This is a genomic window from Acinetobacter sp. NIPH 2100, from assembly GCF_000369805.1.
In the GTDB taxonomy this organism is placed as follows: Bacteria; Pseudomonadota; Gammaproteobacteria; order Pseudomonadales; family Moraxellaceae; genus Acinetobacter.
Genome location: NZ_KB850224.1, coordinates 1,417,651 through 1,475,321, shown reverse-complemented (window position 1 = coordinate 1,475,321; position 57,671 = coordinate 1,417,651). Strand labels below are relative to the sequence as shown.

The window sequence follows — 57,671 nt, the reverse complement described above, 5'->3', positions numbered from 1 at the left end:
TCACCTTGTCGTGCCAACATATTCAACATGATATTTTTGAGCGCACGAACACCCATGGCTAAAGAAAATTCTTTCTGCAAATCTGGATCTAAAGCCAAATAAGTCTCTCTCCAGAATCCACCCAAGTCACGTGCCAAACGATCCAGGACGGCTTCACGCTTTTCACGGACCAGTTCAGGTTCGTAGTCTTGATCAATACGGCTGCCCAAATAATTTTCACTTGGGACATCAAATAAACGTGATGCCAATAATGGATCTTTATTCACTAATTCTGGCAAGGTATTTTTAATCGCCTGAATATAAATATCAGCCTTATGATCTTCTAATAAGATACGTTCCAACAAGGTCTGTGTTGCTTGCCATTGGTTAAAACCATTGGTTTCATGTTGAATCAGGAAAGCAAGATCATCATCAGAATAATCGAATACCAAATTGACTGGCGCTGAGAAATTACGCAATAACGAAGCAACAGGTTGTTCAGTTATCCCTGTAAATTCAATGGTTGCCTCGTCTTGATCGAATAAGTACACACCATCTTGAACGTCATTTACAAACAAATCTGTGCTGTGCAAGGTGTATTGTTCACCAGTATTGGCATTGAACAACGCCAAAGCGACTGGAATAGGCACAGCCTTTAAATTTGGATATTTAGGATGTGCTTTTAAGCTTTGTTTAAAACTCAAACGATAAGTCTGTGCAGTGGCGTCATATTCACCTTTGGCTTCTAGCTTTGGTGTACCCGGTTGGTTATACCATGTCAGGAAATTGGAAAGGTCAACACCTGAGCCTGCACTCAGTGCAGCAACCCAATCTTCAACCGTAACTGCTTGCCCATCATGACGCAGGAAGTATTCATCTGTGCCTTTACGATATTTTTCTTTGCCCAGTAAAGTCGCCATCATGCGGTTAATTTCAGCCCCCTTCTCATACACTGTCGCGGTATAGAAGTTGTTGATTTCAACAAAATGGTCTGGACGTGGCGGATGTGACAAAGGACCCGCATCTTCAGGGAACTGATGTGATTTTAAAACAGCAACATCATCAATACGTTGCACGGCGGCTGATTGTAAATCTTCAGAGAAAGACTGATCACGGAAAACAGTTAAGCCTTCTTTTAAACACAATTGGAACCAATCACGACAAGTAATTCGATTACCTGTCCAGTTATGAAAATATTCATGTGCAATGACCGACTGTACCCGCATAATTGCAGCATCAGTTGTATATTCTTCATCCGCAAGCACACATGAGGTATTAAAGATATTTAAACCTTTATTTTCCATTGCGCCCATATTGAACTGGCTCACCGCAACGATCATATAATTATCAAGATCATAAGGGCGACCATAATGCTCTTCGTCCCAGCGCATCGAATGCTTTAATGCTTCCATGGCAATGTGACATTTTGGAATGTCTTTTTCAATTGCATAGATTTCTAATGCAACATCACGGCCTTCCGAAGTGGTGTAACGATCTTTAAGCACCGCCAAATCACCGATCACGCACGCAAATAAATAGCTTGGCTTTTTGGTTGGATCTTGCCAGATGGCAAAGTGACGGCCATTACCTGCATCACCTGTTTCCAATAAATTCCCATTTGCGAGCAATACTGGATATTTCTTATCTGCTTCTACACGCGTAGTAAATTCAGCCAGCACATCGGGACGATCTGGATAGAAAGTAATTTTTCGGAAACCTTCTGGCTCATTCTGAGTAACAAATAAATCTCCAGCCTGATATAAACCTTCAAGCTGCGTATTAGACTCTGGATGAATCACCACTTGAATTTGTAGAATGACCTGATCTGGTGCATCGGTGATCACCAATTGCTCATCATCTAAATCATATTGCGCTGCGCTCAGGATTTGCCCATTCAGTTGAATTGACTTCAACTCAAGATCACGCCCTAAAAGCACCAAGGCACCAGTTGTCTGACGCTTCATCACCAAAGTAGAGTCAACAATCGTATGATCATCATAGACTTGAATATCTAAATTAATTGATTCAACCAAGAAAGATGGCTTTTGATAATCTTTGAGGTAAATGGTTTGATCTGCTTGTACGGGAGGTTGTGCCGCAATATTCATCAGTATTCCTTATCTTTCATCATGTCGTTTAGATGGTCTTGTTAGCAAGACTTCTTGATTAAAGTCATTCAGTTGCACAAATCATGCCTTGTATCGCCTAAAATCATGTGACAAATCACTTTTTGTCATCTGCATCGGTGAAATAACCATGGACTCAATCAGATCATACGCCAACTTATAAAACCTGTCTTTACGGCTCGGTATCAGTTTTAATAATTTTATTGGGTTTGCTATTCAGGTTTTCAAATTTGATCTGCAAATTACCCGATCATTTAGACAAAATTACAACATCGTTTTCCATTCTTAAATAAAAACTACAGAACCAATTGCGTTCTATCGCGCAACTTACATTTTTTTCCTGAGTTTTACATTTTGTGCACGGTTATTGCTTAACTCTATATGCCAATCTAGGTAAATACAATAAAACAAGCGAGGGTAATGACGATGGAATTAAAAGCACATCTATATCGTTTAGAGAACATCAAAGCAATCCATGATCTGGCTAAAGCTGGTGTAGATCATCATGTAATTTCAGTTTTTTTAACAGCAGAAGGAATTGAACTGACAACCTTAGAAGTGACCAACATTGTGAATACGTATGATGCGCTTGGCAAAGAAAAATTGCCAAGTAAAAAAGTACAGGCACTTATTGCTGCCAAAAAAATCGGTCAGGAGGACGAAAATTTACCATGCCCTGTTTAATCACTCACTTTAACCATAAAAAAAACCTCGAAGCGAATTCGAGGTTTTTTTATTTTCGATTAAGGCGTTGCATTATCCGTACGCAACCATACTACGGTACGACCCAATGCTGAGACACCCATATAGCCACGCATACGAAGACGCTTTCCTTCTCCTGTGACAACTCCTTTGCCTTTATAGACACGACCAGAAGTCGGCTCGAGGACACGACCGTCAATATACGAATCAGGTTTGTTTGGATCTTCTCTAAAGCCCGATAAAATTTCCAGTCCAAGAATCGGTTTATTGGTATTCGGTGCTGCACATTTGGTGCAGTTCGTCAGCGCAATACCATGCGAATTTGGATAACGATAAACAATCTTCCCATGATAACGGCCGTCATTTCCCTTGCGGATTTCTACGATCGAGAGTTGTTCCCCAGTACGTTCTTCGATACTTTTCCAGTAGCCTTCAATCGATGCAGCAAAAGTTGTTGCGCTTGCACAAGCGATAGTCAGCCCCATGATTCCATTCATGAGCATTCGATTTAGCATATTAACCCCGTCTTTAAAAAGTAACCTATTCATCTTTATAGGTTTAATGCACGGAAATTATCACACTTTTACGCAAGTTACACTGTACGCTAGCGTTCATTTGTATAAGAAATAGCTGATCTAGATGCTAAACTCGATACGATAATTCACACTCTTTAGCACAAATAAAAAAGCCTAAACCAGTCGTTTAGGCTTTCTAAAAAACAATCTTTATTTAAGGGTTTGCGCTATCGGTACGAATCCAGACTTGTGTACGTCCAAAGGCAGAAACCCCCATGTAACCACGCATGCGCAAACGCTTTCCATCCGAACTTAGCTGTGCTTTGCCTTTATAGACATTACCCGTTTTCGGTTCAAGTACTCGTCCATCAATATATTGATTTGGATTCTTCGGATCTTCTTTTAAACCCCAAGCAATTTGTAAACCTTGAATTGGCTTGTTCTTAAATGGTTCAGGACACTTCACGCAATGCGTCAAAACAGCAGCACCACCAGGAACAGGATAGCGATATACGATGGTTCCTGTGTAGGTATTATCAGGTTTCTTCTTGATTTCTACGATGGAGAGTTGCTCACCTGTACGATCATCAATACTTTTCCAAAACCCTTCTGGTGTGGAAGCAAAACTAATTGTCGTGAACAATCCCAAGGAGATGCCCATGAGTCCTTTCATGAGTGAGTTTCTTTGCATAATAAGCTCCGTAATGCAAAATCGATCCGTCTGTAGCTTCATTTTTATTCTAATGTTCATCTACAGTCAACACAGCCAAGCTACATTTAACTATCTAAAATCAAACAAAATTTTAATTAGTTCACATATTTTAAGATTAATGTTTGCTGATATACGCTACTGATTTAAATCTATGTGACAATGCGAGTAAATTTAGCAAACCCAACCTCACTGCACCTATTAGTACATTCATCATTCATACTGAAATATGCTTTTATTTTGATATAGATTTCATCCAATTCAATCACATTTTAGCCTTAGTTTTGATCCATCTATAAACTTTGCATCACTCTGCTGATACAGCATGTATAATTCTCTTTTTAATGGTCGCAGGTTTAACATCAATGGATTTACAGATTCTACAGAAACAGTTAGATGAAAGTAGCCATTGCCCGCTGTGCCAAGCCTCTATGTTTTGGGTCGAAGCAGAACAATATAGCCAAGAATTGCAATTCCATGAATGCAGCCATTGCCAACACCGTGTCTTTAAAAGTGACAGCAAACTGAATTGCCATTGCGCGCAATGTACAGCTCAACGGAAAAAGCAAACCCAACAGACGATTTTACAAGAACAGCGCAAATACAAAATCAAAGACGAAGTGATTTATAGTCTGAATCAACTCAGCTTTTTGCATAAATTATTTTTACTGAGTCTTTTGGATAGTTATGCCCGTGAAGATGTCCAACACGATGAACTGATTCATTGGAAAAATGTAAAATATCATGACTTTACTCCAAACTATTTATTTCAAAACCATTTGGTCCAAGAGTTATTAAAATTAGGTGTTTTTAAGCCACAAAATGATAATTTGGAAACTGAACATTTTTATCTCAATCTGCGCCTCGATGGTTATTCGGACCCTAGCCTGTTTAGTGTCACTCATCAGCTACGTCAATGGTTCTATGAAAATCTTAGTTTAGGTATTCCATTTAAAACCACAGATGAAGTAAAAGACGCCCTATATTTGGTGCTTTACCAAGAAATCGTACAATTTATGCAGTTTTACTGTCGCACTTGGGGCATTCAAATTGCAGGAAATCGTAGCTTCCAAGCTTTTTGCTATCGTTTAATGGAAGGCTTAGCCGTGGGTCAGATTTTCTATTTGATCCAAACCGCACTAGAATATCTCTATAAACAGAAAGCCTTACAGCCAAGAAATGATAAATTTATCAATACCAACTTGCTGAAAAAAACACTGGAACAGTATCGTGAGCGCGCACTCGCAGAACGTTGGGAAACCACAACCCTACCAAGGCCCTACACCATTCCTTTTAGTAAAATGAGTGAAGTGCTGCTGTTTAAGTTTCTGGGTTATGACGAAAGTATTTTTATTCAGCCTGTTTGGAAGTCTTGGCGAAAAATCGAACCGAGATTAAATTTTTATTCAGTCAAACGCTGTATGTATTGTGGTTCAAACGATTTAATTGTCGATTATGATGCGAAAGATTATGTCTCATTGATCTGCCGTCGCTGCAAACATCAAGATCATTATTTCACACGTTAAAACACCCATACCCAAATCAATACTTATGAAGGATGTGTCATGTCACACAAACAACAACTGATTGATCAAGTCATAGAAGCTTGGCGTGCCTTACAACAACAAACCCCTTTAGTACAGTGCATGACCAATAGTGTCGCAAACAATTATGTTGCGAATATTTTGCTTGCAGCCGGCGCATCGCCAGCCATGATTGACAATCCATTTGAAGCAGAAGATTTCACAAAAATTAGTTCAGCTTTAAGTATTAATGTCGGTACACCAACGACAGAACAAACCCAAGCCATGTTAATTTCAGCCAAGACCGCAGATCAGCATCATGTGCCTTGGGTGCTTGATCCTGTGGGATATGGCCCTGTTTTAAAATGGCGTAGTGAGACCATCGAGCAACTTTTACAATTTAAACCAAACATTATTCGCGGTAATGCTTCCGAAATTAGTACATTGGCAGGTAGCCAAGCCCAATCTAAAGGCGTAGATAGCACTTTAAATAGCCATGATGTCTATGCTCAAGCAAAAAGCCTGTTACAGCATTCTGAATGCATTGCTATTTCTGGTGAGTCGGATTACATCATTTCCAAACAGTTTGATGCGGTTATTCAAGTTAATGGCGGTTGTTACTTACAACCTAAAATTACCGCAACAGGTTGTGCATTGGGCGCTTTAACAGCAGCCTACCATGCGGTGAGCACAGCCAGTATTGCCGCGCTGGCTTCACATATTCATTTTGCCATCGCAGGTAAACTTGCCTATGAGCATGCACAAACCGTAGGAAGCTTTAATGTGGCATTTTTAGATTATGTCCATATGCTCGATGACAATTTAATCCAGCAGTATGTGGACATTAAAATTATTTAGCTCTGCTTCACAGCAGAGCCTCAGACTTACTTTAATAATAAATAAATGTCTGTAATCAAATCACATTCATCTACATCATGAACAAAGTTGTGATAGTGAAAAAAGACGGGGAATTCCCCTACTTCACGCGCTGATTGTGGCAGCCAGTCCCGATATAGATAGTAAACACTGTCTTTAATATTATCATGACTGCCCAAATGCCGAACCACGGCATAGTTGCCTTTGGGAAGAGTTCCTGCGCTTACACCGTATGTATTTTCAGGGATATCCGCCGTGATTGTTCCAGCAATATCAAAACGGAATTCATCACTTAAAGTCTGTTCAGGGTCAGAAAATGGAATACCGTAGGTGCGACTTTTCGCTACAGGAGATAATCCCGTTTCTTTGCGCCACTGAATAAATTGTGCTGCCGTTTCAAATACACGTTCTGGAGCGCCGCAGTGTGATATGAATGCAATTTTCTCTTCGGCTCTTGCTACAATATTAACGTTCATCATGATTTCTCTCGAGGGTAAAGAAAAAACAAACTTTTCATGCCAAGACGGCCAATGCGGCTGCTCTCTAAAAGCACTCGGAGTTTGATCAAATGAACGTTTAAATGCGCGGCTAAATGCTTCAGGGCTGTCAAAACCAGACTGCAAGGCAATATCAATAATTTTAATATCAGCTGAAAATGCCAGTTGGAATGATGCCCGTTTCAGACGGGATAATTGAATAAACTTCATCACATTCACACCGATATTTGCTAAAAAAATGCGGTGGAAATGAAATTTAGATAAGGATGCAACCTGACTCAAGCAATCCAAATCAAGCTCATCATCTAAATGCTGTTGGATATATTCACATACGCGCTGCAACTTCTGATCATATAGCGTCATACATTTAACTCAATCATTTGATGAAAGCTAATTTGCCAGATTCATATCCTGTAAACTTGATCAGAATTGCGGATTTTCAAATCAAATTAAACCGTTGCCTTAAAATAGTTTTCTTTAGGCATATCGATTACTTCAACACACAACTGAATGGGATATCCGACCTCGGACAGCATATAGCTTTTGCACTCTAGTCGATTCAACAGGGCTGTACCGACTGTTTGTTTTTGTTGTTGTGTCCTTCCACTCAATAAATATAGCTTTAAGTGAATATAGGCTTCTTGGGTGTCATTCAAGCCAATTAAAAACACCTCATCTTGAAACGCACGTGATTTAATATCATTGGCAATAAATAAATCAGTTTCAATTAGCGCAACATTGATATCTTGCAAGAGTTTTTGCGGATCCAATTCAGTTAAATTGGCTGAATAGTTTGCAATCAGATGAGGCATTTTTATTTTTCCTATTCAATAAAGAGTAAAGCTAAACGAACTTGATCATACGCCATTCGCGGACTGGTTGCTTCCACAATTGGACGCAGTTTTATTGAACCATCATCGGTAAAGTGCTCTGGATTTTTACGTTTATGCAAGCGTTTATAGATCTTGCGAACTTCTTCAATCACTTCATCGCCTGGATTCGCCACAGAGATATCTAAGCCCTGTTCTTTATGCAGACGCGCGAGATGGTTAATAATGGTTGCAGGGGTTAGACCACGTTCATGCGCGATATCTTCAATTTCATAACCATCTTCAAATAAAGCGCGGGTCTCATCTAAAGTCGCAGCGGCATAATTCTGTTTCGCCCCTTTGGCGATTTTCTTTTCATTACGTGCGATTTCGGTGGCATTCAATGTGCCGCCACAATGACGAATAAATGCATTATGTTGAGTGGTTAAATCTATATTTTCAAAATTAACCTCAGCTTCCGTCGATAACTCCTGAAAACGGCGATCTGCTTTGATTGCCAGACTATCCAATTCAAGTGCCTGATCATTAAAACCAAGTAGCTTAAGTCCTGTCAGTGACTTTAAACGTGACAAAGCCACATAACCCTGACCTTTCTCAAAAGTATGGGTGAGATTAATCTCTGCGGCTTCCAGTGTCATACCCTGACTTTTATGGATGGTGATTGCCCATGCCAAACGTAAAGGAATCTGCTGAAAACTGGCAATTGCCTTGCCCGCTTCATTTTCAATTGACCATGTTTCAGGTTCAACTAAAAAGGTTGTTCCGTCAGTCAACTTTACTTTAGGCAGAATGCCCTGCTTATCATCTTCTTCAAAGCCGATTACTTCACCCAAACTGCCATTGATATAGCCCATATCAAAGTTATTTTTGACAAACATGACTTTGGCATTTTTTTTCAAAGTCAGTTCTTCAGGTGCGCGCACTGAAGATTTTAAGGTTTCCATCAACTTTTCGTTGCCATCGACCACAGCATTAAACTGATGGCTTTCATTATCAATTTCATTCAGATGTTGATAATTAATATTATCGACATCCATATTGTGGGTATATAACCGAGTAAAGGTTTCGCCAATATCGTGCTGACGAGATTGCTGCAATGCAGTGAGATGATTGCTTTGAATATTTTGTGCGCGGATGGCATTCAAAATCTGATTTAAAATTTCATCATCCTGACGATGTTGCTCGGTTAAATAGCAAACACGGAATTTTGCTTCAACCCAAGCATCTGACATAAAGCAGAATTTATCACGATTGCTTTCATCCTTTTTGCCCACAGGCGGTAACTGGAAGAAGTCACCCGCTACAATAACTTGGATCCCACCAAATGCTTCATCACTCTCTTTGAAGTATTTCAGCACCTGATTGACAAGATTCAATTGCTTGGCGTGTAGCATTGAAATTTCATCAATAATCAATACTTGGGCATTTTCTAAATGCTCTTTTAAATATTTACGCTCTTTCATCCGTTTAAGATCATCATCTATCAAACGATCTTTAATGCCGATTCCAGCCCAGGTATGAATGGTCATGCCATTCATATGCGTTGCCGCAATTCCTGTCGATGCAGTGATCGCCACAGGCACTTTCCGTGCTTTGAGGTAATGAATGTACTGATTAAGCGTATAGGTTTTTCCTGCACCTGCTGAGCCCGTTAAAAAAACATTTTCCCCAGCTTTGAGTAACTTGAGTGCAGTCTCTTGTTTCATAATTTCTTCAGTCAAAAACAACAGCACATAGCTTACCGATTTTTTGCCAAAAATAAAAATCTAAAGCTCATCCAAATCACCTTTGATGGTTTGATAACCTATTGTTGTTGAACTGTTGGTATCGCATATTTACATTGACTTCCAAGGGTTTTCATTTAATGTGTTTGTTAATGAATTCAGACTTGATATATAAAAATGACTACTTCAAATCTCTATACATATCAACCAGATATACTAGGTGAAGATTATCAGCAACTCACCATGAATTTCGCTGATGATTATGATGGAAAAGTTATTGCCACCTTGGTTCGCAAGAAGGCTGCTGAAGCGACCCAAAAGGCTGTTTTATATATCCATGGTTTTGCAGACTATTTTTTTCAAAAGGAAATGGCTGAACAATTTAATCAACATGGTTACGATTTTTATGCGCTCGACCTCAGAAAATATGGCCGTTCAAGACTTCCGCATCAAAAATTTTACTATGTGCTTGATTTACGTGAATACGATGCCGAGATTAGCAAAGCACTCGAAATTATTGGTCAAGAAAACCACAATCAAGTGCTCCTGTCTGGACATTCAACGGGTGGTTTAATTGCCACTTTGTATGCAGCTCACTATCCAGATCACCGCTTAATCAAGGCAGTATGGGCAAATAGTCCCTTTTATGATTTTTATAAGAGCATGATTGAGAAAAAAGTAGGCATTCCGCTACTCAGTGAAGTTGGGAAACGCTTACCCAATGGAAAATTTCCAAGTGGTTTGAATCAATGGTATACCCCAAGCTTACATAAAGATTTCTACGGTGAATGGGATTTCAACCTAGATTGGAAACCTAAAACCATGCCTTTTGTGCATTTGTGTTTCGTTCGTGCTATTCATGAGGCTCAAAAAGAAATCCATCAAGGTGTAACCTTAAATGTTCCAACCTTGATTATGCATTCACACCAGTCAAACAACCCTAAAAAATGGGGTATAGCTGCTCAACAGAGTGATGTCATTCTTGATGTGAAAGACATGACTCATAATGCAAAAAAAATGAAAGGTGACGTGCAAACGCTGGCAATTCACAATGGCTTGCATGATCTTGTGCTGTCTGCTCCGCCTGTACGCGCACAGGTTTACAAAGATCTGTTTGCGTGGCTTGAACAAAAAATGCCTTAATTGACGAATGAATCAGTGACTTTAAATATCATGAATACCATTGCAGCATCATTGCCTAAAACAATCTACGCCATTCAACATCTTGCTTTTGAAGATTTAGGTTCATTAGAAGATATTTTTTATCAGTTGGGTTTTCGCATCCGTTATTTTGAGGCGGGTGTTGATGATTTAACCCCTGCACTCAACTATGATGGATTGACTGTAATCCTCGGTGGACCAATCGGTGTTTATGAAACAGAGGACTACCCCTTTTTAGTGGATGAAATTGAAGGCTTGAAACAACGTTTAAAAGCCAACAAACCCACCATTGGGATTTGCTTAGGAGCACAATTGATTGCACACGCACTCGGTGCAAAAGTCTATGCTGGACACCAAAAAGAGATTGGTTGGAGCAAATTAGACATTAAAGTGCTTGAGACGAATCCCTTAGCCGCATTAGAAAATGTCGAAGTCCTGCACTGGCATGGCGATACCTTCGATTTACCTGAAAATAGCACGCTATTGGCAAGTTCAGCGATCTATCCAAACCAAGCTTTTTCTGTGGGAAATAATATCTTGGCCTTGCAGTTCCATCTTGAAATTGCTGAAGAAAGTTTTGAAAAATGGCTCATTGGCCATACCTGTGAAATACGCCATGCTGGCTTATCCATTCCTCAATTGCGTCAAGATAATCAAGCTTATGCAGCACAATTAGAGCAGCAGTGTCGACTGGTAATTCAAACGTTCTTAGACAATCTAAATATTTAAAACTTCATTCTTTTAGAATCACAATAAAAAAGCCCAATTTAAAAATTGGGCTTTTTTATTTTAAGTCTCATTCTCCAAACACTGAGTGAGGAGAATTTACTTCACACTTATTTCTTGTCTGCTTTGAAGCTGTCTTTCAGATCAAGAATACGGTTAAACACTGGCTTATCCGTTTGATGATCATGTTGATCCGCAACAAAATACCCTTCACGTTCAAACTGGAAACGATCTTCAGGTTTTGCTTGAGCCAAAGCAGGTTCAATCACCGCTTGAACGACTTTTAATGATTCAGGATTTAGGTGCGCTAGGAAATCATCATCTGCATCTGGCGCTGCTTCGTTAAACAAACGGTCATAAATACGAACTTCCGCAGGTACACCTTTGCTTGCCGATACCCAGTGAATCACACCTTTTACTTTACGACCTTCTGGGTTTTTACCCAAAGTTTCAGGATCGATTGAACATTTAAGCTCAACCACTTCACCATTTGCATCTTTAATGACTTCATCACATTTGATCACATAGGCATGACGTAAACGTACTTCACCATCAGGAATCAAACGCTTAAAGCCTTTAGGCGGCACTTCTTCAAAGTCTTTACGATCAATATAAAGTTCACGCGTTAAAGGAATGATGCGTTCACCCATATCCACGTTTGGATGACGTGCATGAGTGAGATCCAATTCTTCTGGTAAATTGGTTAAGGTCACTTTCAATGGATTCAGTACTGCCATACCACGTGCCGCTGTATTTTCCAAAGACTGGCGAATACAGAACTCAAGCATTGCCACATCAACAATACCATCCGTTTTCGACACACCGACACGCTTACAGAAATCACGCAAGCCTTCTGCGGTAAAACCACGGCGACGCATACCCACTACAGTTGGCATACGTGGATCATCCCAACCCTGTACATGATGACCTTCTACCAATTTACGTAACTTACGTTTAGAGGTAATGGTGTAATCGATATTTAAACGTGAAGACTCGTACTGACGTGGTACAGCTTGTGAGTGAACTTTCTCTACAATCCAATCATAGAATGGACGGTGATCTTGGAATTCTAAAGTACAGAGTGAATGGGTAATGCCTTCGATTGCATCTGACAATGGATGAGCATAGTCATACATTGGATACATTTTCCATTTATCACCCGTCTGGTGATGCTCTGAATGCAATACACGATAAAGAATCGGATCACGCATATGCACGTTCGGACTGGCCATATCAATTTTGGCACGTAAAACAGCACCACCTTCCTGAATTTCACCATTACGCATTTGCTCAAAACGTGCCAAGTTCTCGGCAACGGTTGCATCACGGTACGGTGAATTTTTACCAGGTTCAACGAAATTACCACGGTTCAGCTTAATTTCTTCTGGGGTTTGCAAATCAACATAAGCATCACCTTGTTCAATCAACTGAACAGCCCATGCATAAAGCTGATCGAAATAACCAGAAGCGTAGCGAGGCTCACCATTCCAGTTAAAGCCTAACCATTTCACATCGTTGGCAATACCATCAACATATTCTTGTTCTTCAGCATCTGGGTTTGTATCGTCAAAACGTAAATTACACAAACCTTCAAACTCTTCGGCAATACCAAAGTTCAAACAAATTGCTTTTACGTGACCAATATGTAGATAACCATTCGGCTCAGGCGGGAATCGGGTGACTACTTTTTGAGTACGACCTTCTTTCAGATCTTCGGTAATTACTTGACGAACAAAGTCTAAGCCTGCCTGTTGTTCTTGCTGCGCGGCATCGACAGAGGCATGGGTATTCGGCGTCGGGGTCTTTGGCAGTTCAGAAACAACATCATTTGGCTTCATAGGGTGTAAATCACTTCTTACAGTTAAAAATGGGAAATAAAAACGCAATCTTTGCTTTTTCTGAAAGATTTTAACGTTTTTTACTTGCCTTGTAGTTTACAGTTTGCTTATGCTTCTCTCAACCAAAAACCCATGGTCAATTTGCCCATGTTTAGGAGATTAATGTAATGAGTTTTCCTCAAGTCGAATTAAACACCAACAAAGGTCGTATTGTTCTTGAGCTTAACGCTGAAAAAGCACCAAAAACGGTTGCAAATTTCTTAGAATATGTACGTGACGGTTTCTATGACGGCGTAATTTTTCACCGTGTGATTGATGGTTTTATGATCCAAGGCGGTGGCATGGACGAAAACTTCAAAGAAAAAGCAACACGTGATTCAATCGAAAACGAAGCTGATAACGGCTTAAGCAACGATGAAGGCACAATTGCAATGGCGCGTACCCAAGCTCCACACTCTGCATCTGCTCAATTCTTTATCAACGTTAAAAACAACTCTTTCTTGAACCACACTGGTAAAACAGCTCAAGGTTGGGGTTATGCAGTATTTGGTAAAGTTGTTGAAGGCCTTGATATTGTAGAAGCAATCAAAGGTGTGCGTACTGGTAACCGTGGTTATCACGCAGATGTTCCTTTAGAGAACGTTGTCATCGAATCTGCTAAAATTATCTCTGAATAAAAATCTCCCCTAACCCCTCTTTAAAAAAGAGGGGGAACTCCTCCCTTTGTAAAGGGAGGTTGGGAGGGATTATAAAATAGGATAAAAGTGTGACCTACCTGTTTATCTCAGATTTACACTTGTCACCTGATCACCCTCGACTCGTTCGAGGGTTTTTGGCTTTATTGAAACAATACCAAGATAAAAACACGCAACTCTATATTTTAGGTGATTGGTTTAATGCTTGGATTGGTGACGATTACACCGCGCCTTGGTTAGAGGAAATTGTCGGAGCATTACAAACATTTACCGCGGCAAACAACCAAGTTTATTTCCAAGTTGGGAACCGAGATTTCGCTTTAGGCCAAAAATTCCTGAATCAATTCAACGGTATTTTATTACCCGATATCTATAGCCTGAATATTCAGCAGTATACCTTCCGACTGGAACATGGCGATGCGCTCTGCACCGATGATGTTGCCTATCAACGTTTTCGCAAAGTGATTCGTAACCCCATCTTATTGGGGCTAATAAAACGTACCCCATTGAGCTTTAGACAAAAACTTGCAAATGGCTTCCGTAAAAAGAGTAGTGAAACCAAACAACTGAAAAGTTATGACATCATGGATGTAAATGCAAAAGCAGTCGAAAATGTCATTACTCAAGTCGATTATTTAATTCATGGTCATACCCATCGCCCTGAAATTCATCAAGTATTGAATAAACAACGTATTGTTTTAGGTGATTGGCGAGAAGATTCAGCTTGGATTTTAGAACTGAATGAGCAAGAAAATTATCAATTAGATTTTAAACCGTGGTTTTATTAATCATTTTTGCAGTTCTACTCATTCCTTACCTTCTTTTCATCCAGTAATTTTTATAAAACATTTATCAGCTTTAACTCCTTACCCGTTATCAGAGCTTTAGATACTCTAACTCCCTCACATACGACTTAAATCTATATAGAAATCACATTTAGCTACTTTCAGTGGAATTTAGATCAAGTAGAATAAATTAAATTTTTAAACCGAGTTAATGACGGATGGATACTTTAGCTACAGCAAAAACACGTTATGCCACAAAAGCTTATGATGCAGAGAAAAAAATTCCTCAAGCACAATTTGAAAAACTACTCGAAATTTTACGTTTCAGCCCTTCTTCGGTAAACATTCAACCTTGGCATTTTTTAATTGCTGAAACAGATGAAGCCAAACAACGTATCGCATCAGCATTGACAGGCAATTACATCTATAACGCAGCTAAAGTCCTAAACTCTTCACATACCTTGGTCTTTTGTACGCGTACTGATATCTCAGCAGAATACTTAGAACAATTGCTACAGCAAGATGATGCCAGCGGTCGCTTTAAAGATGCAGCTGCCAAACAAGGTCAGCGTGACACCCGTTCTGGTTATGTCGAATTCTATCGCAATGAACTTAAAAATCTTCCTGCATGGATGGAGAATCAAACCTACCTTGCACTCGGACAATTACTTTTTGCAGCAGGTTTAGAGGGAATTGATGCTACACCAATGGAAGGTTTTGATAGAACACTGATTAATGAAGAGTTTGGACTGACTGAAAAAGGCCTAAAAGCATCTGTGATTGTTTCACTCGGCTATCGTAGTGACAGTGATTTCAATGCCAAACTGCCAAAATCACGACTCCCAGATGAAGTCGTTTTTACTCGCTTATAATCACATCAATCTCAAGAGAGTAGAACAAGCTCTACTCTCTTCTACATCATCGCTTTGGCCAAACACAGCACCGCAACCACACCACAAATCAATCCAATCCACGTGTATGCTTTTAATCGCTCTTTAAATAGCACAACGCCACTGAGTACACCCAATACCACCACCAGAATATTCATCCCTGCAAATACAATGGCAGGCGTTTCTTTAAAAATCATATGAGCTTTGACATATAAGGCAATATTGGCAAAATTCAGTACCCCCAAAAACAAACCTGTAAAAATATTTTTAGGTTGCCAATTCGGTTGAGTAATTGCGATATAAGCGATAGACAGAATAAAAGCTGCAATAAAAGTTAAATTCAGTGTGACCGCAAACTGTAAACCTAAGCTACTACTATATTTAAGTAATATATCTACTGCGGCATAACCTGCCCATACACTAAACAAAAACAAGGCTGATTTAAAATTCAGACCTTTGCTGGCTTGTTCCGTTGCTTGTCCCACAATAATGGCTAGAATCGCAATGATACCCAGCACAACACCAATTAATTTTAACTGGCTAAATTGCTCCCCAAAAATAAAATAGGCAGCCAATAAAGACAGGATGACTGCAAGGCGCTGAGCAATTTCTGTTTTCAAAATTCCTGCAAATTGCAAAGACTTTGCCAAGCATAAAAATATGCTCGGTAATAACACCGCTAAGATGAGAATTAACCACCAAGGGGTATGATTGAATGAGATATGGGTAATATCGGTTTTAAACCAATAAAAACACAAAAGGCTTGCACTCAAATAATTCCACGCGATCATTTGAAAGACATCAAAACCCTTTGCCTTTAAATATTTCAGCAAAATCGAGACTAATACACTACAACATGCCGCAGCAACAATCATTTCCATAATATTTATTCTAGCTTTTTAATAGACAAAAAAATGCCAGTCTAGCGTGAGACTGGCATTTTCTTAAAGATCATCAATCAATTAACGATTATTTTCGTCTTCTTGACCATCTTCAAATTTAGTTTCGCCATCGAAGCCACCTTGATGACCAAAGCCACCTTGAACACCGAAGCCGCCACCTTGACCGCCGAAGCCACCTTGACCACCGAAGCCGCCACCTTGACCGCCGAAGCCGCCTTGACCGCCGAAGCCGCCACCTTGACCGCCGAAGCCGCCTTGACCGCCAAAGCCGCCACCTTGACCACCGAAGCCACCAGCAGCACCTTGACCACCGAAGCCACCAGTACCACCTTGTGCAGGAAAGCCACCAGCAGTACCTTGAGCACCAGCAGGACGTGGGTTACGCGCAGGAACAACTGTAGAAATCGCGTGTTTGTAAACCATTTGGCTTACAGTATTTTTTAACAAAACAACATATTGGTCAAAAGACTCAATATGGCCCTGCAATTTGATACCGTTTACAAGGAAAATAGAAACTGGAATACGTTCTTTACGGAGAGAATTTAAGAACGGATCTTGTAAAGTTTGACCTTTAGACATTTTTAACTCCAAAAAATTTTTAAATCAGCGCAAAAAAACTATCTTTATTTTTAAACTAAAAATTATAAAAAGACAGCCTGCGAATTTTGCTTTATCCAAAGAAGTTTCGCAAGTCTTCTTTCGCCTGCATTATCGTCACGTAAGTTTTAAAATCGTGTATTTCTTGCAAAGAACGTAACCATGTGTATTGACGTTTAGCTAATTGCCTCGTCGCAAAAAGGGCTTTATTCTCCATTTCTACTTTATTTTTGAGACTTAAGTCACTTTTTAGTAAAAAATCCAAAGCTTGACGATAACCCACAGACCGCATAGACGGTAAATCATCATTTAAATCGTATTTTTTAATCAATTCCTCTACTTCATTCAAAAAACCAATATTCCACATTTTGCTCAATCTTTGCTCAATGCGTTGATGTAATTCTAAACGATCTGGCATCAATGCGTAGTTATGAAATATGTAACGATATGGTTGATTTTTAGGTTGTTCGGCTTGTAATTTTGTTATCGGCTCGCCCGTGATTCGAAACACTTCAAGTGCACGAATTATGCGCTGCTTATCAGATACCTTGAACTTTTCCCCAGCAACAGGATCAACCGCAACCAACTCTTCATAGACGGATTGCCATCCTTCCTGTTCAGCTTTTTGAATAATGGCATCACGTATCGTTTGATCAGCATTGGGTAAATTACCCGCTAAACCTTCAAGTAAGGCTTTAAAATACAACATGGTACCGCCCACCAAGATTGGGGTTTTACCACGAGCATGCATATTGTCAATCAGTGGGCAAACATCTTCGACAAATTGCGCTGCCGAATACACCTCTAAAGGGGTAATAATATCAATCAAATGATGTGGATATTGCTGCTGCTCTGCTTTGGTTGGTTTCGCTGTGCCGATATCCATATCTTTATAAACTAAAGCTGAATCGACTGAAATCAGTTCGAAATTTCCGCGTTCATAAAGTTCACATGCCAATGCTGTTTTACCGCTAGCGGTAGGCCCCATTAAATTGATGACGGGCAATTGATTTGACATGTAAAACTACTCTCCTCGAGCAAATAATTTATCTAATTGATGCAATGGAAATGCGCGCCAAGTTGGACGACCATGATTACATTGGCTGGCAAATTCGGTTTGTTCCATTTGACGTAATAAAGCATTCATCTCAGAAAGACTTAATTGGCGATGCGCACGCACAGCACCGTGACAAGCCATCCCTGCGAGCAATTCATCACGTTTTTGTAATAAACCTCTGGCCTCATCGTTGGGATCGAGATCATTCAGCAATTCTGGAATGAGATTACTAAAATCAGCTTTATGCAAAATCGCAGGCACGCCTCGCACAATCACTTGATCATCGCCATATTGATCGACTTCTAAGCCGAGACGTTGTAATTGTGATTGTAAATCTTCGATCCGTGTCGCCTGCATACGCGTGATGGATACAATTTTTGGAATCAGCAACTGTTGAGATGTCCAAAATTCAGGTTTATCCCAAGCCGATTTCATTTGTTGGAGCAAGATACGTTCATGCGCTGCATGCATATCTACAATAATTAGACCTTCGGTATTTTGTGCCAAAATATAAATACCATGCAGCTGCGCAATCGCAATACCGAGTGGAAACTCATCTACTCGTGATGGAGCTTGATCATTTCCATCTTCGGCTTCTTCACGTAAAGGCGCTAAATAACTTTTTAACGCATTATTCAGCTGTGCCGAGCCATTATATCGAGGCTGTTGTGCTTGCGCTGAATTGTATTGCACAGCTTGTGGTCGAATTTGATTAAACTCTGTCAACAAATCTGTCGATACTTCAACAGGTAGATTTGATTGAGGTTCAGCTTCAACCGCCGCACGATGTAAATTGAATTGTTCTTGATATTTCGGCTGCGGTTGATAATTAAAATTATCGTCCGTCTCATCCGTTTTCATCGCTTGCGCTAAATCCGCACTTGCGGTCTGAAATTGCGATAGTGTTGCTTTGGCGTAGTGACGTACAAACTCATGTACTTCACGTTGATTCAAAAAGCGAATTTCATGCTTGGTTGGATGCACATTCACATCGATATTTTCAGGGTCGACTTCTAAAAATAGCAAATAGGATGAATGCTGATGTCCATGCAAAATCCCGTCATAAGCCATACGCAACGCATGTGAAATCGTTTTATCTTTTACAATACGGCCATTCACATACACATATTGCAAATCGGCTTGAGCACGTGCGTCAGAAGGATGTCCCAACCACCCAGACAAACGCATATTAATACTATCTGAATCGATCCAGTAAGCATTTTGGATAAATTGCTGACCCAACAATTGTTGCACACGCTGATAACGCAATTCACCACTATCGGCAACAGGAAGGTTTAAACGAATATTATCGTTATGTTCCAGTACGAAACGAATATCGAAATGTGTTAAAGCCAAACGGCGAACAATTTCTTCAATATGATTAAATTCAGTTGTTGGTTTTTTTAAAAATTTACGACGTGCAGGCACATTAAAAAATAAATCCTGTACCCGAATATGTGTGCCTTTTTGTGCAGCGACCGCCTGAATTTGTTGATGGTCAAACGCCGTACCATTCACTTCAACTTGGTAGCCAACACCTTGCTCATCTTGACTACTGGTCAAAGTTAAGCGTGACACCGCTGCGATTGAAGCCAATGCCTCACCACGGAATCCTAAACTAACAATCGCATGTAAATCATCAGCAGTTTGAATTTTGCTGGTGGCATGGCGCATTACCGCCAATGGTAAATCTTCGGCATGAATACCATTACCATTGTCAATAATTTCAATCAGGGTTGAACCACCCTGCGCCACTCGAATAATCAGTTCTGTTGCGCCAGCATCAATTGAGTTTTCTAATAATTCTTTAACCACTGATGATGGACGCTCAATCACCTCACCCGCAGCAATCTGGTTGGCTAAGGCAGCATCAAGGGTATGAATACGACGAGTTGAATCATGCGCCATTCAATTGTTCCTGCAAAGTTTGAGATAAAGATTCGGATTCAGTGCTTAGCGTGACAAACCGTGTCAATTCATCATCCGATTTTTGAATATCAATCACCACATCAGGTTTTGGAATTTCATCTCCACCTTTCGATGGCCATTCAAACAAAAATAAAGCATCTGGTGTTTCTAAATAATCACGGATTCCCATCAGTTCCAATTCATACGGATCGTCCAAACGATATAAATCGAAGTGAAAAATTTCTTTACCTTGAATTGAATAGGGTTCAACCAAGGTATAGGTTGGACTTTTTACCGAACCTTGATGTCCTAGATTTTGTAGGAAATAACGGGTAAAAGTGGTCTTCCCAGCGCCTAAATCGCCAATTAAATAAATAATGCCAGAGTGCACCTGCTCAGAAAGGATATGTGCAAAACGCTGAGTGTCTTGTTCATGATTTAAAGTAAATTTCACTGAATACGACATGACAAATAAAACAAAATTGGGATGGCAGCTATGATAACATTGCCCTGCTTTAAAGCCTAATAAACTCCCTTTAAACTGGCTTTTTTTACATCGTTTATACCGAGTCGATATCGCTGTATGTCATCAATCATTGAATTTACGCCTCCGCTCATCAATGGCGTCAGTGCCAGTAAAGTCTTTTTGCCTCACGATGTCTCTGCACCTACAATTTTTGAATACCTTTGCCAACATTTTCCACATATTCAAAGCAGTGAATGGCAGCAACGCTTTGCAGATGAACTGATTTATGCTGCAGATGGCAGCAAGCTGACATTAGAAAGTCGATATACACCCAACACTCATATTTTTTATTATCGTTTTCTTGCTCATGAAGTGCCCGTACCATTTCAACATGAGATCCTATTTGAAAATGATGATTTACTCGTAGTTGATAAGCCGCATTTTCTGACGATGACACCGACTGGACAATATGTTCAGGAAACGCTTTTGGTTAGATTAAAAAAACAAACGGGCTATGCGGATTTAACCCCGATCCACCGACTAGATCGAGAAACTGCAGGTGTGGTTTTATTCTGTAAAAAAGCGGCCTCAAGAGGTGCGTATCAACAGCTTTTTGCCGAAAGAAAAGTGCAAAAAGTCTATCATGCGGTTGCAAAATATCGATCTGAACTGGATTTTCCACACACTTTGCAGCTACATTTAGAAAAAGGTCAGCCTTTTTACACCATGCAAATTAACCCCGAAAAACCCAATAATACTGAAACACGAATTGAATTATTAATGCATGATCAGCAGCATGCCAAGTACAAATTAATGCCTAAAACTGGAAAACAACATCAGTTACGTGTACATCTAAATTATCTGAATATTCCAATACTTAACGACTCTTTTTATCCACAAATTGAACATAAAGCAGAAGATGATTTTAGTCAGCCCTTACAGCTACTTGCCAAAGAAATTTGCTTTATTGACCCGATTTCTCATAAGGAAATGCACTTTAGTTCTAACTTTGAACTTGCATTGCCAACACAACGTAATGACAAAAATTCTATTTTTTCACTTCAAAAATATTGAAATTACATTGCAATGGTTTAAAATACATGACGATAACTAAAAATATTTGGTCTTATTCTTCATGCGAAAAACAGAAGTTTATCAGGTTCGCCTCGATTCACAGGAAAAGAAGCAAGCTTTTGCAGTGTTTAAACAGTTGGGTATCTCCCCTGCTCAAGCCGTTCGTCTTTTCTTTAAACAAGTGGTACTCACCAAGTCGATTCCGTTCGCAATTGAGAATCAGAACATCAACATGGAACAGTTACTGAAACTGCGCAAATCAAAAGCAGCGGCCAGTACTGAAAATCCATCTTCTGTCGAAATTGAAGATGATCATGAAGACCTGTTTGAAGAGTTGAATGCACTTCTTGGCGAAAGTGACAAAACTTAACAATGTTGCATTTATAAACAAGTTTTTATTTTTTAAGCTGAATTTTTTTCGCTATCCTGACAGTCCTAATAAAATGAATAAGCATAAGGATGGACAGGAATGATTGTTAAGCGAGCAACAAAGGAAGATCTTCATCAACTTGCTGTCTTGTTTGACGAATACCGTCAGTTCTACGGTGCATCCTCAAATATTGAACAATCGTATCAGTTTTTAAAACATCGCTTCGATAATAAAGACAGTGTCATTTTTATTCATGTTAAAGATGATGTATTTACGGGCTTTGTTTTACTCTATCTCGCCTTTTCTTCTGTGGCTTGTGAAACCTACTATATTCTCGATGATGTCTATGTCACTCCCTCTTATCGAAAACAAGGTGCAGCAAAGCAGCTGATTGATACTGCAATTTTATTTGCACGTCATGAAAATGCACAGCGTATCAGCTTGGAAACCCAAAAAAACAATTACCAATCTCACCGTCTATACGAGCAAATGGGCTTTATTCAAGACAGTGAGTTCAAAACCTTTCATTGTTTTTTAAAGTAATCATTCATCTAAAGCGATGTTTTGACTTAACTGTTTTTGCGCAGGGCTTAAGTACGCCCATTCTCCCTCCGCCAAATCAGGAAGTTCGAGCAAACCCACTTGATGACGATGCAGGACTTCAACTTTATTTCCAACAGCAGCTAGCATCCGTTTCACTTGATGGTAAACACCTTGGTGAATGGTCATTGCAATTTGATGTTCTGAGAATAATTGCACATCCGTAGCAGCATAAATGCCTTTCTCATTACGCAGTTCAACACCTTGCTCTAAACCCTGCTGCTGTTCAGCCGTAACTGGATCGGCAGTGGTCACATGATAAACTTTGGGTACATGTTTACGTGGATGTGTTAATGCCTGTAGATATTGTCCATCATCGGTCAGCAATAATAGACCTGTGGTATCTTGATCTAGACGTCCCACACATTGAATTCCACGATGTAGCAAAATTTCAGGAAAAAGACTGAATACGCTTTTGTGATGTGTGGCCTGATGTGAACATTCATAACCTTGCGGTTTATTCAAAACAATATAGACATGCTCTCGAAATTGGTATTCTTCACCAAAGACCTGAAAGACCAGTTGATCTGTATTGATATTTTGTTTTGGGTTATCACAGACCTGACTTTCAATCTGAACAGAACCATTCTTAATTAACTGCTGACAATACTTACGTGAACCAAAGCCTTGTGATTGCAAAATTTTTTCCAGCAGCATAAATGAGCCCTAATTGAAACTGCGTCCATTGTACTCGATTACAGCGCAGGCTGTTGTTCATTGCCTATTCATTCTTTATTTTTATAATTTATTCACAATTTCTTCATTTGTTATAGAACACCAACAAAACCCTCGTCAAACACTCTCAATTTAGATATTGCACTCCATATTTTCGCTCAAAAGTCTTGTTAGATTTGTCTCAAGCAAAAAGAATACTGTCCAAAAGAATGGATAAGGAGTTTCAGCATGAAATCGAATATGTGGTTATGTAGCGTGATCTTAGCAGCGTCTTCAATGATGACTGTTGCACATGCAGACAATACAACTCGCGTAGCAGCAACTTCTGCTTTAGGAAGTGTGGTGGGTACTGCCTTAGGTAAACAACTGGGTGGTGACACTGGTGCAATGATTGGTTCTGCAATCGGTGGTGCTGGTGGTGCCGCTGCATCTAGTAATCGACGTGACCGTACTGAAGCTGCCATTGGTGGTGGTTTAGGTGGTGTGGGTGGTTATACCGTTGGCCGTAATATGGGCGGAAGCAATGGTGGCTATATCGGTGCAGCACTTGGTGCAGCTGGTGGTGCCGCTTTAGGTCAGAAAGTCGGTCAGGATCGCGATGCCGATCGCCGTTATGATGATCGTCGCTATGACCGCCGTTACGATAACCGTCGTTCTTATAATGACCGTCGTTATTACAATTCTCGTGAAAGCTACCGTCATGACAATGGTCGTCACCGTGGTTGGTACAAAAATCGTTAATTCAACTGGGTTTACCCCTTTAGCACCTTCGGGTGCTTTTTTTTGTTTGATCAAAACAACAATATATCGATCTAAAACGATATACAAAGTCCAACTTATATCGTATTATTTCGATATATAGTTTTGAGACACCATGATGAAATCACTACAAGATATAAAGTTCTCTATCCTAGAACTCGCTCCTGTTCGAGAGGACAAGAGTATCGAGTTTTCTCTCCGTCATGCATTAGAACTTGCACAACATGCGGAAAAGTTAGGTTATGAGCGGTTTTGGTTGGCTGAACATCACAATATGGACGGAATTGCCAGTTCGGCTACGGCAGTTTTATTAGGATTTATTGCCGCAAATACGCAGCATATCCGTTTGGGCTCTGGCGGTATCATGCTGCCCAACCATGCACCACTGGTGGTTGCAGAACAGTTTGGAACACTGGCTACACTCTACCCAAATCGTTTTGAACTCGGTTTGGGCCGCGCACCCGGAACAGATCAAATGACGATGCGTGCATTGCGTCGCGGTCGTCAGGAAACCGAGGATCAATTCCCTCAAGATGTGATGGAAATTTTACAATATTTCAAAGCACCACAACCCAATCAGAGAATTATCGCGACACCTGGTCAAAATACACATGTTCCAGTTTGGTTACTCGGCTCAAGTTTATTCAGTGCCCAATTGGCCGCAAAACTTGGACTGCCTTATTCTTTTGCCTCTCATTTTGCCCCAAGAATGTTAGGTCAGGCGATCGACATTTATCGTGATAATTTCCAAGCTTCTGAATATCTGGATAAGCCTTATGTCTCGATGGGTGTCCCAACAGTTGTTGCTGCAAGCGATGAAGAGGCCCAGTATTTGGCAACCAGTTCATATCAGCGTATTTTGAATCTGATCCGTGGCCATAGCTTGAAGCTAAAACCACCGATTGACTCTACAGAAGGTCTTGCCAATAGCGCTGAACAAATGGCGATTCAGAATTTTTATGCCATGGCGCAAATTGGTTCCCAAACAACCGTTCAAGCGGGCTTAAATAAAATCGCTGCACAATATGATGTCGATGAATTTATCTTCACTTGCGATATTTATGACACGCAAAAACGCTTGGAAAACTTTAGTTTATTGATGGACATAAAAGGCAAATAAGGTTATTGCTGAAGTCTACAAGGTTTATTTCCCGATCAACCTTGTAGATTCATCATCCATTTAAAGTCCAGCTTGGAGCATCTGTGTGGCTTGTTGTGCATTCACTGCACGACTAAACAAAAAACCTTGTCCGATGGAGCATCCAGAAGATTTTAATAGTTCTAATTGTTCAGTGTTCTCGATCCCTTCCGCAACAATATCCAACGACAGTTTTGGTCCTAATGCGATGATCGCCTGTACAATCGCTAAAATCGCCTCATCATCATTCATTTGACGAATAAAATCACAGTCAATCTTCAAGCAATCTACAGGATAGTCTCGTAAACGGGTTAACGAAGAATGCCCTGTACCAAAATCATCCAATGAAATTTTCACGCCTTGTTGTTTCAGTAGATTCAATGCCCTGATCACATAGTCAGAGCCACGATCATCCAATATATGTTCCGTAATTTCTATTTCCACCAAATGATGCGGAATTTTGTAGGCATTTAAACGCTGCAGTAAACGCTCAGCATAATTATCTTTCAGAAATTCGACTGGTGCTGCATTGATTGAGACAGGAACAACATCCACCCCCTGCGCTATCCACGCTGCGATATTTTTAAAAACCTTATTTTGCATCGCATCGCTGATTTTTGTCGCCAGAATATAGTCTTGAAACGCCTGTTCAATATTACAAGGTGAATGAATATGCTGATCTTCCGTCTGCCAACGCAATAATGCCTCGAAACCAACCACCTTCGCATCCGCCAGACGCACCTTAGGTTGATAGAATGGAACAATAAGGTCATCACGAATAATATGACGTGCGTCATTTAATTGAATCGCAATGTTTTGAGCTGCAACTTGCATCTGATGGTTAAACATACGAAAACCGCCACGCCCAGTCGCCTTCAAATCATTGAGTGCGGTATCTGCACACTTCATTAAATTCGCTGAATCTTTGGCATCGCGTGGATAAATCGCACAACCAATACTCATACTGCCATTAATCAAATTACCCGCATAGGTAATTGGAGCTTCTAACTGGCGACTGACATCGACTGCAATTTTTTCCAGCTCTACTTGTGTCTCGATTCCATTGACGACGATCGCAAACTCATCACCCCCTAAACGAGCAACAAAAGTATGTTCAGGCAAAATATTTTCGATTCGTTTAGACAGGACACGAAGTAAATGATCTCCAGCTGCATGGCCAAGCGTATCATTCACATGTTTAAAGTAGTCTAAATCCAACAGCATCAAGCCAAGTAGCTTTTCGCCTTTTTTATGTCGATGTAGTGAGCGCTTGAGTTGTAGTTTGAAGAAACGACGATTATACAATCCTGTTAAATCATCCAATTCACTCGATAGCTGTAATTGAATTTCAGTTTGTCTTTGTGTGGTCACATCACGAGACAGACACAATACCTGCACGGTCTGCCCTTTATCATTCAAGATCGGCGTAAGCAAATTATCCCAATATTGTCTTTCAGCCCCTTCGCCACTCATGCCACGGAAACGTGCGGCTTTACCTTTAAGTGCCGTTTTTAGGGCATAGGTCGCTTTCGAACGTATTTCTACCGGTAACAGTTCAGCCCACTTCATGCCAAAGCTATTTTGGCTTTGAGGGATATTCAGCGCGATACATCCCGTTTTATTTACATGGAGTAAAGAACCATCTGCTTCTAATAATTTTATGCAATCAACACTATTATCCAGCATGTTGGTTTGGGCATTAATACACTGGACTAAGTTCTGTTGATACTGCTTGGTTTCGTGAATATCGACGCTGTTAATAAACCAATGCGCCTTTTCTTCTGAATTTGCCTCTAAAAATTTTGCTGACAATAAAAACCAGCGATATGCACCTGATTGATGCTTTAATCGACATTCAATTTGAAAGGGAGATTTATAGGTAGATGCTTGCTGCCACTCACTTTGGAAGATTGTTCTATCTTCTGAATGGATTAAATCGATCCAGTCTTTTGCAAAATGTTCTAGGTCGTTAAAACCAATATATTCTTGGCTTACACTATTGAAAAAATAGGCATCTCCGTGCTCTGAGAGCAGCCAAACCAGACTCGGAATACGATTCAAAATATTTTGTTGGGCCTCACTCATATTCATTGGATGATTAGAATGAAAGGGAATAGCCAAGTTCACAGACTTCTGTTCCAAACAGAACTCTTTCTAGCAAGATATTCAGTTGCAATGAAAGTCATAGACCACCAACAGTAAAAGTGAGATTTAAGTCACAATATTGTAGCAGAAATGCAATAAAATTATCACCAATTCTAACACTGATCAGTTAGGTTTACTTTATTATTTAATATCAATTATTTATTTTAAATTAACGATCTTTGTCAAAATTTTCTTATAAAAATGATCTAAAAAATTACAGAATCCCCCCATCCAGATGACAAAAGTAGTCTGATTTCATCTAACCAATACGACGCTTTAAACCAGTCATTTGTAAGATATGTGTTGAGATTTCTTCAATCGATATTTCAATGACATTTAAATATTGAATGTCTTTAGAAAAATGAATCCTTTCAAAATCTGATCAAGGCTTAGCTCTCTTCCATCTGTACTGCATCCTTAACAAAGCTTAAACGATCTTGTCCCCAAAACATTTCATCATTTACAAACATCGTCGGCAAACCAAATAAGCCTCTTTGTACAGCCAGCGAAGTATCCTCTTTCAATTGATCTTTCACTTGAGAGTTATCTTTTAATGAAAGCGTAGATGTCAAATCTAATCCCAATACTGCAATCCGTTCAGCCAATATCTGTTCATCCCCCATATTTAAACCACTCACCCAAATTGCGTCAAAAACTGAAGTGACAAAGCGAAGAAAATCATTGGGTTGGTACAATTGAAGCCCCAAAGCAATACGCATTAAAACCAGCGTATTAATGGGAAAATAAGGATTAAAAACCAAAGGAACTTCATATAACGCTGCGTAGCGATTTAAGTCCTGCATTACGTACATGCCTTTGGCAGGGACAGTCATCGGAGATGCGTTATGGGTAGCTTTAAAAATACCACCTAGCAGTACAGGTTTATAATGAATTTTGCAGCCTAACTCTTGCTCTATTTTACACAACTGGGTAAATGCGAGATAACTTGCAGGACTGCCAAAATCAAAATAAAAATCAATTGTTTTTTGCATTATTGACATTACCATTGCTCAGACCAAGGTCTTAAATCAAGTTCAAAAGTCCAAGCATCTCTCGGTTGCTGATGTAAAAACCAATAGTTTTCAGCAATATGCTCAGGGTTAAGAATGCCGTCATGTTCCTTACGTGCATAGACTAAAGGTAAATTTTCACGGATAAAATCTGTATCAATCGCACCATCAATAATGACATGTGCAACGTGGATACCTTGTGACCATAACTCACGTGCCATACTTTGCGCTAAAGCACGCAACCCATGCTTTGCCCCAGAAAATGCAGCAAAATGAGCAGATCCGCGGATAGACGCTGTTGCACCCGTAAAAATGATAGTCCCTTTTTTGCGAGGCAACATTTTTTTAGCTACTTCTCTAGCGGAAAGAAAAGCACTGAAACATGCCATTTCCCATATTTTATAATATTTACGTGAGGTCTCATCAACGATACTTGACCACACATTTGCTCCAATATTAAAAACAAAAACGTCAATCTCACCGTGACTTTCTTCAATTTTTTCAATTAACTCGATTACGTCTTGTTCATTACGCGCATCAGAGCCAAAACCATGTGCAATACCACCGAATTGTTGAATTTCTTGGAGCAACGGATCTAACTTAGCGATATTTCTTCTGGTAACACAGGTAATATAGCCTTCTTTGGCAAATTTTTTGGCAATCGCACCACCAGTACCATCACCTGCGCCAATAATCAAAGCAACCTTTTTATTATCTGGCATATCCATGCCCCCTAATTTTCATACGTCACAGACATTCAAAAAAGCGTAGAAATTTGCTCTACGCTCCTTAAATCACGATCATATTTAACCAATACGACGTTTTAAACCGGTCATTTGTAAAACACGTGTTGAGATTTCCTCAATCGACATTTCAGTGACATTTAAATATTTAATCCCTTCTGAAATATAGATCCCTTCAATCGCACGTAATTCCATTTGACACTGACTGAAACTTGAATAACGGCTATTCGCTTTGCGTTCGTTGCGGATCGCTACCAAACGTTCAGCATCAATCATCAAACCAAACAATTTGTTTTTATGTTCGCGCAGCACTTTTGGCAAACGGTTGTCATCCAAGTCTTCTTCGGTCAACGGATAGTTCGCAACACGAATACCGAATTGTAATGACAAATAAATTGAGGTTGGGGTTTTCCCTGAACGCGACACACCAATTAAAATGATGTCGGCTTTATCATAGTGTCGAGTTCTTGCCCCATCATCATTATCTAGGGCGAAATGCACTGCATCGATACGTGCTTTATAATATTCAGAATCGGTTACCGCATGAGTTTGTCCAACTAAGGTGGTCGGTGGAACTCCAATTTCTTGTTCAAGTTTACTAATTAAGCCCTCAAAAACATCCAAATTTACGGCTTTCGCAGTATTGATAATTTCACGAACATGTGGGTCAACCAAAGTGTCAAAAACCAAGGGTAACGACCCATCTCGACTTTGGCATGCATTGATCTCTACAGCCACATTCATGGCCGCCTCTTCCGTCGTGATATAAGGCATAATATGGATGTCAAAATCAACGTTCGGAAATTGCGCAAGTAGTGAATGTCCAAGGGTTTCTGCGGTGATTGCGGTGCCATCTGAAATAAAAAATACGCTCCGTTTAATTTGTTTACTTTCGGGCATCAAAATTCTCCTCAAACATTTGTCTTAGTGCTCTATAATCTTTATAGTAAACTCATCTAACATGACTGTCGCTTAGTAAAACACTAATTCTAAGCACTTTCGTATAATTTCATACCAATGATGGTCATTCATACTGCAAAAAAAGTGGAGTAAATACTTTGGAAGCGCGCGTAATCGGTCTGGAAAAATTAGGAAAACACGATGTCGAGCTCGTAGGTGGGAAAAACTCATCTCTGGGTGAAATGATCAGCCATTTATCCAATGCTGGTGTATCGGTACCTGGTGGCTTTGCAACTACTGCTGCTGCCTATCGTGAGTTCTTGGATCAAAGCGGCTTAAACGCTCGTATTCAGGCTGAACTTGTTCAGCTCAATGTAGAAGATGTAAATGCACTTGCTGAAACGGGTGCAAAAATCCGTAACTGGATTGTTGAAACTCCGCTTACTGCGACATTAGAACAAGAAATTCGTGAAGCATTTGCTGCACTTTCAAACGGTAACCCAGACATTGCTGTTGCAGTACGCTCTTCTGCGACTGCTGAAGATTTACCAGATGCGTCTTTTGCTGGTCAACAAGAAACATTCTTGAACATTCGCGGGATTGATAACGTTCTGATCGCGATTAAAGAAGTTTTTGCTTCACTTTATAATGACCGTGCGATTGCTTACCGCGTACACCAAGGCTTTGAACATAGTGTTGTTGCACTTTCTGCTGGTGTACAACGTATGGTTCGCTCTGAAACGGGTGCTGCTGGCGTTATGTTTACGCTTGATACAGAATCAGGTTTCCGTGATGTCGTGTTTATTACGGCATCTTACGGTTTAGGTGAAATGGTTGTTCAAGGCGCGGTAAACCCTGACGAATTCTACTTATCTAAACCACTTTTAAATGCAGGTAAACACTCAGTTTTACGTCGCAACCTTGGTTCAAAACACCAAAAAATGATTTATGGTGAAGAAGGTGCTGCGGGTAAATCAGTTGTTGTGGTTGATGTTGAAAAACCAGAGCGTCAACAATTTGCATTAAATGATCATGAACTTCACGAACTTGCAAAACAAGCATTGATCATTGAGCAACATTACGGCTCGCCAATGGATATCGAATGGGCGAAAGATGGAGATGATGGTCAAATCTATATCGTTCAAGCGCGTCCAGAAACCGTAAAAAGCCGTCAAAATGTCGGTACCATGGAACGCTACTTGTTAAAGCAACGCGGTACAGTTATCTGCGAAGGTCGTTCAATTGGTCAACGTATTGGTTCTGGTAAAGTTCGTGTTGTAACCTCGATTAAAGAAATGGATAAAGTCCAAGATGGTGATGTACTTGTCTCTGACATGACTGACCCAGATTGGGAACCAGTGATGAAGCGTGCAGCAGCGATTGTGACCAATCGTGGTGGTCGTACTTGCCACGCGGCAATTATTGCACGTGAATTAGGCGTGCCTGCAATCGTTGGTTGTGGTAATGCCACAGAAGTACTGACCGATGGTCAAGAAGTGACTGTTTCATGTGCTGAAGGCGATACCGGCTTTATTTATGAAGGTGCGTTAGACTTTGAAGTTCAACGTAATTCGATTCATTCAATGCCATCTCTGCCGTTTAAAATCATGATGAACGTCGGTAACCCTGACCGTGCCTTTGACTTCGCTCAAATTCCAAACGAAGGGATTGGTCTTGCACGTCTTGAGTTCATCATTAACCGTATGATTGGTGTGCATCCAAAAGCACTATTGAATATTGAAAGCTTACCACGTGAAACACGTGCTGCAGTTATGGCACGTACCGCAGGCTACTCTTCTCCAATCGAATTCTATGTAGAAAAGTTAGTTGAAGGTATTTCGACGCTTGCTGCTGCTTTTGCAGGAAAACCAGTCATCGTTCGTATGTCTGACTTTAAGTCAAATGAATATGCAAACTTAATTGGCGGTAAGTTATACGAGCCAGAAGAAGAAAACCCAATGTTGGGCTTCCGTGGTGCGAGTCGTTATGTATCTGACAACTTCCGTGACTGTTTCGAGCTTGAGTGCCGTGCGTTGAAAAAAGCCCGTGATGAAATGGGTTTAACCAATATTCAAATCATGATCCCATTCGTGCGTACAGTGTCTGAAGCAAAACGTGTGATAGAACTCCTTGCTCAGAACGGCTTAAAACGTGGTGAGAATGGTCTTAAAGTCATCATGATGTGTGAACTTCCAACCAACGCATTATTGGCTGAACAGTTCCTTGAACATTTCGATGGCTTCTCTATCGGTTCAAATGACTTAACACAATTAACACTCGGTCTTGACCGTGACTCTGGTATCGTATCTCACTTATTTGACGAACGTGATCCAGCTGTTAAAGCACTTCTGTCTATGGCAATTCATGCATGCCGCAAAGCAGGAAAATACGTTGGTATTTGTGGTCAAGGTCCTTCGGATCACCCTGACCTTGCTAAATGGCTCATGGAACAAGGTATTGAATCTGTGTCACTTAACCCTGACTCAGTGCTTGATACGTGGTTCTTCCTTGCTGAAGAACAAATCAAGAAAGCCTAGTCTTTTTTAGAAAAAGACCCTCTTTCGCAGGGTCTTTTTTCATCGTAGGGTCTGTTGATATTTCAGAGATACTTGCGACAACGGACATTTTAGACAATACAAGGCATGGCTTACGCAATTTAGCCATTCTAAATAAGTAAGACATAACGCAGTAGTGGCAAAAATGTCCTTGTCCCTAGAGGGTTATGGCTAAAACTTCCCCAAACTTCGTTATGAAACTTGACAAGGGGAATACCATTGTCTACGTTTCAAGCCTTGTTTAGGTTGTTTTAGCCTATAACGCAAGACATGTCTGAAATGTCAACACACCCTTGTAATTGAGATTTTAAAATTATGCAAATTTACTTGGCTCGTAATAATCAACAAGCAGGACCTTATAGTTTAGAACAAGTGAACCAGATGCTTGCCAGTCAACAAGTTTTATTGACAGATTTGGCTTGGCACGAAGGAATGGCCGAATGGAAAACACTTGGCGAATTGACACAAGGCAAACTTGTCTACGAACCTGTAGGTTACTCTCCTTTTAGCACTCACATTAAAACTGAAACGAACGAACCAACTTACACCATCAAAGTTGAGCAAAAGGCTCCAGCATTAGCTCCTTTTCATTCTCGTGCACTTGCTAAAATTTTCGATTTAATCCTTTGGCTACCGATGGCATCTATTCCATCTTTCTTTTTTAATGAAAGCCAATATCAAGAGTTATTTGAAATTCAAAAGCAAATGCAAGCAACTCAGATTGCCTCTGATAAAGCAGTAGAATTACAGCAGCAACTCATGCAGCTCATCCCAAATGAAGCATGGATGATGATTTTTACCTACCTGATTATCATGCTTATGATCCAAGCTTTCTTTATTGCTAAATCGGGTCAAAGTATCGGTAAAAAAATCGCCAAGATTAAAATTGTAGATGCTGAAACTTCTGCACCTGTGAGCACAATTCGTGCCTTTTGGTTGAGAAGTGTGTTCTTTATCTTTCTCAACATTATCCTTGTACCAATCATTACTGTGATCGATTACGCTTTATTCGCATTTACAAAAAATCGCCAGACTTTGCACGATAAATTGGCAAAAACTAAGGTCATTAAGCAGTAATCACAAATCAATAAACAAAAGAGGATTTATTCCTCTTTTTTTATATATTAAATTGATATCTATAGAAAAAGAATGCACCGAAACAATAATCCCTACAAGATAAATCGGGTTTTAAAACAAGCAGTTCAGACCACTTTATCAGTAGCTTAGTTTTTCAATATGAGGCATAATGCCCAACAACGTTGCGGTGTCGCGTGATTGCTAAGTACTTTTTAATCAATTCTTATCAATCACGCGACACTTTAATCGCTATCCCATAATTTTAATTAGGGAATGGGACTCTTCACCGAGGTTGTAAAATGAGACAAACGATTTTAGCTGTATTGTCTTTATCAACGATGGCTGCACTCTTAACTGGGTGTGGCGGTGATATGGTACTTCTAAACAATAAAGGTCCAGTTGGTCAAGGTCAAAGTAACTTGATGATGACTGCGATCTATTTAATGCTATTGGTGGTGATTCCATCAATCATTATGGCATTGTGGTTTGGTTGGAAATATCGCGCGTCGAATAAAGATGCAGACTATAAACCTACTTGGGCACACTCTACGACAATTGAGATCGTTGTATGGGGTGTACCTGTCATTATTATTGGTATTTTAGCTTGGTTAACTTGGTGGGGTTCCCACAAGTACGACCCTTACCGTCCGTTAGAATCTGATAAAGCACCATTAACCATTCAAGCTGTCGCTGAACAGTTTAAATGGATCTTTATCTATCCTGAGCAAAACATTGCAACGGTAAACGAAGTACGCTTCCCAGAACAAACACCAGTAAGCTTTAAGATCACTTCTAACTTCACGATGAACTCGTTCTTCATCCCTCAGTTAGGCGGTCAGATCTATGCGATGGCTGGTATGCAAACTCACCTTCACCTATTAGCAGATGAACCAGGTATTTTCCGTGGTTTCTCAGCCAACTATTCAGGCTACGGTTTCTCACAAATGCGCTTTAAAGCACATAGCGTGACTGAGCCAGAATTTGCACAATGGGTAGAAGCAGTTAAAGCTGGCAATGGTACAAGTATCAACCCTGAAGCAATTCAAAAAGGCACACTTGACCAAGCTGAGTTAGCAACGCTTAAAGATGGTGATCGTTCTAAGCATCAGATCGAGCATTTAGTCAATCGTGCTAAAGCTGCTGGTGATGAACAAGCACTTGCTAAAGCTGAAGCAATGAAACCGTTCCCGACTAAGCCACACCCTGTGACTTATTACTCATCAGTTGAACCAAAATTGTTTGAAACAATCATCAACCACTACATGAGTAACTATCACGGTGCTGACCATTCTGCTGCAAATGCAGAAACTCATGCTGCAGCAGAACACGCTGCTCAAGGGGAATAAGACATGGATATGATTTTTGGTAAACTAGGGTGGGATTCGATCCCGACAGAACCCCTTGTACTTGTCACCATGGTCTTTATGGCACTTGGTGCAATTGCTGTTTTAGGCGGTATCACCTATTTCAAAAAATGGGGATATTTGTGGAATGAGTGGTTTACATCTGTAGACCATAAAAAGATTGGTATCATGTATATCATCGTATCTGTAGTCATGCTGTTGCGTGGTTTCGCCGATGCGATCATGATGCGTCTACAACTTTTCCTCGCGAAAGGCGGCGGCGAAGGTTACTTACATCCAGACCACTACGACCAGATCTTCACCGCACACGGTGTGATCATGATCTTCTTCGTAGCAATGGGTCTTGTTGTCGGTATGATGAACATCTCTGTACCTTTACAGATTGGTGCTCGTGACGTTGCTTTCCCATTATTGAACTCTTTAAGCTTCTGGTTATTCGCTGGTGCTGCTGGTTTGATGATGCTTTCACTTGTATTAGGTGAATTTGCTGCGACTGGTTGGATGGCTTACCCTCCTCTATCTGGCATTCAATATTCTCCTGGTGTGGGTGTTGACTACTATATCTGGGCACTTCAGGTTTCTGGTCTAGGTACGCTTTTATCTGGTGTTAACTTCTTTGTTACCATCATCAAAATGCGTGCACCTGGCATGAAATTGATGGACATGCCGATCTTTACCTGGACTTCACTTTGTACGGCTGTATTAATCATTGCATCATTCCCTGTATTAACAGGTACGCTTGCAATGCTTACTTTAGACCGTTACTTCGGTTTCCATTTCTTCACCAATGAGCTTGGCGGTAGCCCAATGCTTTACGTGAACTTGATCTGGACATGGGGTCACCCTGAAGTATATATCTTGGTATTACCAGCATTTGGTCTATACTCAGAAATCGTTGCAACCTTCTCTCGCAAAGCGTTGTTCGGTTACAAGTCTATGGTGTATGCGACAATTGCAATTACTGTACTTGCATTCGTTGTATGGCTTCACCACTTCTTCACCATGGGTGCTGGTGCGAACGTTAACGCGTTCTTCGGTATCATGACCATGGTTATTGCGATTCCTACAGGCGTGAAAATCTTCTCTTGGTTATTCACAATGTATAAAGGTCGCATCACCTATACAACTCCAATGTTATGGACGCTTGGCTTCCTTGTAACATTCGGTATCGGTGGTTTAACTGGTGTACTTATGGCTGTTCCACCTGCGGACTTCTTGGTACACAACTCATTATTCTTGATCGCTCACTTCCATAACGTAATTATCGGTGGTGTGGTGTTTGGTATGTTTGCCGGCATCATCTTCTACTGGCCGAAAATGTTTGGTTGGAAGCTCAACGAAGCATGGGGTAAAGCTGCATTCTGGTTCTGGTTCATCGGTTTCTATTTTGCATTCATGCCACTTTATATCCTTGGTTTCATGGGTATGACACGTCGTTTGAATACATATGACAACCCTGAATGGGATCCGTACTTAGCTATTGCATTGTTTGGTGCTGTTCTTATCGCAATCGGTATTGCATGTTTCTTAATGCAAATCATTGTTGGTTTCTTACAACGTAAGGACAATATGGATCACACTGGCGATCCATGGGATAGCCGTACCCTTGAGTGGGCAACGTCATCTCCTGCTCCATTCTATAACTTTGCACACGTACCAGAAGCTAGCGGTGTAGACCGTTTCTGGACTGACAAAGAAAATGGTGTAGCATACGCACGTGACACTAAATATGAAGACATCCACATGCCGACTGATCGTGCTGCTGGTTTTGTCATTGCAATGTTCATTACTGTACTTGGCTTTGCACTCATCTGGCATATTTGGTGGCTAGTTGTTGTTTCATTCGTTGCAGCTGTTGTTAGCTTGATCGTAAGCTCATTCACTAAGAATGTTGACTACTACGTTCCTGCTGCTGAAGTTGAGCGTATTGAAAACGAACGCTATGCTTTACTTGAAAAACACTTGAAGAAGGACTAAGGAAATGGCTGAAGTACTTCATCACGACAACCACGGCCACGATGGTCATCATGAACATGATGATACGGACTTAACGGTCTTCGGTTTCTGGACATACTTGATGAGTGACTTGATTCTTTTCGGATCACTCTTCATTGCGTTCGCTGTATTAAGCAGTCATATTCCACCAGGAACTCCAAGTGCATATGACCTGTTCCATGATTCATTAGGCTTCGTGTTAACTGAAACATTTGCCTTATTGATCTCATCGGTAACATTTGGTTTTGCTGTACTTGCATCGTATAAAAAGAATGTAAATCAAGTGATCACTTGGTTATTCATTACATTCCTTTTTGGTGCATCGTTCATTGGTATGGAAATCTATGAGTTTCATCACCTTGTACATGAAGGCCATGGTCCAACTCACAGTGCTTTCTTATCTGCATTCTTTACTTTGGTTGGTACACACGGTATCCACGTAACTTCTGGTTTAGTGTGGATGTTGGTATTGATTTACCAAATCAAAAAGAATGGTTTGACCTTACCGAATACACGTCGTCTTGCTTGCTTAAGCTTGTTCTGGCACTTCCTTGACATCGTTTGGATCTGTGTATTCAGCGTCGTTTACTTACTGGGAGTTCTCTAATGAGTAGTCATGACCATAATGCGGCAGGTGCGTCACACGGTAACTTTAAACAGTACACAATTGGATTTATCCTTTCTGTTATCCTCACCATCATCCCCTTCGGGATGGTGATGGCGGGTGGTTTCAGTCGTGGCATTTTAGTTACAGTAATTGCAATTACTGCTGTTGCTCAGGTACTTGTACAACTTGTGTACTTCTTGCACATGAATACATCATCTGAACAGCGTTGGAATCTTATTGCATTTATCTACACAATCTTATGTATCGCTGTACTTTTAGTCGGCTCTGTGTGGATTATGAATTACCTACACTACAACATGATGATCTAAACTGATTGTCATGTGGAAAAAGTACTTATTCCTGACTAAACCAGGAATTCTCTTCGGTAATTTTATTACCACCTTGGGCGGCTTCTTCTTAGCCGCCCAAGGCTCTATAGACTACCTCTTATTATTGCTTACCCTACTCGGAACAACTTTAGTGGTTGCCTCTGGTTGTGTAGTCAATAACATTATTGATCAAGACATCGATCAAAAAATGCAACGCACCATGAACCGTGCACTTGTGACAAAAACCATCTCCCCGACTGTGGCTATGTGCTATGCGCTGGTTTTAGGTGTGATGGGCTTTAGCATTATCTGGTTCTATGTCAACGCCTATGCATTTTTATTCGCGGTCATTGGTTTTGTAGTCTATGTCGGTTTTTATAGTTTGTGGAGCAAACGCACTACAATCCATCAAACCGTCATTGGTAGTATTTCTGGAGCGAGTCCACCTGTTATTGGTTATGTGGCTGTAAGTCATCAGTTCGATATGGCGGCTTTATTGATCTTTGTTGCATATGCTTTATGGCAAATGCCACATTCATGGGCAATCGCGATTTATCGTTTTGACGACTACAAAAATGCAGGCGTTCCTATTTTACCTGTAGCCCGTTCCATCCTTAGAACAAAAATCGAATCACTGATTTATGTGGTTTTATTTACTCTAGCGATGAATGCTTTATATGTATATGGATACACCAATATTGTTTTCTTGGTCATCTGTAATGTACTTTGCATTTACTGGTTCTACATTGCTATTTTAGGATTCAAGGCCGAAGATGATCAGCTTTGGGCCAAACGCTTTTTCCTTTTCTCAGTAATTCTCATTACTGTCATCAGTTTAAGCTTTAGCTTCACCTTTAAAAGTCCTGCACCATTCTTCCCTATTTTTTAAAAAGATAGAGAATGCTCTATCTTTTTATGTTCTCCCAATTTTTATCATTTCGTGCAATAAAAACATTCTGTTCTTTATTGCCTAAATGACACATCGTCATCCATCTATTTTAAAACCAAAATAAATTTGCGATACAGTTTTTTCTAACCAAAAAACACACTATCTTGCTCAAAGCTTCTAAATATTTGATTCATCTTGTTCGTATATTTCTGATCTAATTTTTGCCACAAAGATGCGGGTAAAGGTAAAAATTCCAATGTATCCGAACCATCTGAAGGTGCACAAAAACGGATTTCATAATCCGGCTGCAAAATTTGGTTGAGTGCCTTCAAGGTTGTATCTCGATCCGCCCCCTTATCCTGATAAGGAATAATCAATGTTTTATCTTGATAATAAATGCTAATCGTAAAGCCCTGCTGATTCTCTGCACTAAGCGTCTCTGCGCGTAAATGATCTGTTCGTAATATATTTTCACAATATTTAATAATCGCCTCGTCTTCTTCACGCCAGTCAATAATCATTAAAACCTGATAAATATCGCCATCATACTGCTCAAAAACGTCTGAATATGCCTCCTCACTGCTTGACTGTAAAATCGTCTCAATCAAAGCCACTGTTTCTAAAAATTGTTGTTGCATATTTATGCCCAGTTTTATTTTAAAAATATCTCGTAAAGACTATGGCAAATTTGCTTTATAGCGTCAATTTGCATATAATCCCCGCTTCGCAATTTGCGACATAACTTTTTAGTTATGACTCCTTGCTTCTAATTATTTTTAATTAGGGGCTGCTTAAACCGTAAGGAGCTGACAATGCGTCACTACGAAATCGTACTACTGGTACATCCAGACCAAAGCGATCAAGTTGTAGGTATGGTTGAACGCTATATCTCTCAGATCAAAGAAGCTGAAGGTCAAATTCACCGTTTAGAAGATTGGGGCCGCCGCCAATTGGCTTACCCGATTAACAAAATTCACAAAGCACACTACATTCTTATGAATGTTGAATGTGGTCAAACGACTCTTGATGAGCTAGAAGAATTGTTCCGTTATAACGATGCAATTATTCGTAACATCATTATTCGCCGTGAAAATGCAATCACTGAAGAATCTTTGCTTGCTAAAAGTGCTGAAGAAAAACGTGCGCGTAAAGCTCAACGTGAAGAAGCACAACACGTAGTTCAAGAAGCTGAATAAGGAGAACATCAATGGCACGTTTTTACCGTCGTCGCAAGTTCTGCCGCTTTACAGCTGAGAACGTTACGTACATCGACTACAAAGATATCGACACTTTGAAACAGTACATCACTGAAAACGGCAAGATTGTTCCTAGCCGTATTACAGGTACTAAAGCTCGTTATCAACGTCAATTAGCGTTAGCTATTAAACAAGCTCGCTATTTGTCTTTGATTCCGTACACTGACAACCATAAGTAAGTGAGGTGAGCTGTGGACGTTATCTTATTACAACGCATTAAAAATCTTGGTAAATTAGGCGATAAAGTATCAGTTAAAGCTGGTTATGGTCGTAACTTTTTGATTCCTCAAGGTAAAGCAGTAGCTGCAACTGAAGCTAACACTTCAGCTTTTGAAGCTCGTCGTGCTGAACTTGAGAAACAAGAAGCTGACATCTTAGCTGCTGCAACTGCACGTGCTGAACAATTGAACGAAGTTAATATCGTAATCACTGCGAAAGCTGGTGATGAAGGTAAACTTTTCGGTTCAATCGGTACTCGTGACATCGCTGACGCTTTAACTCATGCTGGTCTTACTGTAGACCGTGCAGAAGTTCGTTTACCAAACGGTGCGCTTCGTCACACTGGTGAGTTCAACATCGCAATCCAATTGCATCATGATGTTGTTGCTGAAGTTCTCGTTACTATCGTATCTGAGTAATTTCTGCAAAGAAAAAGAGCATGTTTTACATGCTCTTTTTTTATGTCTAATGATCCTGTTTTAAAAAATATATCTCGTATAAAACATCGTTAATGCATTGCTAATAAATATTTCGCATAGTCCTCTGCACTTTGCTCAACATCATTGATTGTAGGTAAAACCTCGCCCTCCTCCGGCTGGGTTTCCATTCCATAAAAAGCATAAACAGGCTGATAATCAGCTTTGACATAACGAGCAGTCAATTCAAAAGGAGCACACAAAGTTTCTAAACTCATTTGATGTCGGCCATCCACTGAATAATCATGTGCTTTACTCCCAGTCGATACTGCAAGTGTTATTTTCTTATTTTTTAACTGATTCCCTGCTGAACCATAAGCCCAACCATAAGTGAGTACATCATCCAACCATTGTTTTAATAATGGTGGACAGTTAAACCAATACATTGGGAACTGAAATACTAGATTTTGGTGTGCTTCAACTAAAGCCTGTTCTTTTAACACATCAATCTGAGCATTTGGATAATTTTGGTAAAGCTCATGTACAGTGAACTGCTCTGGATATTGATGTAATTTTTCAATCCAACATTTATTTATTATGGAATTATTGATGTCAGGATGAGCAACAATCACAAGCGTTTTTTTCATTTCAATAGACTCCATCGATCGTTCAGTTATAGTGGTGAGTCGATTATAAAAGCATACTAGAGATAATTTAAGTACAGTCATTATGGTTATATACTAGACTAAAAGTTAGTGTCAGTAGAGAATGATGGAAACTTGCGCCCCAGCCCATATCGACTTAGAACAAACTGATTTTGGATACACACTTACCTTAATCAATGGCAAATATAAAATGATCATCATGTATTGGCTTTATCAACATAAACCCATCATGCGCTTCAATGAATTAAAACGCTCAATCGGCAATATTTCCTTTAAGACCTTAAGCCTTACCTTAAAAGAGATGGAAAAAGATCAACTGATTATTCGAAATGAATATCCACAAATTCCACCCAAAGTTGAATATAGCCTGTCCGAACGAGGACTCTCCTTAATTCCACTTTTAGACATGATGTGCCAATGGGGAGCTTCAAATCGACTCTAAAATCTAAACCACACTTTTTCACCACTTACACAATTTTCACTGAATTAAATTGTCCCGATGACCTCCATTTGGATTAAGATAGTCACTCGGTTTTGTTCCATCTTTTTATTAGGTCTTGTTATGTCACAGGCGAATGCCAATTTTACAAAAAATTCTCCAAACACAGAGAGTAAAGTGAGTGACTCAGGTCAACTAAAAGAATTCCGCACCCCACCTCATAACCTTGCCATTGAGCAAGCTGTTTTGGCCGCTTTAATGACAGTTGCTGAATCATTTGAGCAGGTCAGTGACTTACTCAAGGAAAATGATTTTTATGCGACACGTCACAAATATATTTATCGTGCCATCGAAAAACTGGCACAAGAAAACTCACCTTATGATGCCGTTTTGGTCAATGACTGGTTACTTAAACAAAACCTGCTAGATGCAATTGGTGGTGAAGAATACTTGATGCAATTGATGGCAGACTCTCCATCAAGCTTCTACAACCTTGAAATTTATGCAAATAAAATCAAGGAGTTCTCAACTCTGCGTAACATGATCAAGATCAGCAGTGATATTTTACAAAATGCCTATGACACCAAAGGCCGTCCTGTCAGTGAAATTCTAGACTTGGCCGAAACCAGTATTTTCTCTTTAGCGGAACAACACAATAACAATAAAAAAGATTCAGGACCTAAATCCATCAGCTCGGTCACCGCAGATGTTATTACCAAGCTGGATGAGCTTTCTAAATTAGATGGCAACATTACCGGTTTAACCACAGGCTTCTTGGAACTCGATAATAAAACCTCAGGTATGCAGGCTGGAGATTTGATTATTGTTGCAGCACGTCCATCGATGGGTAAAACCACATTTGCCATGAACTTGGTTGAAAGTGTACTGCAATATAACCGCTTACCTGCTCTCGTATTCTCTATGGAGATGCCAGCAGACTCGATTGCCATGCGTTTGATCTCAGCCATGGGTAAAGTCCATCAAGGGCATCTACGTTCAGGTAATCTCGATGCAGACGAATGGACCAAAGTCACTGGGACCATTCTCCAGCTACAAGAAATGCATCTCTATATCGATGACTCATCTGCCCTGCCACCAACCGAACTCCGTGCACGTGCGCGTCGTGTGGCCAAAATGCATGATGGGAAAATCGGCTGTATCATGGTCGACTATTTGCAGCTCATGAAAGTCCCTGGTATGGGTGATAACCGTGTCGGCGAGATCTCGGAAATTTCACGAAGCTTAAAAGCTTTGGCCAAAGAAATGCAGTGTCCTGTCATTGCACTCTCTCAGCTTAACCGTAGTTTGGAGAACCGACCAAACAAACGTCCTGTTATGTCAGACTTACGTGAATCAGGTGCGATCGAGCAGGATGCCGACTTAATCATGTTTATTTACCGTGATGAAGTCTATAACAAAGAATCTAAAGAAGCTGGTACTGCTGAAATCATTATCGGTAAGCAGCGTAACGGACCGATTGGTAGCGTACGTCTCGCATTTGAAGGTCAATATACCCGTTTTAGTAATCTGTCACCTGAGTTCTACGCTCAGTATGAAGATGACGAATAATATCTAAACTATTCCTGCTTTATATGTTTCAAGTCGACCCAAAGGAGAACGCAGGGTGCGCCAAGCTACAGTTTATATTGACAGTAAAGCACTGCAATATAATTTAAACCGTGTTAAACAACTGGCTCCACATTCAAAAATCGTCAGTATGGTCAAAGCCAATGCTTACGGACATGGAGTTAAAAACTGTTTAGCCGCCTTAGAGGCCACGGACGCTTTTGGTGTCGCCTGTTTAGAAGAAGCTTTGGAGATCAGGCAACTGGGATATACTCAACCCATTACCCTGATTGAAGGTGTATTTGCTAAAGATGAAATGACACAAGTTATTGAACAGAAACTTGAATGTATTGTCCATCATGCGCAGCAAGTCGAATGGCTGATTCAGCATAAACAAGCTTACAACGCTTTAGGTTTAAAGGTCTGGGTCAAACTGAATAGCGGAATGAACCGTTTAGGCTTTAAAGTGACTGAAATTATCAGTGTGATTCAACGTTTAAAAGCTGAAGGTTTTACCTGTGTCCTCGCCATGCACTTTGCCAATGCCGATGTAGAGCATCCGTTGAATGGACAGCAGAAACAACAGTTTTTACAGGTAAAACAGGCCTGCGAACCTATTTTAGTATCATGCTGTAATTCTGCCGCAATTTATAAATATCCTGAACTGCATTTTGATTTTGTTCGTCCCGGTATCATGCTTTACGGCGCATCACCTTTTGCCGATAAAAACGTACATGAACTCGATCTAAAGCCTGTCATGACCTTTAGTGCCGAAATCATTGCACTGAATCAGATTCAACAAGGTGAGTTTGTCGGTTATGGTTCAACCTATTCAGCCACATGTCCGACAGAGATCGCGATTGTTTCGATTGGCTATGGTGACGGCTATCCACGTGCGTATATCAAACAAAACTTTGTTGCCATCGACCAACAACTGGTCCCCGTTGTTGGTCGTGTCAGTATGGACATGATCGCGATTGATGTCAGTCATGTGCAAGCTGAAATTGGTACAAAAGTTGAACTTTGGGGCCAATCTCGCTTAGTAGATGATGTTGCTGCCGCGAATGGAACCATCGGCTACGAGCTACTTTGCCGCCTCACCCAACGCCCAAGACGTCAATTAGATAACTAAACATGACTTGATCAATTTTTGGGTTTTACCTCTAATAGGGGTTTTAACCCATCCGATTCAGCATGTTCAAACTAATTTACGATAATCCGCTTTATAAAATGCCGATCCAGCAATTGGTTCTGTTTCTGATCCGAATTTCGATCGGCATTTTTTTCTTCACCACAGGCTTCAATAAGCTTTTCGTTGAAAAAAATAAACTGATTATGCTGGAAACGATCATTGATGCAGGCATTCCATTTCCTGAAATCATGAGTACGTTTGTTTCAACCACTGAAATGCTTGCAGGTTTATTTCTAATTGTCGGATTATTGACGCAGATCAGCAGTATTTTCTTGTGGATGATTTGTCTAACAGCGTTATATACCGTTGGCATTCATACCATTCCAAGCGGCCTAGATCCCATTAGTTGGTTGAGTTGGTTGTTCTATATTCACGATTTGCTGTACATGTTTCTTTTGGCGGTCCTCATTACATCTAGACCAACGATCCTGTCGCTGGATCGCATTCTGAGTAGAAAAATCCGCTAAACGCATAAAATTTAAACCTTCAAAACCTACTTTCAGCGGCTTTAAAGGTTAATTACGATTTACAAACCATAGTCAGCAGTTGGTTTTGGCAACTCTTGCAAACCGCGGCGCAAGGTTTCAGACCATTGTTTACTGATTTGGGTAAAGTAAGGATCATCTTCACCAATACGCTTACCTTCTGGAATTATAAAACTGTCTTTATGGTAAACCAAGGCATCTAAAGGTAGGCCGACTGAAACGTTAGATCGCAAAGTTGAATCAAAAGATATGAGTGAACAACGTAGAGCATCATCTAAGGGCATATCATAGTACAAGGCACGATCTAAAATCGGTTTTCCATACTTACTTTCACCAATCTGAAAATAAGGCGTATCAATGGTTGCACAAATAAAGTTGCCCTGCGGATACACATTATACAGCTGCATTTCTTCGCCTTGAATCTGCCCGCCGACCAAGATGCTACAGGAATAATTCATCTGTTCTTGCGTATCGCTGGTAATATCTTCAAGCACTTTACGTAAGGTTTTACCCACCAGCTCAGCCACTTCGAACATGGTATTGGCACTATATAAATTGGGTTCTTGGTGCAGCGCCAAAGCATTTTGCAAATGCCCGATCACAGCCTGAGTCGTTGCTAAATTACCCGATGTTTGTAGCGCAATAAAACGCTCGCCTTCCACTCCAAAGGTATGCAATTTGCGAAATACAGAAATATGATCGACCCCTGCATTGGTTCTGGTATCACTAATCAATACCAAACCCTGCTCTAATCGTAATGCGCAACAATAGGTCATCTTTCTCTCTTTACATTCAACACGCCAAAACCTGCACCACAGACATCATACTTTCCACCCCACCTTGCTCACGGATACCTCGCACAGGCGCCACATCTAAATAATCACGGCCAACTGCAACGTATATATGATTTTGAGGTGTAAATATCTGGTTACTTACATCGAAACAATACCATTCATTATCCACAAAAACCTCTGCCCATGCATGACTGGCGAGGTGTGGCTGATTTTCATCGTAGATATAGCCCGAAACGTAACGTGCTGGTAATTGTAACGCACGACACATGGCAATTAATATATGTGCATGGTCTTGGCACACCCCTTGACCCGCATAAAAGGCATCAATCGCCGAGGTTGTCACAGAGGTACTTTCTGGTAAATAAGGCACTTGTTGGAGAATTTTTTCTGCTAAAACAATTAAATGTTGTCGATCTTTGACCCTAACGACAGACTGTGCAAAATCAGTCATGGTCAGATCACAACAGGTCATTGCGGTACGCTGTAAAAATAACAGCGGCGAAACATCAGTTTCGACATGCCCCAATTCAGTTGCATATAAATCGACCACACCCTGAGCCATGATCGTCAAATAACGATAATCATGGCGTTGTGTTGCGGTAATCCATAAGTTGTTAAACGCATCTCGCTGACATGAATATTGCCCAGGGACACTGATATGCCAATTTTCAACACTTTGATGCCTCGAACTCTGTGGCATCATTTTGATGGATTGAACACTATTTCGCGCAATCTCAGTATATTGATAATGCGTTTGGTGATTCACCATAAGTTTCATGAGGATGCCTCAAATTGATTTTCCAATTTATAGGTAAATGCATAAAACTGATTTAAATAAGGCTGCTGTTTTAATGCTTCCCAACACGGTTGCAAGTCTTGCCATCCCAAATGATATAAGCGCTCAATGGTTGGATCGATTGCATCAAACACCGCATGCGTATTGTGCTGAAACCGAAAATAAGTATCAATTTGCTCAACACATTGCCCGATATGAAAAAATAGAAAGACATCTTCTTGCTCAGTTTTCAGAATATCACAACAGTTTTGCACCACCTCTTGAATCGCCAGTCCGTCCGATGCTGTAGTTTTAATCAAATAATTTAGTTCTGCATAGCCTTGGGCAGTCAATAGTCCTCGTAGCTCCTGAATATTGTCCCGAGCAATCTCAAGCTGACTCAACAGCGAATAGGGCTGCTGCCGATCTAACATAAATTGATTTAAGCTCTCCGCATCCTCAATATGCAAACAAAGCGCCTGAGCGAACTTGGAAGCTTGCTGATCATCGGCAAAAGGTAATTGCCCTGCGACATGCGCAATACGAAATAGATAACGTCCTAACCAATAAATATGTTGAGCACTTGAACTCAGTAAAAGCATAAATCTCCTCCCTTTTCTTTATATCAACATCATTCCCCACCCTCACTGGAGGGCCGAGAAATATGGTTTAAGAACGTAAGCTCTCAACGACCCAAGTATCTTTAATTCCTCCACCTTGAGAAGAGTTAACCACAAGTGAACCTGCTTGCATGGCGACACGTGTTAAACCGCCTGGCACAATTTCAGTACGGTAGGGTGAACTTAAAACAAAAGGACGCAGATCAATATGTCGCTCCGCAACCCCCTCTGTGGTCAAAGTTGGTGCAACCGATAGTGCCAAAGTTGGTTGTGCGATATATAAATGTGGTGTTTCAATCAATTTTTGTCTAAAACAATCAATTTGTTCTTGATCAGCTTGCGGCCCAATTAGCATGCCATAGCCGCCAGAGCCTTGAGCTTCTTTGACCACCAATTTTTCCAAATGACTGAGCACATAATCGAGTTGCTCGGCATCTCGGCATTGATAGGTCGGCACATTCTTTAAAATTGGCGCTTCGCCCAAATAGAATTGAATCATTTGATCGACATAAGGATAAATAGACTTGTCATCCGCCACACCAGTTCCCGGTGCATTGGCAATCACAACATTGTGCTGTAAATATGCAGACATCAGCCCAGGCACACCCAAAGTACTATCAGGTCTAAAGCTAAGCGGATCTAAAAACTCATCATCCACACGGCGATAAATCACATCAACCTGCTGACGACCACGGATGGTTTTGACAAAAACTTTATCGTCCTCGACAAATAGATCGCGGCTGGTCACGAGCGATACATCCATTTCACGTGCTAAAAAGGAATGCTCATAATAGGCACTGTTAAAGCGTCCAGGCGTTAATACCACAATCAAAGGCTGATCCACATAAGCATTTTCTTCTAGGATCGCCCTTAATAAACTCGGATATTGTTCAATCCCTTGTAAATTATTGCTACTACATAAATCAGGCATCAATTTCTGGCTGATTTTTCGGCTTTCCAGCATATAAGACACACCAGAGGGTGTACGTAAATTATCTTCCAGTACAAAGAAATCCCCTTGGCCATCGCGAATAATATCAATGCCACTAATTTGTGAATAGATTTTTCCTTTAAGCTGATGTTTCAACATATGCGGCTGAAATGCTTCATGCGCAATCACTTGCTCAGCGGGAATGAGGCCTTCTTTTAAAATATGTTGCCCATGATAAATATCATCTAAAAATAAATTCAGTGCTTTGACCCGTTGAGCACAACCTGTCGCGATCTTTTCCCATTGTTTCTTTTCAATCACTCGTGGAATAAGGTCATAAGGAATGGTTCGTTCCGCGCCCTCTTGATCACCGTAAACATTAAAAGTAATCCCTTGATAAAGAAAATGCTGTTTCGCTTGTGCTTCCAGTGTTTTTAAATCATCAAGACTACGAATACTCAACCATTGTTCAATTTTTTTCGAAGCTTCACCGTTAAAACTTTTGTCATCCAGCATTTCATTGAAAAATTGAGATTTAAGCTGTTCAAATAAATTTTTCGTCACCTCAAGCTGTGGAATAAATGTAGACGTATGAACGGAGACCGCTGCATTTTGTTCTGGCGTATAATAATCTGTGCTGACATGTAGGTTGTGTTCTTGTTCTGACATAGAAACCTCGTCTCATCATTTATTTATATCTAATAAAAGCAATTTCAATGCCACTTATATAAAATGATCAAATTTCAACCAGACTTAGAATATTTAAGCAAAACTAGGGTCATTTCAGTCGTAAATACGTAATCTGGATAGGATGGACTTGATAATTAAGTATAGTTTTTTTATTGTGTCTGCTTTAGACCATTGAATTACGTATTTCGCTTATGTCATCCGTACAAGAAAAAGAAACATCTAATAGCCTTTATCGCCAATGGCAAATTTTATCCCGCCTTTCGACTGGGAAATGGATGGGCACCCGTGAATTACAAGAAATATTAGAACGCGAAGGCATTGATATCAGTCTGCGTACCATCCAGCGTGATTTAAACCAGATTGCACAACGCTTCCCGATTGAGAGTAATAAGACCGTACCGCAAGGCTGGCGTTGGCGTTCAGATGCACCCATTCAAAGTTTGCCGCATATGACCAGTTCACAGGCGGTCACCTTTATGATGGTTGAAGAACATTTACGTCACTTGCTCCCACCAAGCCTATTAGAAGAAATGACCCCTTGGTTTGATCTTGCCAAGCGCAGCCTATCGACACAGAACAATGTTCGCCAATGGATCAACCGTGTTCGTATTGTGCCTGCCACACAACCATTGATTCCGCCAGTCGTAGACAAACATGCGCAACAAGCGATTTACGAAGGTTTGTTACAAGATAAACAAATCGAATGTATTTATCGTGCCCGCACTCATCAAGGCGAAGATAAGACCTATATCCTCAATCCACTGGCTTTGGTTCAAAAAGGTGCAGTGATTTATTTAATCTGTACCCGAAACGATAAAACCGAAGTACAAACCTTTGCTTTGCACCGCTTTAAAGCAGCAACAGTCTTGGATAGTCGCGCCTTACATCCTGTGAACTTTGAAATTGATAATTATATTGAATCAGGGGCTCTTGGTTTCCGCGTTGACTATAACAAACCAACTGAACTGATTCATTTAAAGCTCACCATGACGGAAAGTACAGCAAAAAGCTTCTACGAGAGTCAACTCAGTAAGGATCAAATCATCCAGCATGTGGAAGAAAACATTGTTGAAGTATCCGCAACCGTTCCGTTTACTTCACAACTGGTATGGTGGCTCAGAAGCTTTGGTAAAAAAATTCTGAATATCGAACCTGCTGCAGCCTATAACGCAGTGAGAGAGATTGAGGAAACACCTCAATAAAAAAGAGAACCTTTCGGTTCTCTTCGACTTTTTATATATTTTATTATCAAACACTCAGATTTATTTTTATTGTTTAAATGTTCAAACCAACCTCTCTCCCCGCCTTGATCAAAATTGGTTTGTACCTTTTTAAGCGCTTCGATTTAAATTAACATCGGCACGCCAATTCATAGCCATTGTAGCGGATTCTCTTTTTCGTCATGATTAAACCCTCTTTGTTTGAACGTAAAGCCAATATAACGAGGATTTTTTAGGCTGTGAAATAACAAAGATTGGAATCAAAAGCTGTTTTTTTGCTATTACTGTTCAGTGATCGCAAATTAAATTATTGATCTTCTTTGTTTGGCAATAATGTCTCGAAACCATGTAGATGGGTAAAACGTCCAGCCTGAGTTTGATACTGATCAATTTGAGGCACTAAGCGCTGAAAATGCTCAGACTGCACATGTCGCTCTAATGCTGAACGATCAACCCACTCTTCAATAAAAACAAAATGGCCTATCTGTTTATGATCATGATAAAGATCATAGGCAATGCATCCAGCTTCAGTCCGAGTTTTTTCGACAAGTTCTTGATAAAGCGGTAAAACGCTGTCGATACAGTCTGGCTGGATAAAGTCTTCAGCAATCAATTTCAAAGCCATCTCTCACCTCTTTTTCTAAATAACCGCCATAAAAAAAGCTCCCAAATCAAATTTGAGAGCTTTTTTGTCATCGACTCAGCTTATGCTGAAAATGGATGACGCAATACAATCGTTTCTGCACGATCAGGACCTGTTGAAACGATATCAATTGGGCAACCAATTAAAGTTTCGATACGACGTACATAAGCCAACGCATTTGCAGGAAGTTGATCAATTTGAGTTAAACCAACAGTAGAATCACTCCAACCAGGCATGGTTTCATAGATTGGCTTCAAGCTTTCGAATGAAATCGCATCAGAAGAACCTGCACAGCCTGAATCGACATCTTCATAGCCCACACAGATTTTAACTTCTTCTAGGCCATCTAATACATCAAGCTTAGTTAAGCAAATACCAGACAACGAGTTCACTTCAACAGAACGGCGCAGAATTTCAGCATCGAACCAACCACAACGACGTTGACGACCAGTAGATGCACCAAACTCGTGACCCACAGTCCCTAAATGACGACCAATTGCATCACCTGTATCTGTCGCAGCATCATAGTGCAACTCAGTTGGGAATGGACCCGCACCTACACGCGTTGTATAGGCTTTGGTAATACCCAATACATAGTCCAAATGAAGTGGACCCATACCTGAACCAGAACTCACGCCACCAGCAGTGGTATTTGAGCTTGTTACAAATGGATAAGTACCATGATCGATGTCAAGCAATGAACCTTGCGCACCTTCAAACATGATTGCCTTACCTTCTTTACGGTAATCATGTAACACTTTCGTCACGTCGATGACTAATGGTGCAAGGACTTCACGCCATTCATTGCAAAGCGCAAGCACATCTTCAAACTTAACTTCTTCAACGCCATAAAATTGAGACAATTGGAAGTTATGAAGCTCAAGCATTTCCTTGAGTTGTGCTTCAAGTAACGCACCGCCACGAATCAAGTCTGCTACGCGTACAGCACGACGTGCAACTTTATCTTCGTAAGCTGGTCCAATACCACGACCTGTTGTACCAATTTTTGCATTGCCACGTTTTTTCTCACGTGCTTGGTCAAGCGCGATGTGGTTTGGCAAAATAAGTGGGCAGTTTGGAGAAATACGTAAACGCTCTTTAACAGGTACGCCTTCGCTTTCTAAGATTGCCATTTCTTTAATTAGGGCTTCAGGAGAAAGAACAACACCATTCCCGATTAAGCACAATACGTTTTCACGTAAAATACCTGATGGAATGAGGTGTAATACAGTCTTCTTACCACCTACGACAAGCGTATGACCTGCGTTGTGTCCGCCTTGATAGCGAACTACCGCAGCCGCTTGATCTGTGAGCAGGTCGACGATTTTACCTTTTCCTTCGTCGCCCCATTGGGTACCAAGTACCACAACATTTTTGCCCATAATAGCCTCATTACATCATGCTGTTAAAATTGGAAACTAAGTCGTTAAGCAACTTAGCAATTAAATCTTTTCAATCACCCATTGGCCGTTTTGAGACACCATTTTATGGGTCGCATAAGGCACTGAGCTTAAATCGTCATGACCTAACAACTGCACGACACGCAAACCTTTGCTACGTGCCTCTGCAATTGCATTGAATAAATCTTGGTCATTCCCTCTAGGAGCAACTACAGTGTTAATTTCAACAAACTGTGTTGCGCCTAAAGCATATAAATCACAACTAAATCCTGTTGCTGGACGTGCACGTCCAAAATGCTCACCAATCCCATCATAACGCCCACCTTGAGCCAGTGGCGCTGCACGATTTGGTGCATAAATGGCATACATCAAACCTGTATGATAGTGATAGCTGCGTAATTCAACCACATCTATCCCAATGTTCAGATTCGACCAACGAGATTGAATTTGCACGAATGTAGATTTCAATGCATCTAATGCATTTTTGAAATCAGCATCATTTAAAATATCTTGGCTTAAATGCGTTTCTAATGCATTTAAGTCACTTGCATAACGACCTAAAGCATAAAAATCCGCACCCATTGCTAAATCTTGAGTGAATTCTTCTAACTCTGGGAAAGCTTTACGCTGATATAAATCAGAAAGTTCACTTTCGGTATTTTTATTTAAACCAGCGCGTTTAACCAGACTACGGAATAAACCGACATGACCTAAATCTAAATGAGCACCCTCTAAAGTATGGGTATGTTCAATTAATGCCAACATGACATTGATCATTTCAACATCAGCTTCGATGCTGTCATGACCATACAACTCTGCACCTAACTGTAACGGTGCGCGTGTTGCATTAAAATTCTGTGGTTTAGTATGTAAAACTGAACCTGCATAGCAATAACGTGCCACGCCTTCAATTGGTCGAACATGGGCATCAATACGTGCCACTTGCGGTGTCATATCCGCACGTACACCGAGTAAACGACCAGAAAGTTGATCAATCACTTTGAAGGTAACTAAATCTAAATCTTGATTAGATTCTGAAAGTAGAGAGAGCGATTCGATGTATTCAATAAATGGCGTATACACCAATTGATAACCTCGAACTGCGAGGAAATCTAAAGCTTCTCGACGCAATGTTTCAACAACTTGCGCTTGTTCTGGCAATACATCTGCTACCCCGTCAGGGAGCAACCATGTCTCTGAAATGGCCATGTTCCAAACCTAAAATCTGTTCAATGTGGAAGCATCCACACAAAAAGCAACCACATAAAAAAATCGGGTGAATGCCCGATTCAGCGTAGTGTAGCACGAAGATTTCTGCGATGCACCTTCGAATTTGAATAAATCTTTATTGTTCCATCAACCACACATCAAAACTTTTTTATAAAATTAACGAATAGATTCAATAAATTGAGATCAATCATTTGCAAGAGTAGTCGATGTTCTTAAGCCAAAGAACTGCCCAACATCTGAACGATCCCCCTGCTTCCAATTAATCAGATTTAGTTTTTTACAGTACTGATTTCATTTCTTTTGTATTGAATGCAAAAATAGCCTCTTTCGAAATTCTCAACCACGTATCAGTTACTTAAATAAAAATAAGAATAGGATTAAAAACCTAAGAACTTGTTCTTAAGTTTTTAAAAAGTGACACATTCCATTTTTTGATTTCTTTCACCAGAACTAAGCGCTAAAGATTCCCATTCGGGTATAAACACAAAATCATGCCTAGAATATAAACCGACTGCTCGCGAATTATGTGGAGATACACTTAACACAATCCTGGAGTGCCCCTTAGAAATTGCTAAATTCTTAATCGCAGAAATGAGAAGATCGGCTACACCGCGACCACGGAACTCAGGATTCACCCACATTGCCACTAAGTTAAACTCATGGACAGCATTTCGGATTCCACCAATGATACCTACTGCACGAGTCCCTACTATTGCTAAGAAATAGTGATATTTACTATTGTGTGACGCACGATCACGCCATTCTGATTCACTATATTTCTCTACCACGGCATAATGAGCAGCGAAAACATCTGGACTATCCAAGAGAGACTCTAAACGAATCGTTTGAAGAATTTTCCAGTCTTCTTCTACCGTGAGGCGAACCACCACTTCATTTAAGTTTGAGCTCACTAAATACCTCGAACTGATCGTGAATCTGAATTTTTATAAAAGATTTTCAGAAATTAGCTTGTATGTATTAATTTCCTTTTCCGCCTTTTACGACAATTTCTAGTAAATTTACCATTTCAACATTTTGCTTTTCTAAAGCCGCAATATTGGCCACAGTTCTATCAAGCACTTCCTGTTGCACATGCATTTTCTTTGCCAAATCCTGCATGATTTCCAAACTCTTTTTCAGGTGTAGTTCTAAATGCACAACTTTTTCCTCAAGTTGCAAAACTTGAACATCTTGGTTTTGTACTTCTACATTTTTAAACTGCAACCAGAATAAAAATACAACCGCCGCCAATAAAACAGCAATAAATCCCCAAATCAACATCAACTATTACTCCACATTATTTTTTATATTTTATTAAACAATTAATCACAAAATGATTCACACAGATCCAGTAAACGATTTGCATATCCCCATTCATTATCATACCACGCAAATACTTTCGCTTGATGTCCCACCACCATGGTTTGCGTTAAATCGACGATCAATGAATATGGCGAATGATTAAAATCACTTGAAACGAGATCTTCATCCGTCACCTGCATAATCTGTGCATAATCAAACTGAGCTGCTTTGCTCAAAACTTCATTCACTTTATGCACGGTAATGGGTGAATGCGAAACAAAGCTTAAATCAATCGCGGCCACATTAATGGTCGGTACACGAATCGAATAACCATCGATACGATCTTCCATTTTTGGCATGACTTGTTTTAATGCACCTAAGGCACTCGATGTGGTTGGAATAATATTTTGACCTGACGCACGTGCACGACGTAAATCTCGATGTGCATGGTCTAATACTGATTGATCTGCTGTGACTGCATGGATTTCCGTCATTAATGCAGTATCTATACCAAAAGCATCATCAATGATTTTGACCAAGGGAACCAAAGCCTGAGTAGTACAAGACACACTGGAAATAATTTGATCTGTGGCTTTTACCTCAGCATGATTGACACCGTAGACAATGGCAGCATCAACTGAGTCAAAAGGCGCGGCACCGATAATGACACGCTTCGCGCCTGCCTCAACATGGCGAGTCGCATCAGCACGTGAACGGAATAAACCCGTACATTCCAGTACCACATCTATGTTTAAGTCTGCCCAAGGCAATAACTCAGGCTGAGCCTGCTTAAAAACCTGTAGCTTTAATTGACGTTGATTGGACTGAATACTGAGAAAAATATGTTCATTTTCAATCAGAATTTGAACTTGTCCTGCAAAACGACCATGTGTGGTGTCATACTTGAACAAATGCACCAAAGTTTGCACATCGGCAATGTCATTGATGGCAACAATTTCAAATTGAAACTGTTTTGGACTTTCAAACCATGCACGTAATACATTTCGACCAATTCGACCAAATCCATTGATAGCGATACGTTGCATGTAGGGTCCTTATTCATAAAAACATCATCTTTTCTATGCTATATGGTAAAACATCAAGCGCGTTGTTGAATATAGATTTTTAGCTTAAACACAGTTTTATATGATATTGCTTGTAAAATCGTTGGTGAGGGGCGTATTTTCCGTTATAATTTAGCACCTTTAAAATCTATGCCACGCAATGGGTTCGATTGTAGAACATCAAAAACAACGGACTTTGTTGCATATAGCCAAATTCAAAATTATGGAGTGTCTTGGTTGTGAGTACTCGCTTTATGACATCAGCTGAAATCCGTGAAGCCTTTTTGCGTTATTTCGAATCGCAAGGCCATACACGTGTTGCTTCGAGTTCTCTCGTTCCTGCCAACGACCCAACTTTGCTGTTTACCAATGCTGGTATGAACCAGTTTAAAGATTGTTTCTTAGGTTTAGAAAAACGCGACTATGTCCGCGCAGTTTCATCACAAAAATGTGTCCGTGCAGGCGGAAAACACAACGACCTCGACAACGTCGGTTATACCGCACGTCACCACACTTTCTTTGAAATGTTGGGTAACTTCTCTTTTGGTGATTATTTCAAACAAAACGCACTTAAATTTGCGTGGGAATTCTTGACCAGTGAACAATGGTTAGCACTGCCAAAAGATCGTTTATATGCAACGGTTTATCATACCGATGATGAAGCGTTTGAAATTTGGAATAAAGAAATTGGCTTAGACGCAGATCGTATTATCCGTATCGGCGATAACAAAGGCGGACAATACGCATCAGATAACTTCTGGGCAATGGGCGATACAGGCCCTTGTGGTCCGTGTTCTGAAATCTTCTTTGACCATGGCGATCACATTTGGGGTGGTTTACCAGGTACACCAGAAGAAGATGGCGATCGTTTCATCGAAATCTGGAACAACGTATTCATGCAGTTCAATCGTACTGCGGATGGTGTTATGCACCCTCTTCCAGCACCTTCTGTTGATACAGGTATGGGCTTGGAGCGTATTTCTGCTGTTTTACAACATGTTAATTCAAACTACGAAATTGACCTGTTCCAGCACTTATTAAAAGCGGCAGCTGAAATCATTGGTCTAGATACCACTGCAATTGAAGCTGAAGCGAAAGCACAGAATAAACCTGTTGAATATCCAGCATCTTTAAAAGTGATTGCAGACCATGCTCGCTCATGTTCATTCTTGATTGCCGATGGTGTAAACCCTTCAAATGAAGGTCGTGGCTATGTGTTGCGTCGTATCATTCGTCGTGCAGTACGTCACGGCAACAAATTGGGTGCAACAGGTTCGTTCTTCTATAAGATGTTACAACCGCTGATTGAAGTGATGGGTGAAGCCTATCCTGAACTAGCAGCACAGCAAGCACGCATCGAAGCGCAACTGCTTAAAGAAGAAGAGCAATTTGCCAAAACACTTGAGCAAGGCTTGAAATTACTCGAAGGTGAATTGGCTCAACTGAAAGGCAATGTCATCCCAGGTGAAACCGTATTTAAACTTTATGATACTTACGGCTTCCCAACTGATTTAACGGCTGATATCGCGCGTGAACGTGATCTTACGATTGATGAAGCTGGCTTCGAAGTTGAAATGGCGGCACAACGTCAGCGTGCACGTGATGCAGGTAAATTTGCGGTTGACTATAACAGCATCGTAAAAGTTGAAGGTGAAACTCAATTTGATGGCTATGATGCAACTCAAGGCCAAGGTCAAATTGTTGCGATCTATAAAGATGGCGTTCAAGTTGATGAAATCAATGAAGGTGATGAAGCCCTTATCGTATTGAACCAAACCCCTTTCTACGCAGAAAGCGGTGGTCAAATCGGCGATACAGGTCTATTCAAAAACGATACAGGTATCTTTGAAGTACAAGATACTAAAAAATCTGGTGGTGCTTTTGTTCATCAAGGTATCGTGACCATGGGTAGCCTGAAAGCAACTCAAAATGTTGAAGCAACCGTTAAAGCAGATATTCGTGCTGCAACAGCACGTAATCACTCTGCCACTCACCTTCTCCACGCTGCTTTACGTCAAATTCTGGGTG

General features: G+C 40.4%; 58 protein-coding genes and 1 pseudogene (2 of these 59 only partly in view). 29 read left to right on the top strand and 30 right to left on the bottom strand.

Annotation, left to right across the window (positions count from 1 at the left end; translation table 11 throughout):
- Positions 1 to 2,087: the 5' portion of an aminopeptidase N gene (gene pepN, locus F887_RS11190; protein ID WP_005293101.1), read on the bottom strand. 520 nt of this gene lie to the left of the window's left edge; only the first 2,087 of its 2,607 coding nucleotides appear in the window; the start codon lies at positions 2,085 to 2,087; its stop codon lies off the left edge, out of view.
- A gap of 444 nt (positions 2,088 to 2,531) precedes the next feature.
- Here pepN and F887_RS11195 point away from each other — a divergent pair, with 444 nt between their 5' ends.
- Positions 2,532 to 2,789 carry a hypothetical protein gene (locus F887_RS11195; protein WP_004652954.1) on the top strand — a complete coding sequence of 86 codons (258 nt, stop codon included), beginning with the start codon at positions 2,532 to 2,534 and terminating at the stop codon, positions 2,787 to 2,789.
- Positions 2,790 to 2,848: 59 nt separating this feature from the next.
- On the opposite strand, the gene F887_RS11200 is transcribed toward F887_RS11195, so the two are convergent.
- Positions 2,849 to 3,322, bottom strand: coding sequence for a DUF2147 domain-containing protein (locus F887_RS11200; protein WP_005293098.1), 474 nt, complete (start codon positions 3,320 to 3,322; stop codon positions 2,849 to 2,851).
- Positions 3,323 to 3,536: 214 nt separating this feature from the next.
- Positions 3,537 to 4,013, bottom strand: coding sequence for a DUF2147 domain-containing protein (locus F887_RS11205; RefSeq protein ID WP_005293096.1), 477 nt, complete (start codon positions 4,011 to 4,013; stop codon positions 3,537 to 3,539).
- Between the two features lie 383 nt (positions 4,014 to 4,396).
- On the opposite strand from F887_RS11205, the gene F887_RS11210 reads away from it, so the two are divergent.
- On the top strand, positions 4,397 to 5,557 hold the full coding sequence (locus tag F887_RS11210; protein WP_005293092.1) for a hypothetical protein: 1,161 nt from the start codon (positions 4,397 to 4,399) through the stop codon (positions 5,555 to 5,557).
- A gap of 39 nt (positions 5,558 to 5,596) precedes the next feature.
- On the top strand, positions 5,597 to 6,412 hold the full coding sequence (gene thiM, locus F887_RS11215) for a hydroxyethylthiazole kinase (RefSeq protein ID WP_005293090.1): 816 nt from the start codon (positions 5,597 to 5,599) through the stop codon (positions 6,410 to 6,412).
- A 26-nt stretch (positions 6,413 to 6,438) separates the two neighbouring features.
- On the opposite strand, the gene F887_RS11220 is transcribed toward thiM, so the two are convergent.
- From F887_RS11220 to F887_RS11230, 3 genes are all read right to left on the bottom strand, one after another.
- The gene (locus tag F887_RS11220; protein ID WP_005293088.1) at positions 6,439 to 7,290 is read right to left on the bottom strand and encodes an AraC family transcriptional regulator; all 852 of its coding nucleotides are present in this window, start codon (positions 7,288 to 7,290) and stop codon (positions 6,439 to 6,441) included.
- Positions 7,291 to 7,376: 86 nt separating this feature from the next.
- Complete coding sequence (locus F887_RS11225) at positions 7,377 to 7,739, bottom strand: 5-carboxymethyl-2-hydroxymuconate Delta-isomerase (protein WP_005293083.1); 363 nt, start codon at positions 7,737 to 7,739, stop codon at positions 7,377 to 7,379.
- Between the two features lie 11 nt (positions 7,740 to 7,750).
- On the bottom strand, positions 7,751 to 9,463 hold the full coding sequence (locus tag F887_RS11230; RefSeq protein WP_005293081.1) for an AAA family ATPase: 1,713 nt from the start codon (positions 9,461 to 9,463) through the stop codon (positions 7,751 to 7,753).
- 195 nt (positions 9,464 to 9,658) lie between these two features.
- On the opposite strand from F887_RS11230, the gene F887_RS11235 reads away from it, so the two are divergent.
- Both F887_RS11235 and F887_RS11240 read left to right on the top strand, forming a co-directional pair.
- Positions 9,659 to 10,624, top strand: coding sequence for an alpha/beta hydrolase (locus F887_RS11235; protein WP_005293078.1), 966 nt, complete (start codon positions 9,659 to 9,661; stop codon positions 10,622 to 10,624).
- Positions 10,625 to 10,654: 30 nt separating this feature from the next.
- The gene (locus F887_RS11240; protein WP_005293076.1) at positions 10,655 to 11,371 is read left to right on the top strand and encodes a glutamine amidotransferase; all 717 of its coding nucleotides are present in this window, start codon (positions 10,655 to 10,657) and stop codon (positions 11,369 to 11,371) included.
- A gap of 107 nt (positions 11,372 to 11,478) precedes the next feature.
- Here the strand turns inward: F887_RS11240 and F887_RS11245 are convergent, their stop codons facing one another.
- Positions 11,479 to 13,206 carry a glutamine--tRNA ligase/YqeY domain fusion protein gene (locus tag F887_RS11245; RefSeq protein WP_005293074.1) on the bottom strand — a complete coding sequence of 576 codons (1,728 nt, stop codon included), beginning with the start codon at positions 13,204 to 13,206 and terminating at the stop codon, positions 11,479 to 11,481.
- A gap of 167 nt (positions 13,207 to 13,373) precedes the next feature.
- Here F887_RS11245 and F887_RS11250 point away from each other — a divergent pair, with 167 nt between their 5' ends.
- From F887_RS11250 to F887_RS11260, 3 genes are all read left to right on the top strand, one after another.
- Positions 13,374 to 13,883, top strand: coding sequence for a peptidylprolyl isomerase (locus F887_RS11250; protein WP_004661403.1), 510 nt, complete (start codon positions 13,374 to 13,376; stop codon positions 13,881 to 13,883).
- A gap of 89 nt (positions 13,884 to 13,972) precedes the next feature.
- On the top strand, positions 13,973 to 14,689 hold the full coding sequence (locus F887_RS11255; protein ID WP_005293071.1) for a UDP-2,3-diacylglucosamine diphosphatase: 717 nt from the start codon (positions 13,973 to 13,975) through the stop codon (positions 14,687 to 14,689).
- Between the two features lie 215 nt (positions 14,690 to 14,904).
- Positions 14,905 to 15,558 carry an oxygen-insensitive NAD(P)H nitroreductase gene (locus F887_RS11260; RefSeq protein ID WP_005293069.1) on the top strand — a complete coding sequence of 218 codons (654 nt, stop codon included), beginning with the start codon at positions 14,905 to 14,907 and terminating at the stop codon, positions 15,556 to 15,558.
- Between the two features lie 41 nt (positions 15,559 to 15,599).
- Here the strand turns inward: F887_RS11260 and F887_RS11265 are convergent, their stop codons facing one another.
- From F887_RS11265 to tsaE, 5 genes are all read right to left on the bottom strand, one after another.
- Entirely contained in the window at positions 15,600 to 16,457 is an 858-nt protein-coding gene (locus F887_RS11265) for an EamA family transporter (protein WP_005293064.1), read from the bottom strand.
- 81 nt (positions 16,458 to 16,538) lie between these two features.
- Positions 16,539 to 17,057 carry an RNA chaperone Hfq gene (gene hfq / locus F887_RS11270; protein WP_005293062.1) on the bottom strand — a complete coding sequence of 173 codons (519 nt, stop codon included), beginning with the start codon at positions 17,055 to 17,057 and terminating at the stop codon, positions 16,539 to 16,541.
- A gap of 91 nt (positions 17,058 to 17,148) precedes the next feature.
- Positions 17,149 to 18,093, bottom strand: coding sequence for a tRNA (adenosine(37)-N6)-dimethylallyltransferase MiaA (miaA, locus tag F887_RS11275; protein WP_005293059.1), 945 nt, complete (start codon positions 18,091 to 18,093; stop codon positions 17,149 to 17,151).
- Positions 18,094 to 18,099: 6 nt separating this feature from the next.
- Positions 18,100 to 20,040 carry a DNA mismatch repair endonuclease MutL gene (gene mutL / locus F887_RS11280; protein ID WP_005293056.1) on the bottom strand — a complete coding sequence of 647 codons (1,941 nt, stop codon included), beginning with the start codon at positions 20,038 to 20,040 and terminating at the stop codon, positions 18,100 to 18,102.
- Positions 20,030 to 20,506 carry a tRNA (adenosine(37)-N6)-threonylcarbamoyltransferase complex ATPase subunit type 1 TsaE gene (tsaE, locus tag F887_RS11285; protein WP_005293054.1) on the bottom strand — a complete coding sequence of 159 codons (477 nt, stop codon included), beginning with the start codon at positions 20,504 to 20,506 and terminating at the stop codon, positions 20,030 to 20,032. The genes mutL and tsaE overlap by 11 nt, the downstream gene beginning before the upstream one ends.
- Positions 20,507 to 20,623: 117 nt before the next feature.
- Between tsaE and F887_RS11290 the strand changes: the two genes are divergently transcribed.
- The 3 genes from F887_RS11290 (at position 20,624) to F887_RS11300 (ending at position 22,493) form a co-directional block, all read left to right on the top strand.
- Positions 20,624 to 21,580, top strand: a complete 957-nt coding sequence (locus F887_RS11290; RefSeq protein ID WP_005293051.1) for a pseudouridine synthase — start codon at positions 20,624 to 20,626, stop codon at positions 21,578 to 21,580.
- A gap of 61 nt (positions 21,581 to 21,641) precedes the next feature.
- Entirely contained in the window at positions 21,642 to 21,950 is a 309-nt protein-coding gene (locus tag F887_RS11295; protein ID WP_005152044.1) for a type II toxin-antitoxin system RelB/DinJ family antitoxin, read from the top strand.
- Positions 21,951 to 22,049: 99 nt separating this feature from the next.
- Entirely contained in the window at positions 22,050 to 22,493 is a 444-nt protein-coding gene (locus F887_RS11300; RefSeq protein WP_005152043.1) for a GNAT family N-acetyltransferase, read from the top strand.
- On the opposite strand, the gene F887_RS11305 is transcribed toward F887_RS11300, so the two are convergent.
- Positions 22,494 to 23,207 carry a pseudouridine synthase gene (locus tag F887_RS11305; RefSeq protein ID WP_005293049.1) on the bottom strand — a complete coding sequence of 238 codons (714 nt, stop codon included), beginning with the start codon at positions 23,205 to 23,207 and terminating at the stop codon, positions 22,494 to 22,496. It abuts the gene before it with no gap.
- Positions 23,208 to 23,453: 246 nt separating this feature from the next.
- Between F887_RS11305 and F887_RS11310 the strand changes: the two genes are divergently transcribed.
- Positions 23,454 to 23,966: a glycine zipper 2TM domain-containing protein gene (locus F887_RS11310; protein ID WP_005293046.1), complete on the top strand. Its 513-nt coding sequence runs from the start codon at positions 23,454 to 23,456 to the stop codon at positions 23,964 to 23,966.
- Between the two features lie 136 nt (positions 23,967 to 24,102).
- Positions 24,103 to 25,104, top strand: coding sequence for an LLM class flavin-dependent oxidoreductase (locus F887_RS11315; protein ID WP_171067450.1), 1,002 nt, complete (start codon positions 24,103 to 24,105; stop codon positions 25,102 to 25,104).
- A 60-nt stretch (positions 25,105 to 25,164) separates the two neighbouring features.
- Here F887_RS11315 and F887_RS11320 read toward each other — a convergent pair whose 3' ends face one another.
- The 5 genes and pseudogenes from F887_RS11320 to F887_RS11335 all read right to left on the bottom strand — a co-directional run bounded on the left by F887_RS11320 (position 25,165) and on the right by F887_RS11335 (position 29,920).
- Complete coding sequence (locus tag F887_RS11320) at positions 25,165 to 27,249, bottom strand: sensor domain-containing protein (RefSeq protein WP_005293041.1); 2,085 nt, start codon at positions 27,247 to 27,249, stop codon at positions 25,165 to 25,167.
- A 277-nt stretch (positions 27,250 to 27,526) separates the two neighbouring features.
- A pseudogene (locus tag F887_RS18460) lies at positions 27,527 to 27,619 on the bottom strand (phosphoenolpyruvate synthase regulatory protein); the annotation flags it as partial.
- A gap of 37 nt (positions 27,620 to 27,656) precedes the next feature.
- Positions 27,657 to 28,259, bottom strand: a complete 603-nt coding sequence (locus tag F887_RS11325) for a 2-hydroxychromene-2-carboxylate isomerase (RefSeq protein ID WP_032862818.1) — start codon at positions 28,257 to 28,259, stop codon at positions 27,657 to 27,659.
- An 8-nt stretch (positions 28,260 to 28,267) separates the two neighbouring features.
- Complete coding sequence (locus F887_RS11330; RefSeq protein ID WP_005293036.1) at positions 28,268 to 28,999, bottom strand: SDR family oxidoreductase; 732 nt, start codon at positions 28,997 to 28,999, stop codon at positions 28,268 to 28,270.
- 84 nt (positions 29,000 to 29,083) lie between these two features.
- A complete protein-coding gene (locus F887_RS11335) occupies positions 29,084 to 29,920 on the bottom strand; it encodes a posphoenolpyruvate synthetase regulatory kinase/phosphorylase PpsR (protein ID WP_005152027.1) in 837 nt (278 codons plus the stop codon).
- 158 nt (positions 29,921 to 30,078) lie between these two features.
- Here F887_RS11335 and ppsA point away from each other — a divergent pair, with 158 nt between their 5' ends.
- The 7 genes from ppsA (at position 30,079) to cyoE (ending at position 38,736) form a co-directional block, all read left to right on the top strand.
- The gene (ppsA, locus tag F887_RS11340; protein ID WP_005152026.1) at positions 30,079 to 32,457 is read left to right on the top strand and encodes a phosphoenolpyruvate synthase; all 2,379 of its coding nucleotides are present in this window, start codon (positions 30,079 to 30,081) and stop codon (positions 32,455 to 32,457) included.
- A 333-nt stretch (positions 32,458 to 32,790) separates the two neighbouring features.
- Positions 32,791 to 33,552 (top strand): RDD family protein, encoded by a 762-nt coding sequence (locus tag F887_RS11345; protein WP_005293034.1) that lies wholly within the window; start codon positions 32,791 to 32,793, stop codon positions 33,550 to 33,552.
- A gap of 299 nt (positions 33,553 to 33,851) precedes the next feature.
- Positions 33,852 to 34,898: a ubiquinol oxidase subunit II gene (gene cyoA / locus F887_RS11350; RefSeq protein WP_005293031.1), complete on the top strand. Its 1,047-nt coding sequence runs from the start codon at positions 33,852 to 33,854 to the stop codon at positions 34,896 to 34,898.
- 3 nt (positions 34,899 to 34,901) lie between these two features.
- On the top strand, positions 34,902 to 36,893 hold the full coding sequence (gene cyoB / locus F887_RS11355; RefSeq protein WP_005293029.1) for a cytochrome o ubiquinol oxidase subunit I: 1,992 nt from the start codon (positions 34,902 to 34,904) through the stop codon (positions 36,891 to 36,893).
- A gap of 4 nt (positions 36,894 to 36,897) precedes the next feature.
- A complete protein-coding gene (cyoC, locus tag F887_RS11360; protein ID WP_005293026.1) occupies positions 36,898 to 37,518 on the top strand; it encodes a cytochrome o ubiquinol oxidase subunit III in 621 nt (206 codons plus the stop codon).
- The gene (locus tag F887_RS11365; RefSeq protein WP_005293023.1) at positions 37,518 to 37,847 is read left to right on the top strand and encodes a cytochrome o ubiquinol oxidase subunit IV; all 330 of its coding nucleotides are present in this window, start codon (positions 37,518 to 37,520) and stop codon (positions 37,845 to 37,847) included. The genes cyoC and F887_RS11365 overlap by 1 nt, the downstream gene beginning before the upstream one ends.
- Positions 37,848 to 37,857: 10 nt before the next feature.
- Complete coding sequence (gene cyoE / locus F887_RS11370; RefSeq protein WP_005293019.1) at positions 37,858 to 38,736, top strand: heme o synthase; 879 nt, start codon at positions 37,858 to 37,860, stop codon at positions 38,734 to 38,736.
- Between the two features lie 143 nt (positions 38,737 to 38,879).
- Here cyoE and F887_RS11375 read toward each other — a convergent pair whose 3' ends face one another.
- Positions 38,880 to 39,374, bottom strand: a complete 495-nt coding sequence (locus F887_RS11375) for a hypothetical protein (RefSeq protein ID WP_005293017.1) — start codon at positions 39,372 to 39,374, stop codon at positions 38,880 to 38,882.
- Between the two features lie 174 nt (positions 39,375 to 39,548).
- On the opposite strand from F887_RS11375, the gene rpsF reads away from it, so the two are divergent.
- The 3 genes from rpsF to rplI are packed head-to-tail and all read left to right on the top strand — an operon-like array spanning position 39,549 to position 40,630.
- The gene (rpsF, locus tag F887_RS11380; RefSeq protein WP_005293014.1) at positions 39,549 to 39,932 is read left to right on the top strand and encodes a 30S ribosomal protein S6; all 384 of its coding nucleotides are present in this window, start codon (positions 39,549 to 39,551) and stop codon (positions 39,930 to 39,932) included.
- 11 nt (positions 39,933 to 39,943) lie between these two features.
- Positions 39,944 to 40,171, top strand: a complete 228-nt coding sequence (gene rpsR, locus F887_RS11385; protein ID WP_004278792.1) for a 30S ribosomal protein S18 — start codon at positions 39,944 to 39,946, stop codon at positions 40,169 to 40,171.
- 12 nt (positions 40,172 to 40,183) lie between these two features.
- On the top strand, positions 40,184 to 40,630 hold the full coding sequence (gene rplI / locus F887_RS11390; protein WP_005152015.1) for a 50S ribosomal protein L9: 447 nt from the start codon (positions 40,184 to 40,186) through the stop codon (positions 40,628 to 40,630).
- A gap of 89 nt (positions 40,631 to 40,719) precedes the next feature.
- On the opposite strand, the gene F887_RS11395 is transcribed toward rplI, so the two are convergent.
- Positions 40,720 to 41,274: an NAD(P)H-dependent oxidoreductase gene (locus F887_RS11395; protein ID WP_005293011.1), complete on the bottom strand. Its 555-nt coding sequence runs from the start codon at positions 41,272 to 41,274 to the stop codon at positions 40,720 to 40,722.
- Between the two features lie 124 nt (positions 41,275 to 41,398).
- Between F887_RS11395 and F887_RS11400 the strand changes: the two genes are divergently transcribed.
- The 4 genes from F887_RS11400 (at position 41,399) to F887_RS11415 (ending at position 44,956) form a co-directional block, all read left to right on the top strand.
- The gene (locus F887_RS11400) at positions 41,399 to 41,734 is read left to right on the top strand and encodes a winged helix-turn-helix transcriptional regulator (RefSeq protein WP_005293009.1); all 336 of its coding nucleotides are present in this window, start codon (positions 41,399 to 41,401) and stop codon (positions 41,732 to 41,734) included.
- Positions 41,735 to 41,854: 120 nt separating this feature from the next.
- Positions 41,855 to 43,300 carry a replicative DNA helicase gene (gene dnaB / locus F887_RS11405; RefSeq protein WP_004806002.1) on the top strand — a complete coding sequence of 482 codons (1,446 nt, stop codon included), beginning with the start codon at positions 41,855 to 41,857 and terminating at the stop codon, positions 43,298 to 43,300.
- Positions 43,301 to 43,355: 55 nt separating this feature from the next.
- The gene (alr, locus tag F887_RS11410) at positions 43,356 to 44,429 is read left to right on the top strand and encodes an alanine racemase (protein WP_005293007.1); all 1,074 of its coding nucleotides are present in this window, start codon (positions 43,356 to 43,358) and stop codon (positions 44,427 to 44,429) included.
- A 62-nt stretch (positions 44,430 to 44,491) separates the two neighbouring features.
- Positions 44,492 to 44,956 carry a DoxX family protein gene (locus F887_RS11415; protein ID WP_005293003.1) on the top strand — a complete coding sequence of 155 codons (465 nt, stop codon included), beginning with the start codon at positions 44,492 to 44,494 and terminating at the stop codon, positions 44,954 to 44,956.
- 59 nt (positions 44,957 to 45,015) lie between these two features.
- Here F887_RS11415 and F887_RS11420 read toward each other — a convergent pair whose 3' ends face one another.
- The 4 genes from F887_RS11420 to F887_RS11435 all read right to left on the bottom strand — a co-directional run bounded on the left by F887_RS11420 (position 45,016) and on the right by F887_RS11435 (position 48,763).
- Complete coding sequence (locus F887_RS11420) at positions 45,016 to 45,750, bottom strand: proteasome-type protease (protein WP_005293001.1); 735 nt, start codon at positions 45,748 to 45,750, stop codon at positions 45,016 to 45,018.
- Positions 45,751 to 45,766: 16 nt separating this feature from the next.
- A complete protein-coding gene (locus F887_RS11425) occupies positions 45,767 to 46,546 on the bottom strand; it encodes a transglutaminase family protein (protein ID WP_005292998.1) in 780 nt (259 codons plus the stop codon).
- Complete coding sequence (locus F887_RS11430; protein WP_005292995.1) at positions 46,543 to 47,145, bottom strand: alpha-E domain-containing protein; 603 nt, start codon at positions 47,143 to 47,145, stop codon at positions 46,543 to 46,545. Before F887_RS11430 ends, F887_RS11425 begins: the two co-directional genes overlap by 4 nt.
- Before the next feature lie 67 nt (positions 47,146 to 47,212).
- Positions 47,213 to 48,763, bottom strand: coding sequence for a circularly permuted type 2 ATP-grasp protein (locus F887_RS11435; RefSeq protein WP_005292992.1), 1,551 nt, complete (start codon positions 48,761 to 48,763; stop codon positions 47,213 to 47,215).
- Between the two features lie 212 nt (positions 48,764 to 48,975).
- Between F887_RS11435 and F887_RS18735 the strand changes: the two genes are divergently transcribed.
- Positions 48,976 to 49,986 carry a helix-turn-helix transcriptional regulator gene (locus F887_RS18735; RefSeq protein ID WP_032862812.1) on the top strand — a complete coding sequence of 337 codons (1,011 nt, stop codon included), beginning with the start codon at positions 48,976 to 48,978 and terminating at the stop codon, positions 49,984 to 49,986.
- Positions 49,987 to 50,311: 325 nt separating this feature from the next.
- Here F887_RS18735 and F887_RS11445 read toward each other — a convergent pair whose 3' ends face one another.
- The 6 genes from F887_RS11445 to F887_RS11470 form a co-directional block, all read right to left on the bottom strand.
- Entirely contained in the window at positions 50,312 to 50,629 is a 318-nt protein-coding gene (locus F887_RS11445) for a putative quinol monooxygenase (RefSeq protein ID WP_005292987.1), read from the bottom strand.
- An 80-nt stretch (positions 50,630 to 50,709) separates the two neighbouring features.
- On the bottom strand, positions 50,710 to 52,029 hold the full coding sequence (locus tag F887_RS11450) for an adenylosuccinate synthase (protein ID WP_005292983.1): 1,320 nt from the start codon (positions 52,027 to 52,029) through the stop codon (positions 50,710 to 50,712).
- A gap of 60 nt (positions 52,030 to 52,089) precedes the next feature.
- Positions 52,090 to 53,256 carry an ATP phosphoribosyltransferase regulatory subunit gene (locus F887_RS11455; RefSeq protein ID WP_005292980.1) on the bottom strand — a complete coding sequence of 389 codons (1,167 nt, stop codon included), beginning with the start codon at positions 53,254 to 53,256 and terminating at the stop codon, positions 52,090 to 52,092.
- Positions 53,257 to 53,684: 428 nt separating this feature from the next.
- Positions 53,685 to 54,188, bottom strand: coding sequence for a GNAT family N-acetyltransferase (locus F887_RS11460; RefSeq protein WP_005292977.1), 504 nt, complete (start codon positions 54,186 to 54,188; stop codon positions 53,685 to 53,687).
- Between the two features lie 67 nt (positions 54,189 to 54,255).
- Positions 54,256 to 54,558, bottom strand: coding sequence for a hypothetical protein (locus tag F887_RS11465; protein ID WP_005292975.1), 303 nt, complete (start codon positions 54,556 to 54,558; stop codon positions 54,256 to 54,258).
- A gap of 41 nt (positions 54,559 to 54,599) precedes the next feature.
- Complete coding sequence (locus tag F887_RS11470) at positions 54,600 to 55,625, bottom strand: type I glyceraldehyde-3-phosphate dehydrogenase (RefSeq protein ID WP_005292973.1); 1,026 nt, start codon at positions 55,623 to 55,625, stop codon at positions 54,600 to 54,602.
- A gap of 257 nt (positions 55,626 to 55,882) precedes the next feature.
- Between F887_RS11470 and alaS the strand changes: the two genes are divergently transcribed.
- Positions 55,883 to 57,671, top strand: partial view of an alanine--tRNA ligase gene (gene alaS, locus F887_RS11475; RefSeq protein ID WP_171067390.1) — the 5' portion only. The gene runs 902 nt beyond the window's last position; 1,789 of the gene's 2,691 nt are visible here — the first part of the coding sequence; it begins with the start codon at positions 55,883 to 55,885; its stop codon lies off the right edge, out of view.

Excerpts from the sequence above, each read along its gene's own strand:
- F887_RS11375 (WP_005293017.1), bottom strand. The coding sequence starts at position 39,374 with ATGCAACAACAATTTTTAGAAACAGTGGCTTTGATTGAGACGATTTTA.
- F887_RS11245 (WP_005293074.1), bottom strand. The coding sequence starts at position 13,206 with ATGAAGCCAAATGATGTTGTTTCTGAACTGCCAAAGACCCCGACGCCG.
- F887_RS11325 (WP_032862818.1), bottom strand. The coding sequence starts at position 28,259 with ATGCAAAAAACAATTGATTTTTATTTTGATTTTGGCAGTCCTGCAAGT.
- F887_RS11430 (WP_005292995.1), bottom strand. The coding sequence starts at position 47,145 with ATGCTTTTACTGAGTTCAAGTGCTCAACATATTTATTGGTTAGGACGT.
- F887_RS11335 (WP_005152027.1), bottom strand. The coding sequence starts at position 29,920 with ATGCCCGAAAGTAAACAAATTAAACGGAGCGTATTTTTTATTTCAGAT.
- F887_RS11345 (WP_005293034.1), top strand. The coding sequence starts at position 32,791 with ATGCAAATTTACTTGGCTCGTAATAATCAACAAGCAGGACCTTATAGT.
- F887_RS11435 (WP_005292992.1), bottom strand. The coding sequence starts at position 48,763 with ATGTCAGAACAAGAACACAACCTACATGTCAGCACAGATTATTATACG.
- cyoA (WP_005293031.1), top strand. The coding sequence starts at position 33,852 with ATGAGACAAACGATTTTAGCTGTATTGTCTTTATCAACGATGGCTGCA.
- F887_RS11465 (WP_005292975.1), bottom strand. The coding sequence starts at position 54,558 with ATGTTGATTTGGGGATTTATTGCTGTTTTATTGGCGGCGGTTGTATTT.
- mutL (WP_005293056.1), bottom strand. The coding sequence starts at position 20,040 with ATGGCGCATGATTCAACTCGTCGTATTCATACCCTTGATGCTGCCTTA.
- hfq (WP_005293062.1), bottom strand. The coding sequence starts at position 17,057 with ATGTCTAAAGGTCAAACTTTACAAGATCCGTTCTTAAATTCTCTCCGT.
- rpsF (WP_005293014.1), top strand. The coding sequence starts at position 39,549 with ATGCGTCACTACGAAATCGTACTACTGGTACATCCAGACCAAAGCGAT.
- F887_RS11290 (WP_005293051.1), top strand. The coding sequence starts at position 20,624 with ATGTCATCAATCATTGAATTTACGCCTCCGCTCATCAATGGCGTCAGT.
- F887_RS11305 (WP_005293049.1), bottom strand. The coding sequence starts at position 23,207 with ATGCTGCTGGAAAAAATTTTGCAATCACAAGGCTTTGGTTCACGTAAG.
- F887_RS11265 (WP_005293064.1), bottom strand. The coding sequence starts at position 16,457 with ATGGAAATGATTGTTGCTGCGGCATGTTGTAGTGTATTAGTCTCGATT.
- dnaB (WP_004806002.1), top strand. The coding sequence starts at position 41,855 with ATGTCACAGGCGAATGCCAATTTTACAAAAAATTCTCCAAACACAGAG.
- thiM (WP_005293090.1), top strand. The coding sequence starts at position 5,597 with ATGTCACACAAACAACAACTGATTGATCAAGTCATAGAAGCTTGGCGT.
- cyoE (WP_005293019.1), top strand. The coding sequence starts at position 37,858 with ATGTGGAAAAAGTACTTATTCCTGACTAAACCAGGAATTCTCTTCGGT.
- F887_RS11260 (WP_005293069.1), top strand. The coding sequence starts at position 14,905 with ATGGATACTTTAGCTACAGCAAAAACACGTTATGCCACAAAAGCTTAT.
- F887_RS11425 (WP_005292998.1), bottom strand. The coding sequence starts at position 46,546 with ATGAAACTTATGGTGAATCACCAAACGCATTATCAATATACTGAGATT.
- F887_RS11300 (WP_005152043.1), top strand. The coding sequence starts at position 22,050 with ATGATTGTTAAGCGAGCAACAAAGGAAGATCTTCATCAACTTGCTGTC.
- miaA (WP_005293059.1), bottom strand. The coding sequence starts at position 18,093 with ATGTCAAATCAATTGCCCGTCATCAATTTAATGGGGCCTACCGCTAGC.
- F887_RS11400 (WP_005293009.1), top strand. The coding sequence starts at position 41,399 with ATGGAAACTTGCGCCCCAGCCCATATCGACTTAGAACAAACTGATTTT.
- cyoC (WP_005293026.1), top strand. The coding sequence starts at position 36,898 with ATGGCTGAAGTACTTCATCACGACAACCACGGCCACGATGGTCATCAT.
- F887_RS11200 (WP_005293098.1), bottom strand. The coding sequence starts at position 3,322 with ATGCTAAATCGAATGCTCATGAATGGAATCATGGGGCTGACTATCGCT.
- rpsR (WP_004278792.1), top strand. The coding sequence starts at position 39,944 with ATGGCACGTTTTTACCGTCGTCGCAAGTTCTGCCGCTTTACAGCTGAG.
- F887_RS11235 (WP_005293078.1), top strand. The coding sequence starts at position 9,659 with ATGACTACTTCAAATCTCTATACATATCAACCAGATATACTAGGTGAA.
- F887_RS11455 (WP_005292980.1), bottom strand. The coding sequence starts at position 53,256 with ATGGCCATTTCAGAGACATGGTTGCTCCCTGACGGGGTAGCAGATGTA.
- F887_RS11395 (WP_005293011.1), bottom strand. The coding sequence starts at position 41,274 with ATGAAAAAAACGCTTGTGATTGTTGCTCATCCTGACATCAATAATTCC.
- F887_RS11225 (WP_005293083.1), bottom strand. The coding sequence starts at position 7,739 with ATGCCTCATCTGATTGCAAACTATTCAGCCAATTTAACTGAATTGGAT.
- F887_RS11240 (WP_005293076.1), top strand. The coding sequence starts at position 10,655 with ATGAATACCATTGCAGCATCATTGCCTAAAACAATCTACGCCATTCAA.
- F887_RS11250 (WP_004661403.1), top strand. The coding sequence starts at position 13,374 with ATGAGTTTTCCTCAAGTCGAATTAAACACCAACAAAGGTCGTATTGTT.
- F887_RS11470 (WP_005292973.1), bottom strand. The coding sequence starts at position 55,625 with ATGCAACGTATCGCTATCAATGGATTTGGTCGAATTGGTCGAAATGTA.
- F887_RS11365 (WP_005293023.1), top strand. The coding sequence starts at position 37,518 with ATGAGTAGTCATGACCATAATGCGGCAGGTGCGTCACACGGTAACTTT.
- F887_RS11195 (WP_004652954.1), top strand. The coding sequence starts at position 2,532 with ATGGAATTAAAAGCACATCTATATCGTTTAGAGAACATCAAAGCAATC.
- F887_RS18735 (WP_032862812.1), top strand. The coding sequence starts at position 48,976 with ATGTCATCCGTACAAGAAAAAGAAACATCTAATAGCCTTTATCGCCAA.
- F887_RS11210 (WP_005293092.1), top strand. The coding sequence starts at position 4,397 with ATGGATTTACAGATTCTACAGAAACAGTTAGATGAAAGTAGCCATTGC.
- tsaE (WP_005293054.1), bottom strand. The coding sequence starts at position 20,506 with ATGTCGTATTCAGTGAAATTTACTTTAAATCATGAACAAGACACTCAG.
- F887_RS11315 (WP_171067450.1), top strand. The coding sequence starts at position 24,103 with ATGAAATCACTACAAGATATAAAGTTCTCTATCCTAGAACTCGCTCCT.
- F887_RS11230 (WP_005293081.1), bottom strand. The coding sequence starts at position 9,463 with ATGAAACAAGAGACTGCACTCAAGTTACTCAAAGCTGGGGAAAATGTT.
- F887_RS11205 (WP_005293096.1), bottom strand. The coding sequence starts at position 4,013 with ATGCAAAGAAACTCACTCATGAAAGGACTCATGGGCATCTCCTTGGGA.
- F887_RS11445 (WP_005292987.1), bottom strand. The coding sequence starts at position 50,629 with ATGGCTTTGAAATTGATTGCTGAAGACTTTATCCAGCCAGACTGTATC.
- F887_RS11295 (WP_005152044.1), top strand. The coding sequence starts at position 21,642 with ATGCGAAAAACAGAAGTTTATCAGGTTCGCCTCGATTCACAGGAAAAG.
- F887_RS11450 (WP_005292983.1), bottom strand. The coding sequence starts at position 52,029 with ATGGGCAAAAATGTTGTGGTACTTGGTACCCAATGGGGCGACGAAGGA.
- F887_RS11330 (WP_005293036.1), bottom strand. The coding sequence starts at position 28,999 with ATGCCAGATAATAAAAAGGTTGCTTTGATTATTGGCGCAGGTGATGGT.
- cyoB (WP_005293029.1), top strand. The coding sequence starts at position 34,902 with ATGGATATGATTTTTGGTAAACTAGGGTGGGATTCGATCCCGACAGAA.
- F887_RS11420 (WP_005293001.1), bottom strand. The coding sequence starts at position 45,750 with ATGACCTATTGTTGCGCATTACGATTAGAGCAGGGTTTGGTATTGATT.
- F887_RS11415 (WP_005293003.1), top strand. The coding sequence starts at position 44,492 with ATGTTCAAACTAATTTACGATAATCCGCTTTATAAAATGCCGATCCAG.
- F887_RS11310 (WP_005293046.1), top strand. The coding sequence starts at position 23,454 with ATGAAATCGAATATGTGGTTATGTAGCGTGATCTTAGCAGCGTCTTCA.
- F887_RS11220 (WP_005293088.1), bottom strand. The coding sequence starts at position 7,290 with ATGACGCTATATGATCAGAAGTTGCAGCGCGTATGTGAATATATCCAA.